The sequence below is a fragment of the Bradyrhizobium sp. UFLA06-06 genome (assembly GCF_054820065.1).
Genome location: NZ_JADFUD010000024.1, coordinates 57,672 through 114,391 on the forward strand (window position 1 = coordinate 57,672; position 56,720 = coordinate 114,391).

General features: G+C 64.7%; 52 protein-coding genes and 1 pseudogene (2 of these 53 cut by a window edge). 24 read left to right on the plus strand and 29 right to left on the minus strand.

Annotation, left to right across the window (positions count from 1 at the left end):
* Together IF803_RS21340 and IF803_RS21345 are read right to left on the minus strand one after the other, a co-directional pair.
* Positions 1-792, minus strand: partial view of an amidohydrolase family protein gene (locus IF803_RS21340; RefSeq protein WP_461193368.1) — the 5' portion only. 63 nt of this gene lie to the left of the window's left edge; 792 of the gene's 855 nt are visible here — the first part of the coding sequence; its start codon is at positions 790-792; its stop codon lies beyond the left edge, outside the window.
* The gene (locus IF803_RS21345; RefSeq protein WP_051447696.1) at positions 789-1,835 is read right to left on the minus strand and encodes an aldo/keto reductase; all 1,047 of its coding nucleotides are present in this window, start codon (positions 1,833-1,835) and stop codon (positions 789-791) included. The genes IF803_RS21340 and IF803_RS21345 overlap by 4 nt, the downstream gene beginning before the upstream one ends.
* A gap of 352 nt (positions 1,836-2,187) precedes the next feature.
* Here IF803_RS21345 and IF803_RS21350 point away from each other — a divergent pair, with 352 nt between their 5' ends.
* A complete protein-coding gene (locus IF803_RS21350) occupies positions 2,188-3,318 on the plus strand; it encodes a hypothetical protein (RefSeq protein WP_461193369.1) in 1,131 nt (376 codons plus the stop codon).
* Between the two features lie 27 nt (positions 3,319-3,345).
* Here IF803_RS21350 and IF803_RS21355 read toward each other — a convergent pair whose 3' ends face one another.
* Positions 3,346-3,660, minus strand: coding sequence for a hypothetical protein (locus IF803_RS21355; RefSeq protein WP_028338470.1), 315 nt, complete (start codon positions 3,658-3,660; stop codon positions 3,346-3,348).
* An 80-nt stretch (positions 3,661-3,740) separates the two neighbouring features.
* Here IF803_RS21355 and IF803_RS21360 point away from each other — a divergent pair, with 80 nt between their 5' ends.
* A complete protein-coding gene (locus IF803_RS21360) occupies positions 3,741-4,319 on the plus strand; it encodes a TetR/AcrR family transcriptional regulator (protein WP_028338469.1) in 579 nt (192 codons plus the stop codon).
* Between the two features lie 48 nt (positions 4,320-4,367).
* The gene (locus tag IF803_RS21365) at positions 4,368-4,772 is read left to right on the plus strand and encodes a GFA family protein (protein ID WP_411781472.1); all 405 of its coding nucleotides are present in this window, start codon (positions 4,368-4,370) and stop codon (positions 4,770-4,772) included.
* Between the two features lie 154 nt (positions 4,773-4,926).
* On the opposite strand, the gene IF803_RS21370 is transcribed toward IF803_RS21365, so the two are convergent.
* Together IF803_RS21370 and IF803_RS21375 are read right to left on the minus strand one after the other, a co-directional pair.
* On the minus strand, positions 4,927-6,045 hold the full coding sequence (locus IF803_RS21370) for a branched-chain amino acid ABC transporter substrate-binding protein (RefSeq protein WP_411781473.1): 1,119 nt from the start codon (positions 6,043-6,045) through the stop codon (positions 4,927-4,929).
* Positions 6,046-6,402: 357 nt separating this feature from the next.
* Positions 6,403-7,443, minus strand: coding sequence for an AraC family transcriptional regulator (locus IF803_RS21375; RefSeq protein WP_461193370.1), 1,041 nt, complete (start codon positions 7,441-7,443; stop codon positions 6,403-6,405).
* A gap of 251 nt (positions 7,444-7,694) precedes the next feature.
* Between IF803_RS21375 and paaG the strand changes: the two genes are divergently transcribed.
* Together paaG and paaZ are read left to right on the plus strand one after the other, a co-directional pair.
* Positions 7,695-8,492 carry a 2-(1,2-epoxy-1,2-dihydrophenyl)acetyl-CoA isomerase PaaG gene (gene paaG, locus IF803_RS21380; protein WP_411781476.1) on the plus strand — a complete coding sequence of 266 codons (798 nt, stop codon included), beginning with the start codon at positions 7,695-7,697 and terminating at the stop codon, positions 8,490-8,492.
* 118 nt (positions 8,493-8,610) lie between these two features.
* Positions 8,611-10,638: a phenylacetic acid degradation bifunctional protein PaaZ gene (gene paaZ, locus IF803_RS21385; protein WP_461193371.1), complete on the plus strand. Its 2,028-nt coding sequence runs from the start codon at positions 8,611-8,613 to the stop codon at positions 10,636-10,638.
* Between the two features lie 9 nt (positions 10,639-10,647).
* Here the strand turns inward: paaZ and IF803_RS21390 are convergent, their stop codons facing one another.
* A complete protein-coding gene (locus IF803_RS21390; RefSeq protein ID WP_461193372.1) occupies positions 10,648-11,307 on the minus strand; it encodes a TetR family transcriptional regulator in 660 nt (219 codons plus the stop codon).
* Positions 11,308-11,888: 581 nt separating this feature from the next.
* Between IF803_RS21390 and IF803_RS21395 the strand changes: the two genes are divergently transcribed.
* Positions 11,889-13,277, plus strand: coding sequence for an FAD/NAD(P)-binding protein (locus tag IF803_RS21395; protein ID WP_461193373.1), 1,389 nt, complete (start codon positions 11,889-11,891; stop codon positions 13,275-13,277).
* A gap of 95 nt (positions 13,278-13,372) precedes the next feature.
* Here IF803_RS21395 and IF803_RS21400 read toward each other — a convergent pair whose 3' ends face one another.
* From IF803_RS21400 to IF803_RS21410, 3 genes are all read right to left on the minus strand, one after another.
* Positions 13,373-14,170 (minus strand): MetQ/NlpA family ABC transporter substrate-binding protein, encoded by a 798-nt coding sequence (locus tag IF803_RS21400; protein WP_461193374.1) that lies wholly within the window; start codon positions 14,168-14,170, stop codon positions 13,373-13,375.
* A 33-nt stretch (positions 14,171-14,203) separates the two neighbouring features.
* On the minus strand, positions 14,204-15,529 hold the full coding sequence (locus IF803_RS21405; RefSeq protein WP_028338461.1) for an O-acetylhomoserine aminocarboxypropyltransferase/cysteine synthase family protein: 1,326 nt from the start codon (positions 15,527-15,529) through the stop codon (positions 14,204-14,206).
* A gap of 129 nt (positions 15,530-15,658) precedes the next feature.
* Positions 15,659-15,916: a hypothetical protein gene (locus tag IF803_RS21410; protein WP_304497031.1), complete on the minus strand. Its 258-nt coding sequence runs from the start codon at positions 15,914-15,916 to the stop codon at positions 15,659-15,661.
* A gap of 30 nt (positions 15,917-15,946) precedes the next feature.
* Here IF803_RS21410 and IF803_RS21415 point away from each other — a divergent pair, with 30 nt between their 5' ends.
* A complete protein-coding gene (locus IF803_RS21415) occupies positions 15,947-17,407 on the plus strand; it encodes an LLM class flavin-dependent oxidoreductase (RefSeq protein ID WP_461193375.1) in 1,461 nt (486 codons plus the stop codon).
* Here the strand turns inward: IF803_RS21415 and IF803_RS21420 are convergent.
* Together IF803_RS21420 and IF803_RS21425 are read right to left on the minus strand one after the other, a co-directional pair.
* On the minus strand, positions 17,389-18,165 hold the full coding sequence (locus IF803_RS21420) for a MetQ/NlpA family ABC transporter substrate-binding protein (RefSeq protein WP_461193400.1): 777 nt from the start codon (positions 18,163-18,165) through the stop codon (positions 17,389-17,391). The two genes, IF803_RS21415 and IF803_RS21420, sit on opposite strands and share 19 nt — an antisense overlap.
* A 28-nt stretch (positions 18,166-18,193) precedes the next feature.
* Positions 18,194-18,976 carry a MetQ/NlpA family ABC transporter substrate-binding protein gene (locus IF803_RS21425; RefSeq protein WP_461193376.1) on the minus strand — a complete coding sequence of 261 codons (783 nt, stop codon included), beginning with the start codon at positions 18,974-18,976 and terminating at the stop codon, positions 18,194-18,196.
* A 384-nt stretch (positions 18,977-19,360) separates the two neighbouring features.
* On the opposite strand from IF803_RS21425, the gene IF803_RS21430 reads away from it, so the two are divergent.
* Positions 19,361-20,311 carry an aliphatic sulfonate ABC transporter substrate-binding protein gene (locus tag IF803_RS21430; protein ID WP_461193401.1) on the plus strand — a complete coding sequence of 317 codons (951 nt, stop codon included), beginning with the start codon at positions 19,361-19,363 and terminating at the stop codon, positions 20,309-20,311.
* Positions 20,312-20,324: 13 nt separating this feature from the next.
* On the opposite strand, the gene IF803_RS21435 is transcribed toward IF803_RS21430, so the two are convergent.
* Genes IF803_RS21435 through IF803_RS21450 form a run of 4 tightly spaced genes read right to left on the minus strand, consistent with a single transcriptional unit; the run spans position 20,325 to position 24,099 of the window.
* Positions 20,325-20,990, minus strand: coding sequence for a methionine ABC transporter permease (locus tag IF803_RS21435; RefSeq protein ID WP_461193377.1), 666 nt, complete (start codon positions 20,988-20,990; stop codon positions 20,325-20,327).
* Positions 20,980-22,104 (minus strand): methionine ABC transporter ATP-binding protein, encoded by a 1,125-nt coding sequence (locus IF803_RS21440; RefSeq protein WP_461193378.1) that lies wholly within the window; start codon positions 22,102-22,104, stop codon positions 20,980-20,982. Before IF803_RS21440 ends, IF803_RS21435 begins: the two co-directional genes overlap by 11 nt.
* Before the next feature lie 49 nt (positions 22,105-22,153).
* The gene (locus IF803_RS21445) at positions 22,154-22,474 is read right to left on the minus strand and encodes a 4Fe-4S dicluster domain-containing protein (protein ID WP_016840109.1); all 321 of its coding nucleotides are present in this window, start codon (positions 22,472-22,474) and stop codon (positions 22,154-22,156) included.
* Complete coding sequence (locus tag IF803_RS21450; RefSeq protein ID WP_461193379.1) at positions 22,471-24,099, minus strand: FAD-dependent oxidoreductase; 1,629 nt, start codon at positions 24,097-24,099, stop codon at positions 22,471-22,473. Before IF803_RS21450 ends, IF803_RS21445 begins: the two co-directional genes overlap by 4 nt.
* A gap of 313 nt (positions 24,100-24,412) precedes the next feature.
* On the opposite strand from IF803_RS21450, the gene IF803_RS21455 reads away from it, so the two are divergent.
* Complete coding sequence (locus IF803_RS21455) at positions 24,413-25,753, plus strand: LLM class flavin-dependent oxidoreductase (protein WP_461193380.1); 1,341 nt, start codon at positions 24,413-24,415, stop codon at positions 25,751-25,753.
* Between the two features lie 5 nt (positions 25,754-25,758).
* Here IF803_RS21455 and IF803_RS21460 read toward each other — a convergent pair whose 3' ends face one another.
* Positions 25,759-26,850 (minus strand): LLM class flavin-dependent oxidoreductase, encoded by a 1,092-nt coding sequence (locus tag IF803_RS21460; RefSeq protein WP_411781486.1) that lies wholly within the window; start codon positions 26,848-26,850, stop codon positions 25,759-25,761.
* On the opposite strand from IF803_RS21460, the gene IF803_RS21465 reads away from it, so the two are divergent.
* From IF803_RS21465 to epsC, 7 genes are all read left to right on the plus strand, one after another.
* On the plus strand, positions 26,841-27,122 hold the full coding sequence (locus IF803_RS21465) for a hypothetical protein (protein WP_155258325.1): 282 nt from the start codon (positions 26,841-26,843) through the stop codon (positions 27,120-27,122). The genes IF803_RS21460 and IF803_RS21465 overlap by 10 nt on opposite strands.
* A 147-nt stretch (positions 27,123-27,269) precedes the next feature.
* Positions 27,270-28,025, plus strand: a complete 756-nt coding sequence (locus IF803_RS21470) for an ABC transporter permease subunit (RefSeq protein ID WP_085970476.1) — start codon at positions 27,270-27,272, stop codon at positions 28,023-28,025.
* Entirely contained in the window at positions 28,022-28,747 is a 726-nt protein-coding gene (locus IF803_RS21475) for an ABC transporter ATP-binding protein (RefSeq protein WP_461193381.1), read from the plus strand. Before IF803_RS21470 ends, IF803_RS21475 begins: the two co-directional genes overlap by 4 nt.
* A gap of 10 nt (positions 28,748-28,757) precedes the next feature.
* On the plus strand, positions 28,758-29,762 hold the full coding sequence (locus IF803_RS21480) for an NrtA/SsuA/CpmA family ABC transporter substrate-binding protein (protein ID WP_028338449.1): 1,005 nt from the start codon (positions 28,758-28,760) through the stop codon (positions 29,760-29,762).
* A 42-nt stretch (positions 29,763-29,804) separates the two neighbouring features.
* Entirely contained in the window at positions 29,805-31,034 is a 1,230-nt protein-coding gene (locus tag IF803_RS21485; RefSeq protein WP_028338448.1) for an acyl-CoA dehydrogenase family protein, read from the plus strand.
* Between the two features lie 137 nt (positions 31,035-31,171).
* Entirely contained in the window at positions 31,172-31,744 is a 573-nt protein-coding gene (locus IF803_RS21490; protein WP_028338447.1) for a flavin reductase family protein, read from the plus strand.
* Positions 31,745-31,763: 19 nt separating this feature from the next.
* A complete protein-coding gene (epsC, locus tag IF803_RS21495) occupies positions 31,764-32,717 on the plus strand; it encodes a serine O-acetyltransferase EpsC (RefSeq protein WP_461193382.1) in 954 nt (317 codons plus the stop codon).
* Positions 32,718-32,726: 9 nt separating this feature from the next.
* Here epsC and IF803_RS21500 read toward each other — a convergent pair whose 3' ends face one another.
* The 5 genes from IF803_RS21500 to IF803_RS21520 all read right to left on the minus strand — a co-directional run bounded on the left by IF803_RS21500 (position 32,727) and on the right by IF803_RS21520 (position 37,996).
* Entirely contained in the window at positions 32,727-33,596 is an 870-nt protein-coding gene (locus tag IF803_RS21500; protein ID WP_028338445.1) for an ABC transporter permease, read from the minus strand.
* On the minus strand, positions 33,589-34,455 hold the full coding sequence (locus IF803_RS21505) for an ABC transporter ATP-binding protein (protein ID WP_028338444.1): 867 nt from the start codon (positions 34,453-34,455) through the stop codon (positions 33,589-33,591). Before IF803_RS21505 ends, IF803_RS21500 begins: the two co-directional genes overlap by 8 nt.
* Positions 34,452-35,507, minus strand: a complete 1,056-nt coding sequence (locus IF803_RS21510; protein ID WP_461193383.1) for an ABC transporter substrate-binding protein — start codon at positions 35,505-35,507, stop codon at positions 34,452-34,454. Before IF803_RS21510 ends, IF803_RS21505 begins: the two co-directional genes overlap by 4 nt.
* A gap of 25 nt (positions 35,508-35,532) precedes the next feature.
* Positions 35,533-36,462: a TauD/TfdA dioxygenase family protein gene (locus IF803_RS21515; RefSeq protein WP_461193384.1), complete on the minus strand. Its 930-nt coding sequence runs from the start codon at positions 36,460-36,462 to the stop codon at positions 35,533-35,535.
* Positions 36,463-36,559: 97 nt separating this feature from the next.
* Complete coding sequence (locus IF803_RS21520) at positions 36,560-37,996, minus strand: FAD-dependent oxidoreductase (protein WP_461193385.1); 1,437 nt, start codon at positions 37,994-37,996, stop codon at positions 36,560-36,562.
* A gap of 251 nt (positions 37,997-38,247) precedes the next feature.
* Here IF803_RS21520 and IF803_RS21525 point away from each other — a divergent pair, with 251 nt between their 5' ends.
* From IF803_RS21525 to IF803_RS21535, 3 genes are all read left to right on the plus strand, one after another.
* Positions 38,248-39,207, plus strand: a complete 960-nt coding sequence (locus tag IF803_RS21525) for a class I SAM-dependent methyltransferase (RefSeq protein ID WP_461193386.1) — start codon at positions 38,248-38,250, stop codon at positions 39,205-39,207.
* 27 nt (positions 39,208-39,234) lie between these two features.
* A complete protein-coding gene (locus IF803_RS21530) occupies positions 39,235-40,575 on the plus strand; it encodes an LLM class flavin-dependent oxidoreductase (RefSeq protein ID WP_304497049.1) in 1,341 nt (446 codons plus the stop codon).
* Between the two features lie 79 nt (positions 40,576-40,654).
* Complete coding sequence (locus IF803_RS21535) at positions 40,655-41,476, plus strand: MetQ/NlpA family ABC transporter substrate-binding protein (RefSeq protein ID WP_461193387.1); 822 nt, start codon at positions 40,655-40,657, stop codon at positions 41,474-41,476.
* On the opposite strand, the gene IF803_RS21540 is transcribed toward IF803_RS21535, so the two are convergent.
* Positions 41,473-42,231 (minus strand): SDR family NAD(P)-dependent oxidoreductase, encoded by a 759-nt coding sequence (locus IF803_RS21540; RefSeq protein ID WP_461193388.1) that lies wholly within the window; start codon positions 42,229-42,231, stop codon positions 41,473-41,475. The two genes, IF803_RS21535 and IF803_RS21540, sit on opposite strands and share 4 nt — an antisense overlap.
* Positions 42,232-42,312: 81 nt before the next feature.
* Entirely contained in the window at positions 42,313-43,578 is a 1,266-nt protein-coding gene (locus IF803_RS21545; protein ID WP_461193402.1) for an ROK family protein, read from the minus strand.
* A gap of 241 nt (positions 43,579-43,819) precedes the next feature.
* On the opposite strand from IF803_RS21545, the gene IF803_RS21550 reads away from it, so the two are divergent.
* The 5 genes and pseudogenes from IF803_RS21550 to IF803_RS21570 all read left to right on the plus strand — a co-directional run.
* Positions 43,820-44,785, plus strand: coding sequence for a sugar-binding protein (locus IF803_RS21550; protein WP_461193389.1), 966 nt, complete (start codon positions 43,820-43,822; stop codon positions 44,783-44,785).
* 64 nt (positions 44,786-44,849) lie between these two features.
* Positions 44,850-46,376 (plus strand): sugar ABC transporter ATP-binding protein, encoded by a 1,527-nt coding sequence (locus tag IF803_RS21555; RefSeq protein WP_028338434.1) that lies wholly within the window; start codon positions 44,850-44,852, stop codon positions 46,374-46,376.
* Positions 46,373-47,431: an ABC transporter permease gene (locus IF803_RS21560; RefSeq protein ID WP_028338433.1), complete on the plus strand. Its 1,059-nt coding sequence runs from the start codon at positions 46,373-46,375 to the stop codon at positions 47,429-47,431. Before IF803_RS21555 ends, IF803_RS21560 begins: the two co-directional genes overlap by 4 nt.
* A gap of 307 nt (positions 47,432-47,738) precedes the next feature.
* Complete coding sequence (locus IF803_RS21565; RefSeq protein ID WP_461193390.1) at positions 47,739-49,088, plus strand: carbohydrate porin; 1,350 nt, start codon at positions 47,739-47,741, stop codon at positions 49,086-49,088.
* A 35-nt stretch (positions 49,089-49,123) separates the two neighbouring features.
* A pseudogene (locus tag IF803_RS21570) lies at positions 49,124-49,378 on the plus strand (ATP-binding cassette domain-containing protein); the annotation flags it as partial.
* A 170-nt stretch (positions 49,379-49,548) separates the two neighbouring features.
* On the opposite strand, the gene arcC reads toward IF803_RS21570, so the two are convergent.
* The 6 genes from arcC to IF803_RS21600 form a co-directional block, all read right to left on the minus strand.
* Positions 49,549-50,508, minus strand: coding sequence for a carbamate kinase (gene arcC / locus IF803_RS21575; protein ID WP_461193391.1), 960 nt, complete (start codon positions 50,506-50,508; stop codon positions 49,549-49,551).
* A complete protein-coding gene (gene fdrA, locus IF803_RS21580) occupies positions 50,492-52,033 on the minus strand; it encodes an acyl-CoA synthetase FdrA (RefSeq protein ID WP_461193392.1) in 1,542 nt (513 codons plus the stop codon). Before fdrA ends, arcC begins: the two co-directional genes overlap by 17 nt.
* Complete coding sequence (locus tag IF803_RS21585; protein ID WP_461193393.1) at positions 52,030-53,280, minus strand: YlbE family protein; 1,251 nt, start codon at positions 53,278-53,280, stop codon at positions 52,030-52,032. Before IF803_RS21585 ends, fdrA begins: the two co-directional genes overlap by 4 nt.
* A gap of 10 nt (positions 53,281-53,290) precedes the next feature.
* Entirely contained in the window at positions 53,291-53,482 is a 192-nt protein-coding gene (locus IF803_RS21590) for a hypothetical protein (RefSeq protein WP_028338428.1), read from the minus strand.
* A gap of 104 nt (positions 53,483-53,586) precedes the next feature.
* A complete protein-coding gene (locus tag IF803_RS21595) occupies positions 53,587-54,588 on the minus strand; it encodes an oxamate carbamoyltransferase subunit AllH family protein (RefSeq protein ID WP_461193394.1) in 1,002 nt (333 codons plus the stop codon).
* 31 nt (positions 54,589-54,619) lie between these two features.
* A protein-coding gene (locus IF803_RS21600) for a branched-chain amino acid ABC transporter ATP-binding protein/permease (RefSeq protein ID WP_461193395.1) crosses the window boundary here: on the minus strand, positions 54,620-56,720 show its 3' portion. Its footprint extends 434 nt past the window's final position; the window shows 2,101 of its 2,535 coding nt (coding positions 435-2,535); its start codon lies beyond the right edge, outside the window — the gene reads right to left on this strand; its stop codon occupies positions 54,620-54,622.

Sequence of the window (56,720 nt, forward strand, 5' to 3'; positions counted from 1 at the left end):
AATCGCAGCTCTTGCTTCACTTGACAAATCAGCAAGCAGGCTCTCCGCCGCCGCGAACCAGTGCGCATAGCCGCCGGCGAGGTTGACGACGGGCCAGTCGCTGCCCCACAACATCCGCTGCGGCCCGAAACATGCCAGTGCATGATCCACGGCCTCGCTGAGATCGGCAACCTGCCAGTTCGGCGCCGCCTCGGTCGCGAGGCCCGAGAGTTTGCAGACGACGTTGGATCGTGTGGCGAGGCTTGCGATGTCGTCCTTCCAGGCCGCGATGTCGCCGGTCGCAAAGTGCGGCTTGGCGAAATGGTCGAGCACGAATTGCAGGTCCGGATGGCGATCGACCACCTGGATGAGCCGCGGCAGATGGCGCGGCAGCACCAGTGCGTCGAAGACGAGGTCATGCCGCGCCATGGCCTCGAGCGGCGCCGCCAGTTCGGGGCGCAGCAGCCAATCCTCGTCGGCGATGTCCTGCACCATCGGCCGCAGGCCGACCAGGAGCTCGCGCCCAGCAATCGCATCGATCCGCGCCGCGGCATCGGCGGCGTCGAAGTCGATCCAGCCGACCACGCCGCGCACCTGCTCGGCTCCTTTGGCGATATCGAGCAGGAATGCGGTTTCCGCTTCGGTCGGTGCGGCCTGCACCAGGATGGTGCCTTCGATCCCGGCCGCGGCGAGATGCGGCGCCAGATCGGCCAGGCCGAAGTCGCGGTAGATCGGCCCGCGTTCGGGCGTCAGCCAGCCGTAATCGGCGCGCGCCAGGGTCCAGACATGGTGATGGGCGTCGATCCGCATCATGCCGGCACCGGCGCATGCTGGTCGAGCAGCCCCTCATTCTTCAGGTCGCGCCACAGCGCGGCAGGCACGGGCGACGACAACGCGGCGACGTTGCGCTCGACCTCCTGCGGCGTCTGCGCGCCGAGCACGAGGCTTGCCACCGCCGGATGGCCGAGCGCGAAATGCAGCGCGGCGGTCGGCAGCGCCACATCGTGGGCGCGGCAGACGCGATCGATCGCCGCCACCTTCTGCATCACGTCCGGCGGCGCGTCCTTGTAATTGTACTTGGCGCCGGCAACCGCGCCGGTCGCCAGGATGCCGGAGTTGAAGACGCCACCAAGCATCATACCGATGCCCTGGGCTTGCGCCAGCGGCAGGAATTCAGCGAGCGCGGGTTGCTCGAGCAGCGAGTAGCGGCCGGCAAGCAGCATGGTGTCGAACGTTCCGGCCTTGGCGAAGCGCACGCACATCTCGGCCTCGTTGACGCCGATCCCGATACCCTTGACCACGCGTTCGGAACGCAACTTGTCGAGCGCAACATAGGCGCCCTCCATCGCCTCGCGAAACCGCGCCTCGATCGCGTCAGCTCCGTGGGTCCAGACGTCGACGTCGTGGATCAAAAGCAGGTCGATGCGATCGGTGCCGAGCCGCAGCAGCGACTGCTCCGCCGAGCGCATGGTGCCGTCATAGGAATAGTCGAACACCGCGCGATGCGGCGCGCCGCCGACGAAATTGGAGCCGTCGCCACGGCCGTGGAACGGGTCCATCCAGCGCCCGACCTTGGTACAGACGACGACGTCGTCGCGCGCCACGCGGCGCAGCGCGGTGCCGCTGCGGTGTTCGGCGAGGCCATGGCCGTAGAGCGGCGAGGAATCCAGCAGGTTGATGCCCAGCGCAAACGCCCGCTCCACTGCTGCGATCGCAGCAGTGTCGTCGAGCCGTGCGAACAGGTCGCCGAGCGGCGCCGTGCCGAAGCCGAGAATGGAGACATCGAGCCCGGTGCGGCCGAGCCTGCGGCGTGGCAGTGCCGGGGAGCCTGGATCGGAGGGTTGTTGTTGGGTCATTATCGCCTCCCGCCTGCGTTTCTTGTTAACCCCTCACCAGACTAGCGTCGTTGACCGGGATCGTGAAGAGACCTCAGCGATCGATGCCGCGGTGAGGCCTCTCATCGCGCACGCACCACATCGCTAAAACGCAATGCACAGCTTCACGTTGCCTGGCGGCGGGAAATAGGCTATGGGGGCGCTCCGTAATTTCAACGCAGGAGGCGACGATGTTCAGGTCTGTGCGCTTCCCGGGTTCGCCGCGCGATATTTGACGCGTGTCCCGGGATCGGATCCCGGGTGAAATCGCAACACCCACACGCAATCGAATCTGCTGCGGGGCCTTCGGCTCCGCGCTTGCGGAACTTTTGTCATGACCTCGACGCTTCTGGTGGCCTCCCGTCGGGAGGCCACACGCTCCGTGCTGCTCGAACGTCAGCTGCGGAGGTATCATCCGCACGTTCAGGGAAAGGTCCGCGCGCTGGCCATGCGGCACACGCGTCTTGCGGACCTTGCCGCGAGCTTTCCTGCGCTGCTGTTCGCGCTGGCGGTCCCGCGAGCCGGGATCGCTTCGGCGCGCGCACGCGCATGCGTCATCGACGGCCGCTCGCGCGCGGACGCCGCCTCCGCGGCGGGCATTCCGCTGTGGCTGCGAAGATTGCCGCCGGAAGCGTTCACCGCTCCGATCACGGGACTGCCCGATGACGAGGTGTTTCGCCGGCAGATCGCGAACCACCTGCCGCCATCACCGAAGCTCGCGCCGATCTGGTTGAAATCCGTCGCGGCGGTTGCCGAGCTCGCACATGGACCGGCGGCGGTCTGGATCGCGCGCGAGTTGGTCCGGGCGCCGCCGCGCACCGATCCTGCGCGATTGCGGCTCGTCGGCCTGTGGGCGTGGTTCTCCACGCAGCCGGCGACGCTGGGAAACACGCTGATCGACCGGAGGTGGACGCCGAGCATGCAGATCGGCTCGGCGCTCGCGGCCGCCGATGCGTGGAGCACGATGATCGCGCTGCATGTCAGCCTCGGCTCGGAGAAGATCGCAGATATGTGGCTGCAGCCGGGCCGCGTTGACGGTTACGACTTCATCCCGCTGAACTCGACCGCGGATATCTCGGAGGAGGCGGAAGCGATGCAGAATTGCCTGCGCACCTACGGTCCCAACCTCGCCCACAATCGCTCGCGGCTGTGGAGCGTCAGGCGGAGCGGGCAACGCGTCGCCACCCTGAGGGTTGCGGCGCGTTTTGAGGGCCCGTTGCCAGGCATCGCCGAGCTTACCGGTATCCGGAACGCCGGGATGCCGCGCGAGGTTTGGTGGGCAGCGCGCCAATGGCTGCATAGCCACGACCTGTTGCGGATGGAGATTGAGCAGCGCAGATGGGGCACCGCGCCTCTCGACCGCCCGACCTGGCGCGCGATCTGGCGTCCGTACTGGCTCGCCAGGCGGCAGATTCCGGAATGGCTACCGCTCGCTCCATCGCGCACGGCGCTCAATGCGCTGTGATGCGCATCGGCCACCGCTGCATCGTTGCTAATCGTCGGCGACAATCTGCTGGGCAAGGTTGTCGACCACCACAGGACTCTCGAAATAGGTCACGATCGGATCGGCGCCGTATTTCTCCCGGGCGCGGGCGCGCCACGCGTCGGTGTACAGCGCTTCCGCCTCCACCCTCGAGTTCCAGAAATAGATGCCGCCGGCCGTCAGCCCGTCCTCGGACAGCACATAGGTCTTTCGAAACAGCCCCTGAATGCCGCGATAGATCGGCGCGGTGCTCAGGAAGATGCTGCGGGCCTCCTCGCGGGTGATCGGCTTCGGCAGCTTGAACGTCGTGACGGCGGTAATCATCCGGATCTCCTCGGGTTCATTCTTGACATCATTGTCAATATTGACGATTGTGTCAAGAATGACCCGATGGAGTAGATCGAATGGTGGGCGTGCGTCAGTTCGACGAGGACGAGATGATCGCGACCGCGCTCGACGTGTTCTGGCGCAAGGGCCTGCACGATGCGACCATGCAGGACCTCGCGGCCGCGACCGGCGTCCAGCGCGGCAGCCTCTACAACGCCTATGGCGACAAGGAAGCGATCTTCCTGCGCGCCTTCGATCAGTATGCCGCGCAATTCCTGGACGCGGCCGGCAGCGCGCTGGCGCAGGGCGATACCTCAGCGAGGCTGAGGAGCTTCTTTGACATGATCATCGTCAACATGACGGACGGCACGCCGCAGCGGGGCTGCCTGACGACGCGCACCGCGCTCGACGCGTCCATTTCGAGCGCGGACGTGCGCCAGCGCGTGCTGGACGTGCTTACCCGGCTCGAGCAGCTGGTCGGCAAGGCCATCAGCGCGGCGCCGAACAGGCGCAGCCCGGCCGATGCGAACCGGCTGGCGCGCGTCATCGTGACGTTCACGCGCGGACTCGCCGTGATGGAGCGCGCCGGATACAGCCGCAAGCAGTTGAGGGAATCCGCCATCACATTCATCGATGCCGTGATTGGCGACGCCTGAGGCGGCGTCCTTGTCCGGCGACGGCGTCATCGTAAGGGAGAAACCAGCATGCAGGAACGGAACGGCGGCTGCCTGTGCGGCGCGGTGCGTTACACGCTCAAGAGCGAACCGCGGAGCATCGCGATATGTCATTGCACACATTGCCAGCGGCAAAGCGGCAGCCTGTTTTCGTTCAACCTCGTGATCCGCGAAGCCGACTACCAGCAGTCGGGCGAGACGGTGGTGTTCGTCGACAAGGGCGACAGCGGCCATCCGGTCGATCGTCATTTCTGCGGGCGCTGCGGGTCCCCTCTGCTTGCGAAGACCGCATTGATGCCCGGCAAGGTCGTGGTGAAAGCCGGCACGCTCGACAGCATGGAAGGATTGCAGCCGCAAGCCGAGATCTATACCGATCGCGCCGTCGAATGGCTCACGCCGATCCCCGGCGCTGCGCGCTTTGCCCGGAACGTGTGACCGGATGCGCCGGTCACGGGCGCAGCGGGAAACGATTCAGCCTGGCCAGGGTTGCGTCCGTTCCGATTGCATCGGAACGGAGGCTCTCGATTTCGCTTTGACGCGTTTTCTTCACGCGAACCGGTATCCGGTTCGCTCGAAAACGCTCGGGCGATCATTGACCGGCCGGCAGTTCGGCGTAGTTGCCGTCCTTGTCGCGGCGGTACACGACGTAGTCGATCAGGGTGATGTCACCCTTCGGCGTGTAGCTGATCTTGCCGAGCACAGTATCCCAGCTTCCGGCCTTGATGGCCGCCGCGACCTTCTTGGCGTCCGTGGTCTGGGCACGGGCTGCGGCCTGGCTCCAGATCTGGAACGCGGCGTAGCTGTAGAGCGTGTAGCCGTCGGGATCGATGCCCTTGTCCTTGAACTTCTTCAAGGTCGCGGCCGCGGTCGCCTTCTTGCGCGGGTCGGGCGAGAAGGTGAACAGCGAGCCTTCGGCGAGCGGACCTGCGATCGCGGCGAACTGCTTGTCGACCAGGGCGTCGCCGCCCATCAGCACCGCATTGACGCCCTGCTCGCGCATCTGGCGCAGGATCAACGCTGCCTCGGCATAATAGCCGCCGACATAGACGAAATCGATCGACTCCTTCTTGAAGCGGGATACCAGGGCAGCAAAATCCTTATCGCCCTTGGTATAGGCCTCATAGAGCTTTTCCTTCACGCCCGCGGCGTTGATGGCGTTCTTCGTTTCGTCGGCAAGGCCTTTGCCGTAGGTCGTCTTGTCGTGGATGATCGCGACGTTCTTGGTCTTGTAGTTCTTGATAATGTAGGCGGCCGCGACCGTGCCCTGCTGGTCATCCCGGCCGCAGACACGGAACGTGTTCCACAACCCGCGCTCGGTGAATTGCGGATTGGTCGAGCCCGGCGTGATCTGCAGCACATTGCCCTCGGCATAGGCGTCCGACGCAGGAATCGAGGTCGATGAGCAGAAATGCCCAACGACGAACGGAATCCTCGCACCTGCCATCTTCTCGGCAACCGACACCGCCTGCTTCGGATCGCAGGCATCGTCGCCGACCTCCAGCTTCAGCTTCTTGCCAAGCACGCCACCCGCCGCATTGATGTCGGCGATCGCAAGATCAGCACCATTCTTGAACTGCTGGCCGAAGCTCGCCTCGGAGCCGGTCATCGGCCCGACCACGCCAACACTGATATCCTGTGCCATGGCGGCGCCGGACAAGGCCAGGCTCGCGCCGAGCGCAAGAAAATATCCTCGAAGTGCAAACTTCATCACATTCTCCTCGATGGTCTCAAGTCGCCTCAATGCATCGCAATCGACGAATCCGCCGATTGCAACGATCACCGGGAGGCTGCCTTTTAAGCGCGGGACGATTGGCAGGCTCGGACTGGGGCGACGGGGGATTGGACATATGCGACATCGGGCAACAATGTGAAACACGTTGTCGTGCATTGACGTCTGAAATCGCCCGCGGCGGACGATTGGCGGCGATCCTGTGTGCGCGACAGCACACAGAGCGCTGTCTGCAGCGCGCCGCCGACGGGTGATCGAACAGATCTGGCGCGCGCCGGGTTGCAGCGAACCGCAGGCAACGACCCGACGCCCTCTCAGGGAGATTGCGATATTCGGTCAGGAGCGCCGCGGCACGGCGCGGATATCCGACGGCGTCACGCCGTAATGCCGGCGGAAGGTGCGGTTGAAGTAGGACAGATCGCCGAACCCGACTTCGAATGCGATCGTACCGATGGTGCTGCCGCTGTGGCGCGGATCGGTCAGCAAATGATGCGCACGCGCCAGGCGCTGGCCGAGCACGAATTCCGAGAACGTCGAACCGACGCTTTCGAACAGCCGCTGGATATGGCGCGGCGTAAGCCTCAGCCGGGCGGCCACCGCAGGCAAGGTGAGATCGCCATAGCTGAGATTATCGTTGATGTCGGCCTTGACCGCGGCGAGCCGCGCGACCGCCAGCCCGCCGTCTTCCGCGGCAGCCGCCGCATCTCGGTTCGCGCCGATGATCAACGCCCCGAGATCGACCAGATGCCGGACGACGGCGCCGCACAGTTCGGGCGTCGCGAGCAGGTAGCTGTCGTCAAGCTCCCTGATGTAGAGCGCCAGCAGGCGCATCGCCTCGGTGTTCGCGGGCAACGGCCGGACCAGCATGTCCTCGGGATCGCGGACCAGCGCTGCCAGCGCCTTGCGCGGCAGCCTGAGACCGACGAAACGGCTCGGCGAGACCGGGACCGCCATGTTGCCGGCCTCCGCGCTCGACTGCAGCACGGCCTGCCCCGGGCCGAGCTCGATGTCGCGGTCGCGCTGCGATGCGCGGGTGTTGCCGCTCGTGATGATCGTCAGCACGAGGTCGTCATTGCCGTCGAGCAGCTCGCGCGGCCGTGCGATCTTGAGGTTGCTGCACGCCCACGATCCGATGCCGAGCCCAGGCAGCTCGCGCACATTGGCTTCGGCATGGAACGCGCCGGCGCTCAGCGGCTCCGGATCGAGCTTCACGATCATCCGCCCGATCTGCTCGCGAAAGATCGGCAAGCGGTCGCGCTCGCCGAAATCCGCGGTCGAGAACCGAAACCCGGTGATATCCGGCGACTGCATCGTCATCGGCTGATCCTTATGGCGGCGGGAGGTCGCCGCCGATATGCGGCCGATTTGTGGCAGCATGACACCGCTCGAGTGCACGGGACCGTGCTTACGTATCGGCACTTTTGCTGCAGACAGGCGATGCGCGCCGGATCATCCTGACGTTCTTGTCGGGTCTGAAATCGCAACCGAAATCGTGCTCGCTCGATGTTGCCCGACGTCGTCATCCATGCCGTTACGCGGATTATAATTGACTGACCGGACGGTCAATAGTAATCCAAGCCCACGTCACGCAACCTTTCGGCCGTCAGAAGCCGCAACGGGAGGTCATCATGGTCAGCGATTTGGTGTTGACCGATATCCGCGCCGGATATCGCGTCCTGACGCTCAACAGGCCCGATCGCCTGAATTCCTTCAGCGCCGATCTGCACGCCGCACTGATGGCCGCACTGATCGCGGCGGAACAGGACAAGTCCTGCCGCGCGCTGATCCTGACCGGAGCCGGACGCGGATTCTGCGCCGGGCAGGATCTTTCCGATGGCGTGTTCACGCCCGGCGAAACGCCGGACCTCTCCGCACCGATCGAAAAATTCTACAATCCGCTGGTGCGCAAGCTGCGCGGCATTCCGATGCCGGTCGTGTGCGCCGTCAACGGGGTCGCCGCGGGCGCCGGCGCAAACCTGGCCCTTGCTTGCGACATCGTGATCGCCGCGCGGTCGGCCAAGTTCATCCAGGCCTTCGCCAAGCTTGGCCTCGTCCCTGACACCGGCGGCACCTGGTTGCTTCCGCGGCTCGTCGGCGGCGCGCGAGCGCGCGCACTGGCCATGTTCGCCGAGCCGATCTCCGCCGAGCGGGCGGAGACATGGGGCATGATCTGGAAGGTGGTCGAGGATTCCGACCTGATGGCCGAGGCCCACGCCCTCGCCGCCTCGCTTGCGACACAGCCGACCGATGGTCTTGCGCTGATCAAGCGGGCGCTCGATGCCTCCGAGACCAACACGCTCGATGCGCAGCTCGATCTCGAGCGCGAGCTGCAGGGCCGTGCCGGCCGGTCGGCGGACTATGCCGAAGGCGTCACCGCCTTTCTCGAAAAGCGCGCCCCGCGCTTTGTCGGACGAGCCAAGGATTGAAACGTTTCCGATTGAACATTCCGCCGCCAAGGCGAGACGCATCATTGATCACAAGTCAGAAGGTCCAATTGCGATGACACAGCCTCAATCCAGCGGTGCACGGACGGCGGACAACGTCATGAAGCTCGACAGTTTCGTGCGCGGAAAATGGTCCGGCCCGGGCGAACCGGCAGCCGAAGTTCACAGTGCCGTCACCGGCGATGTGGTGGCGGTCACGACCGGAAGCGATCTCGACATGCGCGAGATCCTCGCCTATGGCCGCGCGGTCGGCGGCAAGCATCTTGGAAAACTGACGTTCCACCAGCGCGCGGGCTTGCTGAAGGCGCTCGCCGACTATCTGACCCAGCACAAGGACCGGCTCTACAAGCTGTCGTTCCATGCGGGCGCAACCCGCACCGACGCTGTCATCGACGTCGACGGCGGCATCGGCACGTTGTTCGCCTATGCCGGCAAGGGACGCCGCGAGCTTCCGAACAGCAAATTCCTGCTCGACGGCAATGTCGAAGGGCTCTCCAAGGGTGGCGCATTCGCCGGTCAGCATATTATGACGCCGCTGCACGGCATCGCCGTGCACATCAACGCGTTCAACTTCCCGTGCTGGGGCATGCTGGAGAAGCTGGCGCCCGCGCTGCTGGCCGGCGTGCCCGTCGTGACCAAGCCCGCGACGGTCACCTCCTATGTCGCTTACGAGCTGGTCCGGATCATCACCGAATCCGGCGTGCTGCCCGAAGGCGCGCTGCAATTCATCGTCGGAACGACCGGCGACCTGTTCGACCATCTGACCTGCCAGGACGTGGTGTCCTTCACAGGCTCGGCCGACACGTCGCAAAAACTGCAGCGGCATCCGGTCATCGCGCGCGAGGCGGTCAGGTTCATCGCCGAACGGGATTCGCTGAACGCCGCAATCCTCGCTCCGGACGCCGTACCGGGCAGCCCGGAGTTCGACCTCTTCGTCAAGGAAGTGGCCAAGGAGATGACGGTCAAGGCGGGGCAGAAATGCACCGCGATCCGCCGCGCGCTGGTGCCATCGGCGCAGCTCGACGCCGTGATCACGGCGCTGCGCGACCGTCTGGCCAAGGTCATGATCGGCAATCCCGAGAACGACAAGGTCAGGATGGGGCCGCTGGTCGGGCTCGGCCAGCGCAGCGATGTGCTTGTCCATGTCGCGAAGCTTCGCGCCGAAGCCGAACTGGTGGCCGGCGATCCCGGCAACTTCGCGCTGCTCGATGCCGACGCGAAGCGCGGCGCCTTCGTTCCGCCGCTGCTGCTGCATTGTGCGAAGCCGCTCGCCGCAACCGCAGTCCACGAGATCGAGGCGTTCGGCCCTGTCAGCACCGTGATGGGATACGACGATCTGGATCAGGCCATCGCGCTGACCAATCGCGGCGGCGGCAGCCTCGTCGCATCCATCTACACGCACGACATCCCGGCCGCGACCGAACTAGCCTTCGGCATCGGCAGTTTTCACGGCCGCGTCGCGATCATCGATCGCGACTGCGCGAGCGAGCACACCGGACACGGTTCGCCGATGCCGCAGATGGTTCACGGCGGCCCCGGCCGGGCCGGTGGCGGCGAGGAACTGGGCGGCGTCCGCAGCCTCCAGCACTACATGCAACGCACCGCGTTGCAGGGCTCGCCGGCGATGCTGAGCGGCGTCACCGGCCGCTGGTTCAAGGGCAGCCCGATGCTCGAAGGCGACCTCCACCCGTTCCGCTATCACTATGACGATCTCGAGATCGGCCGCACGCTGGTCTCGAAGTCGCGGCAGATCACGCTCGACGACATCGAGCACTTCGCGCATTTCACGGGCGACACCTTCTACGCCCATATGGACGAGGAAGCGACCAAGGGGCATCCGTTCTTCCCGGGCCGCGTCGCGCATGGCTACCTGCTGCTGTCGTTTGCCGCCGGCCTGTTCGTCGATCCCGACTACGGGCCGGTGCTGGCGAACTACGGCCTCGACTCGCTGCGCTTCGTCAAACCCGTCCAGCCCGGCGAACAGATCCAGGTGCGGCTGACCGCGAAGGAGAAGATGCCGCGCAACAAGCAATATGGCGAGGTACGCTGGGACGTCGAGATCACGACCAGCACCGGCGAAACCGCGGCGACCTATGAGCTACTGACGATGAATGCGATGCGGGCTTAACGGCCCGCGTCAGAGCAACTCGGCCTGCCGGCTGCGGCCGGCCGATTTGGCCCTGCCGCGCGGCCGAGTGACGGTGGCCGCGGCATCGTCGGCGCCGGCCAGCACGAGCTGCGCGACGAAACCGGCATATTCGGCGCGGGTCATCGGCCCGCCCTCGCGGAACCACATGTAATGCCAGTTCAGCATGCCGAAGACGCTCATCGTCAGCGGCTTGAGTGCGCGCTTCTGCTTCGCCGCCGGTACTGCGGCGGCGAGTGCATCCGACATGATCCCGACCAGGATCCGCTCGCTTGCGAGCAGCGGCTGCTGCTTGTCCTTCGGCAACAGCTTGAGGCTTGAGATCTGGACCTGATGCTCGGCGTCGGCATGCCGGTAGAGCTCGAGCAGGGTCGCAACGATCGTCCTGAAGCGTGCGACCGGATCGCCGGCCTGTGCGCTCGCCTTGCGGACCGCCGCCACCAGCTTCGCGAGATGCGACGACAGGATATCGAACAGGATCGCTTCCTTGTCGGGATAATAGTGATAGAGCAGCGCCTTCGAGACACCGCAGGCGTCGGCGATGGTGTTCATCGACGTGCCGACATATCCCGATGCGGCAAACAGCTTGGCCGAGCGATGCAGCATCGAGAGGCGCTTGTCGTCATAGTCCTTGGCGCGCGATCGGGCCATGTCTTGTCCGTTCCACCAGGCGGCCGTTCGGCCATCGTCCAGGGATGTCAGTCAATAGTCGCAAAGTTCCGGGACTACAGCCTGCCTCCAAACCGCCATTTATTGACCATCCGGTCGGACAATTCCACAAGCTCGGCGATCGGGCAACATTGCCCGGAATGAATTTTCCTGGCGCCGCGTCGCGAGAGCATCTCTCTGCTGCAAGACGCCTCGCCATGCGCGTCTGATTGCAAACTTCGCGACGCCGCCGAGTTTCGCGCGCGTCCCGAACAGGGGCGTGTTATCGTTCGTCGAACGGCTCGGAATGCGAAGGAGACTCTGGGTGCGGACATCCTCTTGGCTCCACGTCCTTCGTCGCGCAGCCCGCCGGCTGAAGAGATGGCAGCGGCGGTTGGCGCGCGCTGCCAACCCCGACGGCAAGGACATGCACGAACTCTTTCTGTTTGGTCCTCACGGCTGATTGCTGGTTGCCTTGACGCATGCCCAATCGAGACCGCGGCAGATGTGATCCATCGCCACGCTGACGTCAGTCTGCCCACGCCGCGCATGTCGTGCGGCCGGATCACGCACAGAGCGATAACATGACAGCTCCTCGAGCGCGTCACGTCATCATCGTCGGCGGGGGCGCGAGCGGCGTCCTGCTGGCGCACCAGCTACTGCGTCAACCGACGGACGATGTCCGCGTCAGCCTGATCGAGCAGCGTCCCGACATCGGGCGCGGCATCGCCTATCATACCGGCAATCCGGATCATCTGCTCAATGTACGGGTCGCGAATATGAGCGCGCTGCCCGACCAGCCGGATCATTTCTGGCACTGGCTGATCTCGCGCGGGGCGGACGCGCCGCTCTGCCCTGATCCCTATTGCTTCGTGCCGCGGCGCATCTTTGGCGACTACATTGCCAGTCTGCTCGAGCAACAGGCGTCCGATCAGGCCGACATCCAACGCCTGTCGATCGTGCACGGCAGGTGCATCGCCCTCCGCGAACGGCGAGGCGACGTCACCGCCAGCCTCGACGACGGCCGGCAGCTGATCGGCGACATCGTCGTTCTCGCAACCGGGCACGATCCACGCGCGAACAGCCCGGGTCATGCCGATCCCTGGGCAGCACCGTCTGCCGCCGCGATCGCCGACGACGCGACCGTCCTGATCCTCGGCACGGGCTTGACGATGGTCGATTACGTGCTGTCGTTGCTGCGCGACGGACATCGCGGGCCGATCGTTGCGATGTCGCGGCGGGGCCTTCTCGCCAAACCGCACCGCCGGGTCGACGCCGTACGCATCGAGGAGGCGGAGGTCCCCTTCGGCTCCGGAATCGGCAGCCTGCTTCGCTGGCTTCGCGGCCGCATCGACCGGCACATCGCAGCGGGCGGCGACTGGCGCAGCGTCATCGACGGGCTTCGCCCCCACACCCAGCGGCTGTGGCGTGAGCTCCCGCTTTCGTCCAAGCGCCGGTTCCTCGAGCACGCACGCGCCTGGTGGGACGTGCATCGGCATCGGATGGCGCCGGAAGTGGAGGTCCGCATCACCGAAGCGATCTATGGAGGCCGGCTCACCCCGATGGCCGCGAAGCTGATCTCGGCCGAGCCCGACCGGACAGGCGCGACCGTGAGTTACCGGCGACGCGGCGAGACCAAGCTCCATCGCATGCATGTCGGCGCCATCGTCGACTGCACCGGCATCGTCAAGGATCCGCGCGCAACCGCCAATCCCGCGGTGCGCAGCCTGCTCGAGCTTGGCCTGGCGCGCGTCGATCCGCTCCGCATCGGCATAGAAACTGATCGCAATTGCGCAATCATCGGTCACGACGGCGTCCCCTCACGCCGCCTGTATGCCGTCGGCCCGCTCACGCGCGCCGCGTTCTGGGAAATCAGCGCAATTCCCGACATCCGCAACCAATGCGCCGAGCTTGCCGCTCTGCTGGTTCGCGCCGACGAGGAGCGGCAACTCGCATCCCCCGCGCGCTTTTAGGGCTTCGGCTCTGATTGAATCAAGACCGAAACTCCAGCCCTTTGTTCCGACGCGCCTCTTCACGCGAACCGGCGTCCACTTCGCTCGACAACGCTCTAGCTGCCGAAACCGGCCGGAATGAACGCCGGCAGCTTCTCCTCGATGAAGTGCTTGACCTCCGGCGAGTTGAAGACCTGGATGAAGGCCTTCAGGCGCGGATCGTCCTTCTTGTCCGGCCGCGCGGTAAAGCGCAGCACGAGACCGTCATCGACCGTGCGGTCGATCACCAGCGCCGACTTCGGATCACCGCCGGCCGGTATCAGATAGGTGATATTGACGAGCGCAAGCGTGACGTCGTCGAGCGACCGGTAGGTCTGCGCCGGATCGAGCTCGACGATCTTCAGGTTCTTGGGATTTTCGATGATATCAAACCGGCTCACCGAAAAACCCTTGCCCGGCGCCAGCTTGATCAGTCCGGCGCGTTCGAGCAGGATCAAGCCACGCGCGCCGTTGAGCGGCTCGTTCGGGATCGCAACGCTGTCGCCGGACTTGATCTCGTCGAGCGACTTGATCTTCCTCGAGAACAGCCCGACGGGCGCGATCACGCCGACCTTGTCGACCTGGATCAGGTTGAAACCGCGTTGCTTGTTCTGGATCGCGAGATAGGTGGCGTGCTGGAACAGATTGGCGTCGACGTCGCCGCTGTTCACCACCTCGTTCAACGCGACCCAGTCCGACAGCTCAACGATCTTGACGTCCTGCCCCTTGTCCTTGGCGAGCTTGGCGGCAAAGGCAGCCAGCTGACCGACCGGGCCGGCGCTGGTCGCAATCTTGAGAGGTTCGTCCGCAACGGCGGCCGCAGTCATGGCAAGCAGCACGCCAGCTGCCTGCGCCAGGCGCAACAATGTCTTCATGGTCTCGGTTTCAACTCCGTCTTCTGGGATCGATCAGGCCGCCTTGCGGCCGCTGCTTCCCGCCTCAGCCTCGGCCAATGCCTGGGTGATGTCGGCGAGGATGTCGTCGGGATGCTCGATGCCGACCGAAAGCCTGATGTAGCCGGGCGTCACGCCTGCCGCGAGCTGCTCCGCGGCGCTCAGCTGCTGATGGGTGGTCGATGCCGGGTGGATCGCCAGCGAGCGCGCATCGCCGATGTTGGCGACGTGATAGAACAGTTTCAGCGCATCGATGAAACGACGGCCGGCCTCGACGCCCCCTTTCAGCTCGAAGCCGACCAGCCCGCCATAGCCGCCCTTCAGATAGAGATCGGCGCGGCGCCGGTCCTCCCCGCTCTGCAGTCCGGGAAAGATCACATGCGAAACGGCGGGATGCCGTGCCAGGAAGTTCGCGACCTTGATCGCGTTCTCGTTGTGCTGACGCAACCGCAGCGGCAAGGTCTCCAGTCCCTGGATGAACTGAAATGCGTTCTGGGGAGCGACCGCGGCGCCGAGATCGCGCAGCAGCTTCACGCGTGCGCGCAGGATGTAGGCGATCGGACCGAGCGGCTTGGCTGCCTCGGTCCAGATCGCGCCGTGATAGGCATCGTCCGGCTGCGTCAGCAGCGGGAACCGCTCGGCGTGCGCCGCCCAGTCGAAATTTCCGCCATCGATGATCGCTCCGCCAATCGACGTGCCGTGGCCGCCGATATACTTTGTCGCGGAATAGACGACAATCGCCGCGCCGTGCTCGAACGGGCGCGCAATGAGCGGGACGGCGGTGTTGTCGAGAATCAGCGGCACGCCGAGCGAACGGCCGATATCCGCGACTTCCCTGATCGGGAAGACGTTGAGCTTCGGGTTCGGCAGCGTCTCGGCGAAGTAGGCCCGGGTCTTCGCATCGGTCGCCCGGCGGAAGTTTTCCGGATCGGCCGGATCGACGAAGCGAACCTCGATGCCGAACTGCTTCAGCGTCTGCGACAGCAGCGTCCAGGTGCCGCCGTACAGATCGGTCGATGAGACGATATTGTCGCCGGCTTGCGCGATGTTGAAGATCGCGTAGGCCGTCGCCGACTGGCCTGACGCCACGGCCAGTGCGCCAACGCCGCCTTCCAGCGCGGCCAAGCGCTCCTCGAACGCGTCAGCCGTCGGGTTCTTGATCCTGGTGTAGATCTGTCCGATCGCCTCCAAGGCGAACAGCCGCGATGCGTGATCGGTATTCTCGAATTGAAAGGACGTCGTTTGGTAGATCGGAACGGCGACGGCGCCGGTCGCCGGGTCGGACCGGTACGATCCGCCATGCAAGGCGAGCGTCTCGACATTCTTGGTTTCGATCGGCATCTCGAAAATCTCCTGAAATCCGTGGACCCAGCATCAAAAGGCAAAGAATGATGCGCAGCAGCGTCCGCGACTGTCGAGACATCGGAGAAAATAGCGATGAGCGTGCTGACGGCGCGTCTGATGGCGTCGCTAATTTTTCAGCCGTTGCGCCGATCGCGTAACATTTGTTTCACTGCGCCGCCGGTTTGAACGGCTCAGCGGAGCTGATGGGCCATCTGCTGATCGCGCCTGCAAATCGGTACGCAATGTCGCGCATGCCGTCATTTCGAACAGCACGACGAAGTCGAACAAACGAATCTCTGCTGCGCCGGATCGGCGACGGAGCACGATTTTGATCCTGTCTCTCCGAATAGAAAATAAAGCCGCGCAGCTGACGTGATAAATCACCTCTCAGTCCTCAATTGGCGGAATCACGCGATGACCAGACCGAAGGAGCTTCGCTTCAACGCGTTCAACATGATGGCGCCGAGCCACAACTGGGCCGGCCTCTGGTCGCATCCGCGCGACACTTCACTTAACTACAACTCGCTCGACTATTGGGTGGACTATGCCAGAACGGCCGAACGCGGCCTGCTCGACGGCGTCTTCCTGGCCGACGTCTTCGGCATCTATGACGTCTACGGCGGCAGTCCTGAGACCGCGCTGCGTCACGCCGTTCAGTTGCCGAACGCCGAGCCGACCCTGCTCGTCTCCGCCATGGCTTACGCAACGAAGCATCTCGGCTTCGGCATCACGTCCAACCTCACCTACGAACATCCCTACCAGTTCGCCCGCCGCTTCTCGACGCTCGATCATCTCACTCGCGGCCGGATCGGCTGGAACATCGTCACCGGCTATCTCGATAGCGGCGCCCGCGGAATGGGTCTTGAGGCCAACCGCGCGCACGATGAACGCTACGAGGCGGCCGAGGAATTCCTCACGGCGGCCTACAAGCTATGGGAAGGCAGTTGGGAGGACGGTGCGGTCCGCCGTGACCGAACAGCGCGCGTGTTCACTGATCCGGCAAGGATCCACAATGTGCGGCACCAGGGACCTCATTACCGGGTCGACGGCATCCACCTCGCCGAACCGTCGCCACAACGCGCACCGTTGCTGTATCAGGCGGGAACCTCGAAGCGCGGCCGCGCCTTCGCGGCGAGGCACGCGGAGGCGATCTTCCTCAACGGCCAGACCAAGCCCATTCTGGCCCGCGCCGTACGCGAGATCAGGGAGGCGGCCAAGGCGTTCGGACGCGATCCCCATGATATCCGCCTGTTCGCCGGCGCAACCGTGATCGTTGCCCCGACGCGCGCGGAAGCCAACGATCTGCTCGAGGAGTACGCAGGGTATGTTGATCAAGCCGGCCAGCTGGCCCTGCTCTCGGGTTGGACCGGCATCGATTTCTCGAACTATCGTCCCGATCAGGCGGTACAATATGTCGAGAGCAACGCGATCCAGTCGATGGTCGAGAATTTCACGTTGCGGAGCGACCGGCCGGTCAAGGTCGGCGATCTCGCGACGCTGAGCCGGGTCGGCGCACGCTCGCCATTCGTGGTCGGCTCACCCCAGGACGTGGCGGACGAGCTGATCGCCTGGGCCGACGAAACCGACGTCGACGGCTTCAACCTGTTCCGCCTCGTCGCGCCGGAATCGCTGACGTCATTCGTCGACCTCGTCGTGCCGGAATTGCAGTCACGCGGAGTCTACAAGACAGCCTATCGCGAGGGCACGCTCCGCGAGAAGCTGTTCCCCGGACGCGGTCCCTATCTTGACGCTACGCATCCCGGCGCCGGCTTCCGCCGCGCCTCGACGGCAGCGCGCACCGAGGCCGCCGAAAAGATCAGCCTGGAAACCTCCTGGCGATGGGCGATCAACGCCCGTCACCAGGTTGCGATGTAGGTGCCCTTGAAGCGCTTCTCGAGGAATGCCTTGACCTCTTCGGAATGGTAGGCATCGATCAGCTGCTTGACCCAGGGCTTGTCCTTGTCCGCCTCGCGCACGGCAACGATGTTGACCCACGGGCCATCAGCCGCCTCGCGGGCAATTGCATCGGTGGCGGGATTGAGCCCGGCCTGAACCGCATAATTGTTGTTGATCGAGACCAGATCGACATCTTGCAGGGAACGCGGCAGCTGCGCGGCATCAAGCTCGACGAAGCGCAGATGCTTCGGATTGTCAGTGATGTCGGCAATGGTCGACGCGACGTTGTTGGGATCCTTGAGCTTGATCACGCCGTGCAGCGCAAGGATCATCAGGCCGCGCGCGCCATTGGAAGGATCGTTGGCGATCGCCACCCGGGCGCCATCCGGAAGATCGGCCAGCTTCTTGTATTTCAACGAGTAGACACCTTGCGGCGACGCAATCGTGTTGGCGACCTTGACGATCTTCCAGCCGGTCTTCGATATCTGGTTCCTCAAATAAGGCTCGTGCTGGAACGAATTGGCCTCGAGATCCCCGAGCGCGAGCGCCTGGTTCGGGATCACGTAGTCGGTGAATTCGACCACCTTGATGTCGAACCCATGGCCCGCGGCCACCTTCTTGACGACTTCGAGAATCTCGGCATGTGGTCCGGCCGTGACGCCGACCCGGACCGTCTCGGCCCTAGCGGTGCCGACCAGGAGCGTTACCGCGGCAACCGCCGTCATCAGAATACGCATCATCATCCCTCAGCAATTGGAGCGGCAACTACCAGCCGGGCAGCACCGCGCCCTTGAACTTGGTCTGGACGAATTCCTTGATCTCCGGCGTGTGGTAGCTATCGACCAGGATCTTGACCCACGGCTTGTCCTTGTCGGCGGAGCGAACCGCGATCAGATTGACGTATGGCCCTTTCGGATCCTCGTGCAGGATCGGATCCTTGACCGGATCGAGACCGGCCTGTGTCGCGTAGTTGGTGTTGATGACCGCCGCATCGACATCGTCGAGCGCCCGGGGCGCCTGGGCTGCGTCGACTTCGACGAATTTCAGCTTCCTGGGATTGTCGGTGATGTCGATGACAGTCGGCTTGAAGCCGACATCGCTCTTCAGCCTAATCGCGCCCTTGTCGCGCAGCAGAAGCAGCGCCCGGCCGCCATTGGTCGGATCATTGGGAATTGAGACCTTGGCTCCGTCAGGAACGTCGGCCCAGCTCTTGTGCTTGCGCGAATAGACACCGATCGGAAAATTGACCGTCAGTCCCACCTGCTCGATCTTGTAGCCGCGATCGGCTTTCTGGTTGTCCAGGTAGGGCTGGTTCTGAAACGAGTTGGCCTGGATGTCGCCGGCATCGAGCGCGGCGTTCGGAACGACATAGTCGGAGAACTCGATGAGCTGAAGCTCGAGCCCGCTCTTCGCCGCGATCGGTTTCACGGCCTCGAGGATTTGTGCATGCGGCCCGGGCGTCACACCAATCTTGATTGTTTCGGCCGCGGCGGCGGTCGACCAGATCGCAACAACGCCTGCAAGTGCGAAAATGGATCGAAGCAACATCCTAGTCTCCATGGAACTGAAATCGTCATCAAGCTCATCGCCCGCTCCGGGGACGAAATCAATGAAATGAGAATCCAAATTTTCTCGCATGACGAGTTGCCACTGCTGCGGCCGCGATGAAAAGAGAATGGAGGCGGCCGGGCATTTTGGCGCAGCGAGCGACCTATCTGCTGATCCCGGCCGCAACGCGCGCGCCAAAAATACTTTTCTCGCTGACTTCGCTTGCAGAGAAAATTGCACTCGTTCGGGCGATTTCTCCGCGATTGCCTCCGGCGCTCCGATTGCACACAAATGACAACAGATCGAACCGGTTTAGGACGTCTCACCATGCCCATCTTTGCCCGCCCCATCCCGCCAGCGCAGGCCGCATCATCGGCGGCTGCGATGTCGCGCCGTCTTGCTGTCGCCGCCATCGGGCTGCTCGCGATGACCTCGCTGGTTCGGCCTGCGGCCGCCGAGGAAATCCGGATCGGCTACCAGAAATCGTCGACGCTGACCGCGATCCTGAAGACCAACGGCGCGTTGGAGAAGGCGTTGGCGCCGCTCGGCATCACCGTGTCTTGGCACGAGTTCACCAGTGGCCTGCCGCTGCTCGAAGCCATCAATGTCGGCAGCATCGATTTCGGGGCCGACGTCGCCGACACCGTGCCGATCTTCGCCCAGGCCGCCGGCGCCAAGCTCGCTTACGTCGCCGAGGAAGCCGCTTCTCCATCGGCGCAGGCGATCCTGGTGCCGAAGGAATCCGCGATCAAGTCGCCGGCCGATCTCAAGGGCAAGAAGGTCGCCGTCACCAAGGGCGCGGGCAGCCACTTCCTGCTGCTTGCGGTACTTGCCAAGGCCGGGCTGACCTTCAAGGACATCACGCCGGCCTATCTGACGCCGGCGGATGGCCGCGCGGCGTTCGTCAGCGGCAATGTCGATGCCTGGGTCGCCTGGGATCCGTTCCTCAGCAGCGCGCAACGCCAGTCCGGCGCGCGCGTCCTGACCGACGGCAGCGGCGGGCTCGCAAGCTACAAGCGCTACTATCTCGCGTCGGCCGCGTTCGCCGAAAAGCGGGCCGATGCACTGAATGTCATCTTTGCCAGGCTGGTCGAAACCGGCACCTGGGTCAAAGCCAATCCGAAAGACGCCGCGGCGCTGCTCGCCGGCCTGTGGGGCATCGACGCCGCCACGGTGGAGGAGGCCAACAGCCATCGCTCCTACAAGGTCGGCGTGGTCACCCCGGCCGGCCTTTCCGAGCAGCAGCGGATCGCCGATACCTTCACGGCCGAAGGTCTGCTGCCACGCAAGGTCGATACCGGCGACGTCAAGATCTGGGCGCCGAAGGGATCGTGACGCCGCCGCACCTTTAGCGGTGGCGCAGGCGGCGATTGACGCGGCGCGCCAGATAATCGCCGGCGGTCTGTACGGTCTGAACCAGTGCGATCAAAACGACGACGACCGCAAGCATCATTTCGAGCATGAAGCGCTGATAGCCGTAGCGAATGCCGAGGTCGCCGAGGCCGCCGCCGCCGACGGCCCCTACCATTGCAGAGTAGCCGAGCAGGCTGACCACCGCGAGCGTCAGGGCCAGCACCAGGCCCGGCAAAGCCTCCGGGATCAGGACCTTGAACACGATCTGCAACGGGCTTGCACCGAACGAGGACGCCGTCTCGATCAGACCGGCATCGACCTCGCGGATCGCTGCCTCGACCAGACGGGCGATGAACGGCGTTGCCGCGATGGTGAGCGGCACAATTGCCGCGCCCGATCCGATCGAGGTGCCGGCAATCAGCCGCGTGAAAGGAATGATCGCAACCACCAGGATGATGAACGGCGTCGAGCGGGCCGCATTGACGATGACGCCGAGCACGCCATTGGCTGACGGCGCGGCGAACAACTCCCCTTTCCGGCTGGTCGCCAGGAAGACGCCAAGCGGAAGGCCCAGCGCGGTCGCAACCAGCGCGGCCACCGAGACCATGAAAAGGCTTTCCCCCGTGGCCTGAACGATCAGGTTGATGAGTTCACGCGACATAGCCGAGACGCTCCACCAGAATGTCATGCTGAGAAAGATAGGCCAGGGCTTGCCTGGCCGCGGCTTCACCGCCGGGAATGCCGAGGATCAGCGAACCCACGTGCTGGCCGCCGATCTCGTCGATGCGGGCCGACAGCAGCGCCACGTCATGGGACAACTCGCGCGAAAGCCGCGCCACCACGGTGTCGCCGGCTTCGGTGCCGCGCACCTGCACGCGAAGGACCGCCTGCCCGCCTGCAACCGGTTGCGGCGAAAGGCGGCTCGCCAGCGAGACCGGAACACTGTCCCCGATCACCTCGGAAAGGAACACCTGCGTGACCGGATGCCGGGGATGCGTGAAGATCTCCGCGACATGACCTCGCTCGACGACCTGGCCGCCGTCGATCACCGCAACCTCCTTGGCGAGCTGGCGGACAACCGACATCTCGTGGGTGATCAGCACGATCGTGACCCCGAGCTCGCGATTGATGTTGGCCAGCAGATCCAGAATCGCACGCGTGGTCTGCGGATCGAGCGCCGACGTCGCCTCGTCGGACAGCAGCACATTCGGCCGTGTCGCCAGCGCGCGGGCGATGCCGATGCGCTGTTTCTGGCCGCCGGACAATTCGGACGGATAGCGATCGTACTTGTCGGCAATGCCGACGAGCTCGAGCAGCTCGGCCACACGGACGGCGATGTCAGCCCTGGACCAGCCGGCGATCTCGAGCGGCAAGGCGATATTGTCCGCCGCCGTCCGCGACGACAACAGGTTGAAGTGCTGGAAGATCATGCCGATCGAGCGCTGCGCCAGACGGAGCTCGCGGCCGGCAAGCGCCGAGATCTCGCTGTTATCGACGACGACGCGGCCGCTCGACGGCTTCTCAAGCCCGTTGATGAGACGGACGAGGCTCGATTTGCCGGCGCCGGAGCGACCGATCACGCCGGTGATCGAGCCACGCGGGATCGCGAAGTCGATCGCCTGCAGGGCATGCACGCTCGGCTTGTCGCGATAGGCCGGATAGACCTTCGAGACCGCCTCGAAGCGGATCATGGCTTCGCTCGCGTTGGGAGCGAGCGGAATGGGCGGCAGCGGCGCAACAGGCTGCGCCGTCGTCAGGGATTGATGTATATTCATTCGGTCGGTCCAATTGGGAAATGGCTTCGGTCGCCGGGCGCAGCCCGGCTCAATGACCAAAGAGCAGATAGCTGCGGTCGATGCCGCGGAGATCGCGCGTCTCGTCGGTCCAGCCGACCGCGCGGCGGTAACTGCCCAACGCAGCAGTCTGCCGCAGCGCGACCACATCGGTCGGGCGAGGCTCCTCCGCATAAGGCGACACGTAAAGCGCGTCCTCGGGACAATACAGTTCGCAGAGGAAACAGGTCTGGCAATCGCCCTGACGGGCGATCACCGGAATCCCCTCCGTCTTGTCGAAGACATTGGTGGGGCAGACATTCACGCAGATGTCGCAGGACGTGCAGCGCTCGGCGTCGATCACCTCGATCATTCCGCGGCCTCTGCATAGCTGGCCTCGGCATGCGGCCGCACCGTGGTCCAGACCTCGTCGAGGCCGCCGCTCGTCACGTAATGGCGTTGGCGGTCGTCCTGATCGGGATAGTCGTCGCGGCGATGCATGCCGCGGCTTTCGTTCCGCGCCAGCGCGCTGCGGTACATCCAGCGCGATGTCGCCAGCATGGCCGCGCTCTCGCGGGCGCGCAGCAGATCGTCCTTGCTCGCCGCATCGGCCGCCGAGGCGTCGGACCATTCCGCATCGAGCCGCGCCAACGCGCCTTCGAGACGCGAGGCGTGCCGGAAATAGTTCAGCTCATACGGATAGACCTCGTCCTGGACCGCCTTTGCCAGCGCGGCCGGCTCAAATGCGCGACCCGTTCTGCTTCGAAACGCAACGGTTCCGGCGGACGTCAGCCGTCGCTGACGTGCCGGGCCCAACTGCCTTGCATAGCCGGCAGCGCCCCATCCGGCCCAGGTCCCCGATGACATCGCCCAGGCGGCGTTGTGGCTGCCGCCACCGGTGAAGCCGCCGCAGATCAATTCGCGCGTCGCTGCATCACCGGCGGCGTAGAGTCCCGGCACGCTGGTGGCGCAACTGTCGTCGACAATGCGAAGGCCGCCGGTGCCGCGCACGGTGCCTTCGAGCCGCAAGGTGACGGGGAAACGCTCCCTGAAGGGATCGATGTCGGTGCGATCGAACGGCAGGAAGAAATTCGGCTGCGACGCGCGCATGTGACGCTGCACGTCGTCGTCGGCCTTGTCGAGGCGGGCATAGACCGGTCCCTGAAGCAGCGCGCGCGCAATCGCCGATCGCCCGCCCTTGGATGCCGCACCGGGAACGACGCTACCGTCCTCATAGCTGAAGGTCGCCCAGCCATAAAACAACGTCTTGGTCACGGAGCCGAACGCCGGCGAGATCGCATAAGGGTTGGAGAATTCCATGCTGCTGAACTCGGCTCCGACCTCCGCGGCCATCAGATAGCCGTCTCCGGTCAGCACATTCGATCCCAGCGTCTTGCTCAGGAACGCGCAGCCGCCGGTCGCGATGACGACAGCCTTGGCGCGCACGATCCAGCGATCGTGCTTCTGGCGGCGCACGCCGCTGGCTCCCGCAACCGAGCCGTCGTCATCCACCAGCAACTCAAGCGCCGGGCTGTGATCGAGAATGGTGACGCCGGCCTGCTTGGTGCGCTTGCGCATCAGGCGCATGTATTCCGGCCCTTGCAACGAGTTGCGCTGCGATTTGCCACTGTCGTCGACCGGGTAAGGGTAACCCCAGGCAGCCAGACGATCGCCGTCCTCGTAGGTCTGGTCGAGCACGCGCGCCATCCAGCGGCGATCCTGCAGGTGTCCGCCGATCTTTTCGCGATTGGCCATCGCGGCCTCACGCAGCGCCGGATTGGGATCGACATACCAGACGCCGGTGCCGGCAGCCGCGGTGGCACCCGACGTGCCGCAAAATCCCTTGTCGGCGAGCACGACGCGTGCGCCGCGCTCGGCGGCGCTCACCGCAGCCCACGTCCCCGCCGGCCCGCCGCCGATCACCAGCACGTCAGCGTCGAATTCGACCGAGCCGCCTGGCACAGTTCGCTGTTCGGCGCGTCGCTCGTGGACTGTCATCGCTCAATTCTCCGAGCGGCACCGATTGCTTGCAATGCGCCGCAACAGCATCGTTACGCGAGTAGGCTTCGCTGGCAATTTCAGATATTTGCACAGACTTGGACGAAGCTTCCCCTGCCGCTGCGCGCCAAAGAATATTCATGCGGCGACGGGCGGGACGTTCCGTTCATCGCAGAAGATCGACACCGGATTTGTCCGCAGATCGCGCAGCGGGGACGGATATTTCTTTTTGCATGGACACGCCGGCCGTTCGTTTTCATGCGGCCAGACAGGCGATACTTCGTGAATCGTCTCACCCCATTGCGTGGCAGCCATGTCCGATCGTCAGCTTCACCTCAATGTCAACCTGCTGCACTCCGGCGTATACGCGTCGGCGTGGCGGATGCCCGAAAGCGATCCTCGCGCCTGCTTCGACGTCGGCCATTATGTGCGCGTGGCTGAGATCGCCGAGCGCGGCAAGCTCGATGCGATCTTCCTTGCCGACACGCCGGCCATCACCGACCGCATCGACTACCGCTCCTTCATGTCGATGGAACCGACGATCGTGCTGGCGTCGGTGGCCGCGGCGACCAGCCATATCGGGCTGATCGCGACCGCCTCGACCACCTACAACGAGCCCTACAACATCGCACGCCGCTTCGCGACCCTGGACCTGGCGAGCGGCGGCCGCGCCGGCTGGAATGCGGTAACCACGGCCGACGCGTCGGCCAGCCGAAATTTCGGCCTCAGCAACGTGCTGGAGCACAAGGCCCGCTACGAGCGCGCCAAGGAGTTCGCCGAGGTCGTCCATGCACTGTGGGACAGTTGGGAGGACGACGCCTTCGTCGGCGACAAGTCCTCGGCGCGATTTGTCGATACGTCGAAGGTTCATCCGATCGCGCATCGCGGCGCCCATTACTCCGTGGCCGGTCCGCTCAACGTGCCGCGTTCGCCGCAGGGCCGCCCGGTGACCGTGCAGGCCGGCGGCTCGAGCGACGGCCGTGATCTCGCTGCCGCGCAGGCCGAAGCCGTGTTCACGCTGGCCCAGACGATCGAGGAAGGCGTCGCCTATGCGCGCGACCTGCGCGCCCGCGCCGCGGCCTACGGTCGCGCCGGTGACACCATCGTCATCCTGCCGGGCCTTGCCACCGTGATCGGCAGCACTGAAGCCGAGGCGAAACGGCGGCAGGATGAGCTGTGGGGGCTGGTTCCGATCGAGTACAGCCTCGCGCGTCTCGCCGGCACGTTGCAGGTCGATTCTGCGATCCTAGAGCTCGACAAGCCGCTACCCGATCCACTCCCACTGCCGGCCAACGCCAACCACACCATGTTCCAGGGCACGGTGAACCTTGCGCGCCGCGGCAACCTCACCGTCCGGCAATTGTTGCGGGCACTCGGCGGTGGGGTCGGACACCGGATCATCGTCGGCACGCCCGAGCAGATCGCCAACGACATCGAGGCCTGGTTCAGGGCTGGCGCGGCCGACGGATTCAATCTGATGCCCGACGTGTTGCCGACGGGGCTCGAAATCTTCGTCGACAGCGTGGTGCCGATCCTGCAGCGCCGCGGTCTGTTCCGAACCAATTACGCCGGCACCACCTTGCGTGAGCATTTTGGCTTGCCTCGGCCGATCAGCCGCTTTGCGCGTCAGACGGAAGCCGCCGCAACCGCGTGACGCAGCTACCGCGAACCCGCCAGCAGTGCTCGCGTATCATTTGCAACAGATGACGCTGCGCGGACGCGCGGGATGATCTCCTTCGCAAAGCGCTCCATCTCGGCCTCGAAAGGCTGGAACTGCAGCATGAACAACTCGATGCCCGCGGCATGGAACGCCCCGATCCGGGCGGCCACGTCATCATAGCTCCCAACCAGCCCGGCAGCGGTGCCGCCGTTGCTGCCGACCCGCTCCGACTTCTGCATGGTCTGCATCATCACGACCTTCGGATCGGTGTTCTGCCGCTGGATCGCCTTAATCGAGGCGTCCTGCCGCGACAGCTCCAGCAGCCGCTCATAGGCGGCCTGGGCCTCGGCCTGCGTCTGGCGCGCGATGACGAAGGCGGACAGCCCGAAGCGAAGCGGCGCCGAGGTCCGTGGCCGCGCCGCCACGTCGGCAATGAGGCCCGCGACATCCTCGAGCGGCTGACCGTTGATGAACCAGACGTCGCCGTGGTCGGCGACCAAAGCGCGCGCCGGCTCGGACTCGCCGCCGACATAGATCAATGGTCGCGGTCGGTAGAGGCTCGTCGGCCGCAACAGATAATCGCGGACGTCGAAATGTTCGCCCTTGTAGGTCAACCGCTCGCCCTGCATCAGGCGCGAGACGATCGTGACCCACTCGCGGCCATAGGCGTAACGGGCATCGTGCTCGGCAAAGCCGATGCCGGCCTTGTCGAGCTCGGGCCGGTTCCAGGCATTGACCAGGTTGATCGCGAAGCGTCCGCGGCTGATGTTCTCGATCCCGAGCGCAAGCTTGGCCAGAACCACCGGGTGGTAGAGATAGGGTTTGATGGCCGCGATGATCTCGATCCGGCTGGTCAATGCCGCAACGGCCGCCGCCGCGCTCCAGGCCTCGAGCTGATCGAAATCCTCCTGATGCGGATTGATGGTGTGCTGCGCGATCAGCGTGGAATCGTAGCCCAGCGCTTCGGCGGCAAGCACGAGGTCGCGATTGCGCTCCCACGATGCGTCATACGGCTCCTCCGGATCCTGATAGGCCGCGCGCGAACCATGGACCAGCGCCCAGATGCCAAAGCGAAGCGGTCGTGTCGACATTCCGTCTCTCCGATTTCCCTGACGTTGCGTCGGCGTGTTTTCAAAGAAGCACGGCGGCAGATCAAGCAGCGGCGCATCAAAAGATTATCCTTGCCGCGCGGCGCGCGCCGATGAACCAGAAAACTCCGGACGCAGCGACAATTGGAATACGGCTCTATTTCTGTTCGAGAAAATTCGTGGGACAGTTTGCGTCGCATGAGCCGCGCGCCCTTTCGAACGACGACGAACCGTCAATCGAGAGAACGGCAGACCATGCCGCGCGCGATCAATGACGTCCGCGCGCCGTGTTGGATGAGGACCGAACAGACTTGAGCAACCTCGAACAGGCTGCGCCATCAACCGCGTTTGATTCAACGCCGCGCAGCGATCAAACCGCATCGCCGTCCCGGAAGCCACGAGTAGAGATCGGCCGGCGCGGCATGCTGCTGCTGTCGTGGCTCGCCCCGGTCGTGCTTCTGATCGTCTGGGAATTGCTGGCGCAGGCCGGCTGGCTCTCGCCGCAGGTGCTGCCGGCACCGAGCAAGGTCGTCCGGACGGCATTCAAGCTGGCGACGTCCGGAAGCCTGCTGAACGATCTCGGCGTCAGCCTGCTGCGCGCAACGGCCGGTTTTGCGATCGGCGGCAGCGTCGGATTCGCGCTCGGCATCCTCGTGGGCTTCTCGCGGATCGCGGAGGCCGCGATCGACCGCAGCATCCAGATGATCCGCGCGATCCCGTTTCTCGCCGCGCTGCCGCTGGTGATCGTCTGGCTCGGCGTCGGCGAAGCCCAGAAGGTCTTCCTGGTCGCGCTCGGCGTCGCCTTCCCGATCTACATCAACACCACGCTGGGTATCCGGCAGGTCGACCCGAAGCTGCTCGAGCTCGGCCGCGTCCAGGGCCTCGGAACGCTCGAGCTGATCCGGCGCGTCATCCTGCCCGGCGCCCTGCCCTCGATCCTGACCGGTGTGCGCTATGCGCTGGCGACCGCGTGGCTGGCACTGGTGGTCGCAGAGACCATCGGCGCCCAGTCCGGCATCGGCTTTCTCGCCATGGATGCACGCGAGTTCCTGCGCACCGACGTGATCGTGCTGACGATCGTGATCTATGCGCTGATCGGTGTCGCCGCCGACGGCATCGCGCGCGCCCTGGAGCGACGGCTATTGGCCTGGCATCCGAACTATGGAGGCGCGCGATGACGCTGCACGCCGTGCCCTCACCGGCCGCGATTGCGCCGGCCGTCGTGGTGACGGGACTGCATCGCGCCTATGGCAGCCGCGTGGTGATCGAGAACCTCAACCTGCGCATCGAGCGCGGCGAGTTCGTCGTCCTGCTTGGCGAAAGCGGGTGCCGCAAGACTACGCTGCTGCGGGCGCTGGCCGGACTCGATGCGATCGACGACGGGCGCATCACGGCACCGCGGCGGCCGGCCGTCGTTTTCCAGGAGCACCGGCTGCTTCCGTGGGACAGTCTGTGGCGCAACGTCTCACTCGGCCTCAATGCGAGCGACGCCCGTCAGCGCGCCGCCACAGCGCTCACCGAGGTCGGACTCGGCGGCCGTCTCGATGACTGGCCGCGCAACCTCTCGGGCGGACAGGCGCAGCGTGTGGCGCTGGCGCGCGCGCTGGTGCAGGAGCCCGAGCTGCTCCTGCTCGATGAGCCCTTTGCCGCGCTCGACGCGCTGACCCGCATTCGCATGCACGATCTGGTGCGCGAACTGGTCGCCGTCCATCGGCCCGGCGTTCTCCTGGTCACTCACGACGTCGACGAGGCGATCGCGCTCGCCGACCGCATCCTGGTGATGCGCGAGGGCCGGATCGCGTTCGAGCATCGCATGAAACGTAACGGCGCAGCGCCGATCGCCCGCACCGAGCTGCTGGCGGAGCTCGGCGTCGGCGCCTCTCACCCCATTCCTGCCTGAGGACCACTCGATGTCTATCCTACGATTCACCAACCCCACCCGTCGCAGCTTCCTTGGCGGCGCCGCCTTCGGCGTCGGCGCGCTTGCCGGCTTTGACCTGTCCGAGCCGGCGCATGCGGCGACCGGCCGCGTCACCGACACGGTGCGTCTGACCTGGGGTTTGAGCGGCCTCAATCTGATCGCCAAGGAGCGCGGCGAGTTCGAGAAGCTGCTGGCCAGGGACGGCATCAAGGTCGAGTGGCTCGGGCCGTTCCCCAATCATGCACCGACGCTGCAGGCTGTGACCGGCGGCAGCGCCGATTTCAGCTTCGGCGGCAGCACGACGCCGGCACTCGCCGCGATCATCGCCGGCTCGCCGCTGGTGTTCACGCAATTCGTGGTCTACGAGCCGCGCACCACTGCGATCATTGCGCGGGATGACTCCGGCATAAACAAGGTCGAGGATCTCGTCGGCAAGTCGGTGGCGGTGAACCGTTCGGGTCTCGGCGAATTCCTGCTGGTTGCGGCGCTCGAGAAGCACAAGGTCGACCGCTCCAAGGTGACGTTCGTCTATCTCAACCCGCCGGACGCAGCGCCGGCGCTGGCCTCCGGGAAGGTCGACGCCTGGTCGATGTGGAGCCCGGGCGTCGATATCGCGCGGCTCGAATACAAGGCGCACGACATCTTCCTGGAAGGTCGCGATCTCGAGTTCCAGATCGACTACACGTCCTACCTGACCACCCGAAAATTCGCGACCGACAATCCTGCGCTGGTCCGGGCCGTCAACGATGCCTTCCGCGCCGAGGGCAAGTGGATCTCCGCGAACAGCAAGGATGCCGAATACATCGCGCAAAAGGCCGGCAAATACAGCGACCAGGTCCGCGACCAGTTCATCGCGCTGAACCGGCAGTATCGCTACTTCGCCGCCAACGACGAAAACTTCCTCGCCGAGCTGCAACGGGCCGCCGACTGGCTGGTCGCGCGCAAGGTGCTCCCGGAGCCGATCAAGGTCACCGACCATTTGGCCCAGGTCTGATCAACAACCGTCCGACTAATCAACGCGCTTCGAGTGACACCAATGAACAAGCCTTTATCCGCTACCTCGCTGGAGCCTTCCGACCGCCTCCGCAGCCACGCGCCCGATATCGACGCGCTGCTTGGCCGCATCGCGGAAGGCGCCGCCGACCGCGAACGCGAGCGCGTCCTGCCGTTCGCGCAAGTCGATCTCATTCGCAAGGCCCGCCTCGGCGCGTTGCGGCTTCCGACCGAATCCGGCGGCGCGGGTCTGTCGATTCGCGCATTGTTCGAGATCGTCATCGGTCTCGGCGAGGCCGACGCCAATGTCGCGCATATCCTGCGCAACCATTTCAGCGTCGTCGAACGCCTGGTGCGCCGGCCGAAGGACGATCAGCACAGGCAGTGGCAGAAGGCAGTCGCCGACGGCGCGATCATCGGGCTTGCGGCGACCGAACTCGACACGCCGAAGGTCGGCAACGTCACGCCGAACACGACACTCACTGCCGACGGCGACGACTATTTGCTCAACGGCACGAAGTACTACAGCACCGGCACGCTGTATTCGGACTACGTCCTCGTTCGCACCGCCGACGCATCCGCCACCAATGCCGCCGTGCTGATTCCGGTCAACCGCGAAGGCATTGAGCTCATCGATGACTGGGACGGCCTCGGGCAACGATTGACGGCGACCGGCACCACTCACTTCCGCAGCGTGCGCGTCAAGCGCCAGGAGGTCGTGTTCGATGCACCGGACACCGGCTATGGCATTCCCTACTCCAACACATTTGCCCAGCTCTTCCTGACCGCGATCAATGCCGGCATCGCGCGCGCCGTGCTGCGCGACGCCAGCGCCCTGGTGCGGACCCGCAAGCGAACGTTCTATTACGCGCCGAGCGAGGTTCCGGCGGACGACCCGCTGCTGCAACAGACCGTCGGCCAGATCGCCAGCGGCGCGTTCGCCGCCGAGACCGTGGTGCTTGCGGCCGCGGAGGCGCTCGATGCCGCCACCGACGCTTTCGATGCAGGCGACGAAAACGCCGTCGATGCCGCGCACAGGGCGGCGCTGCTGTCGGCCAAGGCCAAGATCGTTGCGGACGAATTCGCGATCCGGAGCGGCAGCCTGCTGTTCGACGTCGGCGGTGCATCGGCCACCAAGAAGGCGACCAATTTCGACCGCCACTGGCGCAACGCGCGCACGCTGGCGTCGCACAATCCAAACACCTTCAAGGCGCGCTCGATCGGACAATACGAGATCAGCGGCACGCCGCTACCCGCCAAGGGCTTCTTCTAGAGCCCCGCTCCGATCGAATCGGAACGGAGCTCTGGCTTGTTGTTTTGATGCGTTTTCTTCACGCGAACCGGTATCACTTCGCTCGAAAACGCTCTGGCGAGGTCCAATCCGGCGAGGCAATGCAAGGGAGAATCCCGATGAGCAGGCCGGATATTCATCTTGTCGACGCCGACCACGAGGTCGAGCGTCAATTTCGCCTTGTCATGCGCCGCCTCCCGGGCGGCGTTTGCATCATCACCGCAGGACAGGGTGAGGACATCACCGGCATGACGGTGACCTCGCTGACGTCGCTCAGCGCCAGCCCACCCCGGTTGCTGGTCAGCATCAACCGGCAGGCATCGTCCTTCGCACCGATCGCGCGCCATCGGCTGTTCGGCGTCAACATCCTCGGCTCCGACCAGCAGGCCCTGGCCGAGCGCTTCAGCAATGGCCGGCTGAAAGGCAGGGAACGCTTCGAGGGCACCGACTGGACCCATGGAGCCTCGGGCGTGCCGTTGCTGCAGCGGTCGCTTGCGATGATCGAATGCCAGGTCGAGGAGATCATCGAGCGGCATTCCCATGGCATCATCGTGGGCCGCCTCGCCAGCATGGAATTGTCGCATCGGCTGTCCGGCCTCACTTACTGGAATGGACAGTATGTCCAGATCGATCACGAAGCCGATCTCGACCTATTGGCCGAAGTCAGCATTCCTCTGGCGCATGTCCGTTAGAACAGAGAAAGGGCGCAGCATGAAACGCGAATTGCCGCCAGCATCGCCTCCGTCAACGGCCGGTGCGGTCAGCAGACCACCAGGCCGCTGGCAGCTCGACCGGATCGTGGCCGAGTTGCGCACGTCGCGGGAGGAGACCCACAGCATCCGGCAAGACGGCGAGGCCCGCCGTGCGCCCTCGCGCGACGTGCTGGAGGCGATCCTGGATGGCCTCACCGAGGCGCTGTTTCCGCGCCACTACGGCCAATCGGACCTCGACGGCGAGAACATCGACTATTTCGTCGGCAATACGCTGAGCATAGCATTGGATTCGCTCAGCGCGCAGATCCATCGCGGCGCGCTGTTCGTTGGCGACGAGCTGGAGCCGGGCTTTGCGCACGAAGAGGCGATCGAGCTGACACGCGCATTCGCCACCCAACTGCCGTCGGTCCGCGGACTTCTGATCAACGATCTGCGGGCGGCATTCGTTGGAGACCCGGCGGCGCGGAATTTTCCCGAGATCCTGATCGGCTATCCCGGGATGACCGCCATCATCCACCATCGCCTTGCGCATCTGCTCTACCAGACCGGCGCGCGGCTGGTGGCGCGCCTGATGTCAGAGATCGCCCACACAAGGACCGGCATCGATATCCATCCGGGCGCTCGGATCGGTTCCGGATTCTTCATCGATCACGGAACCGGCGTCGTGATCGGCGAAACCGCCATCATCGGCAACAATGTCCGGGTCTATCAGGCCGTCACGCTCGGCGCGCGGCATTTCCCGACCGACGACGAGGGCCATGTGATCAAGGGCGACGCCCGCCATCCGATCGTCGAGGATGACGTCGTGATCTACGCCGGCGCAACCATACTCGGCCGGATCACGATCGGCCGCGGGTCGACCATCGGCGGCAACGTCTGGCTGACCAAGGACGTGCCGCCGAACAGCATTGTGGCGCAGGCCACCGCACGAAACAGTCCGAGCGGCGCCTGAACCACGGCCTCACGCCGCGACCTGTGCCTTCCATCGCATCAAGCGCCGTTCCAACGCCTCCAGGACGGCATTGAATGCCAGCCCGATCACGGTGATCCCGGTTATGCCGAAATACATCTGCGGGATCAGGAAGCTGTACTGGCTGTTGATGATGAGATAGCCGAGACCGGCCTTGGCGCCGACCATCTCGGATGCGACCAGCACCAGCATGGCTGACGCACTGGCGAGGCGAATGCCGACAAAGATCGTCGGCAGCGCCGCCGGCAGGATCACCTTGCGGAACAGCTGCTGCGGGGTCGCGCCCATGGTCCGCGCCGACTTGATCAAGAGCGGATCGACCTGCTTCACCGCGGCGATGGTGTTGAGCAGGAGCGGCCAGGCGCAGCTATAGACCACCATCGTGACCTTCGAGAGCTCACCGATGCCGAGCAGCAGGATGAACACCGGCAACAGCGCGAGCGGCGCGGTATTGCGGCAAATCTCGATGAACTGGTTCAGCAGATCGCCGAGCCTAGTGTACCAGCCGACGGCCAGCCCGAGCGGGACGAACAGTACGACTGACACCAGAAACCCGCTCAGGGCGCGGAGCAGGCTCGCGGAGGCGTCGTCATAGAGCTCGCCGGTTTGCGCGAGCTGCCAGCCTGCGGCGATGACGTCAGAGAAGGGCGGCAGGAACACCGCGTCGATCAAGCCGAGCCTGGGCGTGGCCTCCCAGATCGCCAGAAGGGCGATCAGCAGCAGGGAACGGCGCCCGAAAGCTGCCAGACCGCGGGTCGCGGCGCGGACCGCGCTCACCAGCGGTGACCGCACCGCCGGCGTATGCTCGTCTCGCCGCCCATGCGCGAGCTCCAGCAATGTCAGCATCTCCAGGCTAGACATGAGCGACTTCCTTTACTTCACGGTCGGCACGGCCTGCGCTGACCCTGCCCGCCGATTGCCCCTGCTGCGCCTTCTGCACTTCCTCGCGGAGCAGGCTCCAGATCTCATGGCGCACGCGACCGAATTCCGACAACGAGCGCACATCCTCGGCTTCGCTGCGCAAGGCCGCGGGGATGTCGACAATCTGTTTGATCCGGCCCGGACGCGACGTCATGACCGCCACGCGCTGACCGAGCACAACGGCCTCGTCGATGCCATGAGTGATGAAGATGATGGTCTTGCCGGTGGCACGCCAGATCCGCAGCAACTCGCCTTGCAGCGTTTCGCGCGTCTGGGCATCGAGCGCGGCGAACGGCTCGTCCATCAGCAGCACCTCCGGATCATAGGCAAGGCTGCGCGCGATCGCGACGCGCTGCTTCATGCCGCCGGAGAGCTCATGCGGATAACGGTCAGCAAAACCGGACAGCCCGACCAGGTCGAGAAAGTGCCGCGCAATCTCTCCGCGCTGCTTCGGCTTGAGGCCGGCAATGTCGAGCCCGAACTCGACATTCTGCGCGGCGGTGCGCCATGGAAACAGCGCATACTGCTGGAAGACGACGCCGCGGTCGCGTCCGGGCCCGACGATCGGCCGGCCGTCGAGCAGGATGCGGCCGCTGGTCGGCCTCGCAAGCCCGCCGAGCAGATCGAGCAATGTCGACTTGCCGCAACCGCTTGGACCGACCAGGGCCAGGAATTCGCCGGCGCGGACGTCGAACGTGATGTCCTCGAGCGCGGTGAAGCGGCCCGCCGGCCGGCCTCCCTCGCCTCGGGTGACGAACTCCTTGCGGACCTTGTCAAAGCTGATCTTGACCGACGTCATCGCGCCTCCGCCGTCCTTCCGGGACGGAAATAGTTGAACTCGTTGGTGTAGGTGTCCGAAGCCTTGATCTGGCCCGGCTTGAGCAGGCCGTCCTTGACCAGCCAGTCGATCCAGACCTGCAGCTCGGCATCCGAGATCACGCCGCCCTTGGACGCGACGCCGGTGCTCTTCCAGTACTTGATTGAGGAGGCATCCTCGTTGCGCTTGCGCTCCGTGATGATCCGGTCGAAGCGGGCCCGCACTTCATCGGGCGGCGTCGTCTGCGCCCACTGAATGGCTCGCGAGATACCCTCAACCAGCTTGCGGGCGGTGTTCGGATTGTCCTTGATGAACTTCTCCCGCAGCACATAGGCACCGCCGGTGAATTGTCCGAACAGATCGGTATCGTTGAAGAGCGAACGGATTCCGCCACGCTCCAGCGCCTTGTCGCGCAACACGCCGCTGAGCGCGCTCACCTCGACCTGCCCTTGCCGCAGCGCCTGCTCGCCGGTGACGGGTGGGACCGCCACCAATGTCACCTGCTTGGCCTCGCCGGCGCCAAGGCCGTTCCGCGCCAGATACTCACGCAGCACGAACTCCAGATGGGCGCCAAGCGTATTGACCGCGACCTTCTTGCCGATCAGGTCGCGGGCCGTCTTGATCGGACTGTCGTCCTTCACATAGTAGCCGTAATAGGTGTTTGCGTCGGAACCGTAGTAGCCGACCACCGCCTTTATCGGCGCCTTGGCCGCGATCAGCTTGATAATCGCGCCATAGAAAGCGCCGCCGACGTCGATGTCGCCGGTGACGACGGTCTGGATGTCCTGCGGTCCGCTGATGGTGTTGCCGACCCATTTGAGCTTGAGGGGCGCGAGGTAGCCGAGGTCCTCGGCGAGCTCGGTGAACGTCACCTGCCCGGCCCAGCCCTGATAGCGGATCTCGGTCTTCTCGAGCGGTGGCTCGGCGAAGGCCGGAGCGATCAGGCCCGCCGCAAAGGCGCCGGCCAGCAGCAATCGCGCCGCCCGGCGCGCGGCGGCTCGCCGCGCGCGCAGAATTCGAATGATGGCATTCATCGTGTTGCTCCAATAGGCGACATGCTCAGGCGGCCTTCGCCGCCTGCGGCTTCGGCGATTTGATCCGCGTCACGCTGTGGCGGCCGTCGACGCTGACCGGCACCTCGCCATCGATGGTGGCGCGGCGCACCACGCGATGCTGTTCGCCGTAGTCATTGACTGCGTAATGCTGGGTCGCGCGATTGTCCCAGATCGCGACGTCTCCGGCCCGCCAGCTCCAGCGCACGGTGTTCTCGGGAGCCGTGATGTGAGACTGGAACAGATCGAACAGCTTCTGGCCGTCATATTTCGGCAGGCCGACAAAGCGCTGGACGAAATTGCCGAGCACCAGCGTGTGCTCGCCCGTTTCGGGATGGACGCGCACGACCGGATGCTCGGTCTCATAGATCGTCCCGGTGAATACCTCGTCGAAATGCTTTCTGTCGGCGTCGGTGGCGCGAGACTTCACCGCGTAATCATAGGCATTGCTGTGAACCGCCCAGAGCTCGTCGGCGAGCTTGCGCAGTGGTTCCGGCAGGTCGAGATAGGCCGCCGCCGTGTTCGACCAGACGGTGTCACCGCCATAGGGCGGGATTACCACGCCGCGCAGCACCGAGATCTTCGGATAGGCATCGACGAACGTGACGTCGGTGTGCCATTGGTCCGCGCGGCCGCCACCACGCCCCGAATCCAGCTCGAGGATCGACGACGTGCCCTTGCTCGGGCCGATGGTCGGATGCGGCACCAGTTTGCCGAGCCTGACCGCGAAGCGCTCCTGCTCGCCGTCGTCGAGGTGCCCCTGGTCGCGAAAGAAGATCACCTTGTGCTCGAGCAGCACCTGGTTGATGGCACGGATGACCGCGTCGGGAAGGTCACCCGACAGCTTCACATTCTTGATCTCGGCACCAAGCCGGGCAGCACGCTTGACGATGTCGGCGCGCGGAATGACGTTGTCGATGCTGGTCGTGTTGCTCATGATGTTGGTCTCGTCGCCGCGATCCCCTGGACAAGGCTCCGCCATGCGCCGGTCGCGGAAACGACGGCGGAGATGAATGATGTGGTCGTGATCCTCGCTATTCCGCCGCGACGGGCTGCGGTGGCCGCCAGACAGCCGGCGCATAGAGATCGGCGGTGAAATCCCCTGCGATCTCTCCGTTGATGCGCGCCTCGTGAGATGCGAGGTCGGCCAGGAACAGATCGCGGCTGATCCTGGCCGTGATCCCCGGAATGTCGCGCTTGAAGCTTGGAACGTCGCCGATCGGCAGGCCGAAGCTGACAAATGCCGCCGGGTTGAAGACGTGAATGTCCTTCAGATACGGCGCGCGGCCCGGAACTTTCTCCAGATACTCGTGCCCGGACCCGAGATAAGGATAGGCTGCCAAGCCATCGTCCTTTTCGCCGTCAGGCGGCACGAAGCGATCTCGCCACAGCAGGATTTCGTCGACGAAGTCGCCGAGCTCTGACTGCGCGCCAAGATCGACGGAATAGCCGGTCCCCGCAATCGCGAAATCGAACGCGAACTCACCCTGCGGAGTGATGGCGACCGGCCGTGCCCCCTTCAATTGCGCCGAGGTCCATGGCGCGCCCAGATGCAGATGAAAATTGGGAAAGGCGACCGCGCGCGAGATCGCATCCGGCGGCGGGGTCGACCCAGCCTGCCTGAACCGAATCGCCTGATGCCAGCGCACCGCATCAGGCAAGCTGCCATAATTGTCATAGGCTCCCGGGTAGCCGCGGATCCGAATGACCGGCAACGCGGCCAAGGTCTCCCGGCGCGCAAACAGATGAACGTCACGCGCTCCGGCCTCAAGGGCCGCGGCCGCCGCATCGAAGGCCGACGCAGCACTCCCGACCACCGCAACGGAGAGACCACGCAGCGGCCTGAAATCGATCTTCTCCGAAGTATGCGCGTGGAATCGCTTCGGTAGGGCCCGCAGCGCGTCAGGGACATAAGCGCCCCCGCTACCCGCAAAACCGGTTGCGAGCACCAGCTTGCGCGTGGTCTCGATGGACGTGACCCCGCTCCGCTCCAGATGTAACCGCAGATGATCGGCTGCGGGCTCGATGCGGAGCAGCCGCGTACCGTAACGAATGCCGGCGCCGGTCACGCGGCGATACCAGTCGAGATAGGCCGCCCAATCGAGCCGCGGAATCCGATCGAGCGCGTCGAAGGCCGCCGCGCCATGGCGTGCTTCATACCATGCCTGGAAACCAAGACCGGGCAGACCGTGCTCCGGACCTGGAAGCGTCTTCGGGGTACGGAGCTTGTGCATTCGCGCGCTCGTCAACCACACGCCGGCCTTGCTGGCGTCGGCGGCGGCATCGATCACCGAAACCCTGCCGATCCCGGCGCGCCGAAACGCAAACGCGAAGGCCGCACCGGACTGGCCACCGCCAACCACGACGACGTTGTGATCGATCCCGTCGCGATCAGGCACCCAGTTCTGCGGGTCGGCCCCGATCAGCCGGAGGGCCTCGCGGGCGACGCTGTCAGGATCGGATTGCGGCATGAATGACCACCTCGCTTTGACGTTGCAAATCGTAAAAGCGATCGACATTCAGTCAATGAAACGAAACCAGCTTTGTTTTCGATAGCAGGCAATGTTCGCGTCGTGGACAACGCGGGCATTGAAATATTTGCGACGATCGCCGCCTGACCGATCGTCTCATGTGCATTGCGACGTGCGGGATCGGCGCGATCGATCGGGAAAACCTCCCAAATCATGCACCGCCCGGATCGGCGCGATCGCACTCATCTCCGGTGAACGACGAACTCGTCACGTTCATGCTCGCTTGCCGCGCAACAATGCAAATTCATTTCATCACCGTCGACATAGAGTCTGCCGCAACGCACGCGCCTGACGTCGACGCGCGGCGAGCAACGATGGGTCTCGAAATGCCGCAAACTGTTGGCGACATCAGCCTTGAACACGATACTCCGGAGCTCGCCCGCGCCTATGATGAAGCGGGACTCGTTCAATTTCGCCACGGCAAGTTCCTGATCGGGCCGCTCGCCATCAAGTCCGGCGAGCACGTGCTCGACATCGGGACGGGAACCGGCCGGCTTGCAGAATTCGTGGCCGGACTGGTCGGCCCGGACGGCCACGTGATCGGTATCGACCCACTTGCCGGCCGCATCGAAATTGCGCGCCTTCGGCAGGGGGATAACCTCCAGTTCGCCACCGGGCGCGCCGAAGATCTGTCGGGCTTCGACGACGCGCAGTTCGACGCAGTCTATCTCAACAGCGTCTTCCATTGGATCTCCGACAAGGATCGCGCGCTGCGGGAGATCCGGCGCGTGCTCAAGCCCAGCGGCCGCCTCGGATTGAATGTGCAGGATCCGTCCAGGCCGCACCAGTCGCGCCTTCTGCTTCGTCGCGCCATCGTCGAGGCGGGTCTTGCCGGCGATCGCCAGGACTCCAACCCGGTGCTCGGATCGACCGACGAGGAGCTCAAATCGCTGTTCGCGGCACACGGCTTCGCCGGCTACCGTAGCGAATTGCGCGCGCTGATCGATATCCACGACGATGCCGCATCGCTGCTGCAGTGGTCGGAAGCGAGCGCATTCGGCAATTTCCTCGAAGCGTTCACCCCTCACGAGCGCGACCTGGTGCGACGCACCTTCGCGCGCCTTGTCGAAGAAAAACGCACGCCCGAAGGTTTGAAGCTGGAGCGCTACCTGCGCTTCGCGTTTGCGCACAAGGCGCCGTCCCACCAATAACGATCGGCAGAACTTACGAGATCCGAGATGAGCAAACGACAGCTTTCCCTCAACCTCTTTATCTATCCCGGCGGCCATCACGAGGCGGCATGGCGCTACAAGGGCTCTGCGGCGGATCGCATCCTTGACGTTACCTACTATCAGGAGCTGGCGCAGCGCGCCGAGGCCCAGAAATTCGACGCGATCTTCTTCGCCGACGGCCCCGCGCTGGCCGACAATGTTCGCTACGCACAACGATTCCGGTTCGAGCCGATCACCTGGCTGGCCGCAATCGCCGTCGCCACGAAACGGATCGGCCTGATCGCGACCGCGTCAACGACCTACACCGAGCCTTACAACCTGGCCCGCCTGTTCGCGTCGCTCGATCACCTCAGCGGCGGCCGGGCCGGTTGGAACATCGTCACGACCAGCACGGCGCAGGCGGCGCAGAACTTTGGCTTGCCCGAGCATCCGCCGCACCACGAACGCTACGAGCGGGCGCGGGAATATCTCGATGTCATCACGCGGCTGTGGGACAGCTGGGAAGACGACGCGGTGGTGAACGATCCCGCATCCGGCATTTTCGCCGATACGGGAAAGATCCATCCGGTCGATCACGTCGGAAAGCATTTCCGAGTGCGCGGTCCGCTCAACATCTCGCGGACGCCGCAGGGACGGCCGGTCTATGTCCAGGCGGGCTCGTCCGATGACGGACGCGCCTTTGCCGCGCGCTTTGCCGAAGCGATCTTCACCGCGCATCAGACGCTGGCGAGCGCCCAGGAGTTTTATGCGGGCATCAAGCGGCAGGCACGCGCCTTCGATCGCAGCCCCGATCAGGTCAAGATCCTGCCGGGCATCAGCCCGTTCATCGCCAGCACACAGGCCGAAGCCGACCGGTTGCAGGACGAGTTCAACGAGTTGATCCAGCCGGAATACTCCTTGACCCAGCTTCGCCAGATGATCGGGCTCGACCTCTCCGGCTTCGACCTCGACGGTCCCTTCCCGCGCCACCTGATCGACACCGGTAGCGCCCGCGGGGTCGCCAGCCGTTTCAAGCTCGTGGTCGACATCGTCGATCGCGAGCAGCCGACCATCCGCCAGCTCGTGCAGCGTCTCGCCGGGGCGCGCGGCCACTGGGTGATCGCGGGCCCGCCGGAAAAAATCGCCGACAGCATCCAGACCTGGTTCGAGAACGGCGCGGCCGACGGCTTCAACGTGATGCCGCCCTGGTTACCCGGCGGGTTCGATATCTTCGCCGAGCAGGTCGTGCCGATCCTACGCAAGCGCGGCCTGTTCCGCGATGAGTACGGCGGCACGACGCTGCGCGACCATTACGGACTGAGCCGGCCGCAAAGCCTGTTTTCCGGATCGATCAAGGCGATCGCCTGATCGCCTGACGTGCTCGAAATCGCCGACCTCGCGTCGGCCGAATCGCTGTTTGCCCACAGCCCAAGGATTTGAGAATTCAATGACCACTGCGCGCGTCCTGCTCGTTTCGACCCTGCTCGTTCTCGGTGCTCTTACCGGCGCCGCCCTGCACGCGGAGACATCAGCCAAATCCGATCTGAAAGTCGGCTTCGTGCCGGGCCCCTATATCGACGAATTCAAGGTTGGCGTCGCGCCGGAACTCGAGAAGAAGGGCTACCGTATCCGCTATGTCGAGTTCTCGACCGGGCTGGAAGCCAACAACGCGGTGTTCAAGGGCGAGATCGACGCTAATGTCATGCAGCACACGATCTTCCTGAACTCGTACAACGAGCGGCAGCAGACCGACCTCGTCGGCATCGTCCACGTCCCGACGCCCCCGATGGGGCTTTACTCGAAGAAGCACCCGGTCGGCTCCCCGATCAAGCCCGGCTCGACCGTGGCCGTGCCCAACGATCCCGTCAATCTGCAGCGCGCGCTCTGGATCCTGCGCGATCTTGGCCTTGTCGAGATTCGCGCCTCCAAGCCGGTGGATGTCAGCGAACTCGACGTGATCAAGAACCCCGGCGGCATCAAGATCGTGCCGCTGGAAGCGGCACAGGCGCCGCGCGCGCTCGACGACGTTGATTTCGCCGCCATCCAGGGCAACTTCGCAATCTACAGCGGCTTGAAGCTGACCAATGCATTCGCTCTGGAGAAGATGACGACGCCTTATATCAATGTGGTCGCGGTGAAGCAGGCCAATGCAGGCTCACCGTGGGCGCAGGACATCGTCGCCGGCTACAAATCACAGACGTTCAAGACCGCGATCCTGTCGGACCGGTTCTATGACGGGTTTACCCTGCCGGATTACCTAAAGCGCTAGACCCAGCCACCATCGACGATATGGCTCTGGTTGGTGCAGGCGCCGCTGTCATCGGCGGCGAAGAACAGCACGACGCGGGCGATGTCATCAGGCACGAGTTTGCGCTTGAGGCATTGGCGCTGCATCAACTCGGCGACGCCTTCAGGCGTCAACCACAGATCCTGCTGCCGCTGGGTCATGATCCATCCGGGCAGGATGGAATTGACCCGTATGTTGTGCAGCCCGAGATCGCGGGCCAGCGCCCGGGTGAGGCCCTGAACGGCTGATTTGGCCGTTGTGTAGCAGGGCATGTTGCCCTGGCCGATCACCCAGCTCACCGAGCCGATGTTGACGATCGAACCGCCCCCTGCCTGCTTCATGTCCGGCGCGACCGCCTGGGCGCTGAAGAACTGGTGCTTCAGATTGACGGCGATCCGCTCGTCCCAGAATTCCGGTGTGACGTCCTCGATCGCGTGACGGTCGTCGCGGGCCGCATTGTTGACCAGGATGGTGACCGGCCCGAGCGCCTCGCGGATGCCGGCGACTGCGCGCCGCAGCGCGCCGATGTCGCGCAGATCGGCATGTTCGAAGTGCACGCGGGCTTGCGCCCCGAGATCGGACAGCAGCTGCTCCGAGGCCGTCAGGTTGATGTCGATGAATCCGACCCGCGCGCCCTGGCCGATGAACTGGCGGACGATCGCCTCGCCGATGCCGGAACCACCGCCGGTCACCAGCACGGTCCGGTCCTTGAGACTTGGATAGATGGCGCCCTGCATTGGCATCCTCTCGATTTTGGCGCCTGAAGGGCGTCGGTTGCGTTGCTGCGGCTCAAGCAAAAGGGCCACGAATCCCGAGGTTCACTCTGCTGTCTCCATGAGGCTGCGGTCCACGACCCGCAGCGTCCGCCGCACCATGCCGTCGACAATGGTCGCCGACTCGCTTGGACGCACATATATCGCCGTGGACTTGAGCAGCCACGGCAGCACCGCCTGGTCGAGCCGACCTTCATAAGCACTGCGCATCATGTCAAATGCCTGCAGGCCGGGACCTGCGAGGATGACATGATGCGGGCGCAGCACCGATATCGTCGTGGCGACCGCCTCGGCAAGCGCGTGGCCCGCCTGCTGGAACAAGTGCTCGAGGCGGGAATCCCCGCTCCGTGCCCGATCGTGCAGCAGAGCCATCTGCGCCTCGGACGGTTGCTGCGACGCCGCCGGCGGCAGGTCGAGAAAGGTGCGGGCATCGCGGTAAAGCGCGTAGTCGGCAAGATGGGCCTCGATGCAGCCGCGCTGACCGCAGCGGCATTGCGGGCCGTTCAGCGCCAACTTGACATGACCGATCTCACTGCCCGCGCCGGCACCCCAGCGCGCTTCACCGTCGACAATGATGCCCATGCCGACGCCGTGGCCGACCATGATCGTGGCCGTGAGGCCCTGCGCCAGTGCCGGTTCGGCGGCTGCGAGGGACAGCGCGACCGCGACCGCGTCGTTCGCCATCACGACCTCGACACCGAACGCCTGGCGAATCGGCTTGGCAAGATCGACGTCGGTGATCGACAGCGCCGGGCTCCACAGATGCCGGCCGGTGTCGCCGTCGACGATGCCCTGCAGCGCTATCCCGATTCCGAGCAACCGATGTCGTGGCGTGGCGGTCGCCTCAAGCATGGCGTCGATCTGTGCGATCACGAGCTCGCACAATGCGCCTGCATCGAGCGCGCGCGTCGCGAGTTCAAGTCGCGATTGCGCCAGGGCGGAGCCGCTGAAATCGGCGATCAGTGTCTCGACCAGATTCATGCGCAGCGAGACGGCGATGATGCGGCCAAACTCGGGATTCAGGGTCAGCAGGACTGCCGGCCGGCCGCGGCGACGGCCGCCATCCGCATCCTCTTCGTCGGCATCGTCGGGCCACAGCGTCGCCGCATCTGTCTCGGCTTCGCACAGCAGGTCTTCCGCCATCAGCTTCGACGTGATCGCCGAAATGGCCGGGAAGCTCAGGCCCGTGCTGCGTGCGAGCTCGACCCGCGGCAACGGCCCTTGGCGTCGCAAGACCTCGACGAGACGGCCGGGGTTCGATCCGCGGGCCAGGCTCGAAGCACGTCTCAACGGCTCGGACTGCTCGTTCATATTGGCTTTTTTAATTCTCTTGATGAAATTATTCAACGCGGGCTACTCAGATATGGGCCGAAAAGCGCGGATAGAGGCTGAAATGCATCATCATCATACTATTAATGCTTGAAGACGCCGGCATGAACATCCTTGACTGGACATTTTGTCGCGCTAATTTATTAGTTACGTGAATAAAATAAGGCGTGAAAAGCGCCGGGCGTGAAATCCCCTCACCGGGGGTGTCGACAGGGAGGTGCATATGAAGGTCTCAACGAGAGAATTGATCGTGCCGCTCTTGGCGGGCGCTGCCGCGCTCGCGATGGCGACGGGGGTAGCACAGGCACAGCAGAAAAAGACCATCGCGCTGGTGACTAATGTCGCGGCCGACTTCTGGACCATCGCGGGCCGTGGGCTTGAGAAGGCGCAGAAGGAGCACCCGGACTACAATATCGAATTGATCGTCACCAATGAAGGGACGGCGGCCGGCCAGCGGCGCGAACTGGACGATCTGCTGGTGCGCGGCGTCGCTGGCATCTCGATCTCGGTCGACGATGCACCGCATGCAACCGAAGAGCTCAACAAGGTTGCGGCCAAGACCGTGCTGATCACCACGGACAGCGACGCGCCGCAGAGCAATCGCCTCGCCTATATCGGCACCGACAACGTCGCGGCAGGGCGGCAGGCCGGCGAGGAGATCAAGAAGGCGCTGCCGAACGGCGGCAAGATCGCGCTGTTCGTCGGAACGATGGACGCCGACAACGCCCGCGAGCGGGTGCAGGGCATCAAGGAAGCGATCGCCGGCACCAAGGTCGACCTGGTCGACGTGTTCACCGACCAGGTGGACTTCGCCAAGGCCAAGGCGAACATGGAGAACGTGCTCGTCAAATATCCCGACATCGCGCTGCTGTCCGGCCTGTGGAGCTACGAGACGCCGCTGATCTATGACGCGGTGAAGGCCGCAGGCAAGGCCGGCAAGGTGAAGATCGTCGGCTTCGACGAGGATCAGCGGACGCTGCGCGGGATTTCCGACGGCACGATCGAATCCACGGTCGTGCAGCAGCCCTACGAGTTCGGCTATCTCTCCGCCACCAACATCATCAAGACGCTGAACGGCGACAAGTCCTGGATTCCGAAGGACAGCAAGCTGATCGTGCCGACCAAGGTGATCAGCAAAACCAACGTCGCGGAGTTCGCCGCACATCTGAAGGAACTGCTCAAGAAGTAACTTCAGTCGGCTTCAACGCCCGGCCGCCACAGGCCGCCGGGCGTTGTGCAGGAGGACATGCCGAATGGCGGAAACGCTACTGGAGCTCAGCGGAATCAGCAAGACCTATCCCGGCGTCAGGGCGCTCGACGACGTCAATTTGCGCGTCAATCGCGGCGAGGTGCTGGGCCTGATCGGCGAGAACGGCGCCGGCAAATCGACGCTGATGCGCGTGCTCGCCGGCGTGATTGCGCCGAGCGCCGGCGTGATCCGCATCGACAGCACCGAGCACCCCCGGATGACGGTGACCGAGGCGACGCGATGCGGCATCGCCTTCGTGCACCAGGAGCTGAACCTGTTCGAGAATCTCGATGTCGCCGCCAATGTCTTCATCGGGCGCGAGAAGCTGGCCGGCGGCCCGCTGAAGCTGGTTGACAATGCGCAGATGCATGCCCGCGTGATGCCGCTGCTGGAACGACTGGGCGCCGATTTCACGCCGGGAACGCTGGTCGAGAATTTGTCGATCGCGGAGCGCCAGATGGTGGAGATCGCCAAGGCGCTCTCGATCGACGCCCGCGTCATCATCATGGACGAGCCGACCTCCAGCCTGACGATTTCGGAGACCGAGCGGCTGCTCGAGGTGATCGCCGACCTGAAGGCGCACGGCATCTCGGTGATCTACATCTCTCACCGGCTGGGCGAGATCATGAGCTGCGCCGATCGCGTCGTGGTCTTGCGCGACGGACGCACCGTGGGGGAATTGGCGCGCGACGAGCTCAGCCACGCCGCCATGATCCGGCTGATGATCGGCCGCGACCTGAAGGCGCTGTATACGCCGCCGGCATGCGCGCCGCAGCCCGGCGGCTGCGATATCGCCGGCGTCGTGACCACGGCCTTTCCCGACCGGCCGATCGATCTGTCGGTGCGGCGCGGCGAGATCCTCGGCCTCGCCGGGCTCGTCGGCGCCGGCCGCACCTCCCTTGCTCGTGCGGTGTTCGGCGTTGATCCGCTGCTCGGTGGCGAGATCAGGATCGACAACGCCCCGGTCGGCGTCGCCTCGCCGCGTGATGCGATCAGGCAAGGAATCTACCTGGTGCCGGAGGATCGCAAGAAATCCGGCCTGGTGCTGGAACTGCCGATCAGGGAGAACGTGACGCTCGCGAGCCTGCTGGATCATGCGCGGATGTGGCTGGTCAACGGCGCGGCCGAGCGCAGAATCGCCAAAGACCAGGCCAGGCGGCTGTCCATCAAGGCGCCGAGCATCGACATCGAGGCCGTGACGCTGTCCGGCGGCAACCAGCAAAAGGTGGTGCTGGGCAAGTGGCTCTCCATGCAGCCGCGCGTGATGTTCTTCGACGAGCCGACCCGCGGCATCGATGTCGGCGCCAAGAGCGAGATCTACGCGCTGATGCGCAGCCTCGCCGACCAGGGCGTCGCGATCGTGATGATCTCCTCGGACATGGAGGAAGTGATCGGCGTCTCCGACCGGGTGGCGGTGATGCATGAAGGCAGTGTCAGCGGCGTGCTCGAGCGCGACCAGTTCAGCGAATACAACGTGTTGAGGCTGGCGGTCGGCCAAGCGCTCGAAACCATGGAGACCGCTGCGCCATGATGAAGAAGGAACTCGGCTTGTTCTTGCTGCTGGCGGTGATCTCCGCCATCACGGGCGCGATCAATCCGGCCTTCCTGTCGTTCGTGAACCTGCTGAACATGGCCAATCTGATCGGACTGTTCGGTGTGTTTGCGCTGGGTGAAGGCCTCGTCATCATCACCGGAGGAATCGATCTTTCGCTCGGCTCGATGTTCGCGCTGCTTGGCGTCATCTTTATCGACCTGCTGACGACGTATCAGGTGCCCTGGCCTTTGGCGCTGCTGCTGGTCCTGATGGGCGGGCTTGCGCTGGGCGGCATCCAGGGCTTCCTGATAACGCGTCTGAAAATGCAGCCCTTCATCGTGACGCTGTGCGGGTTGCTGATCTATCGCGGCGCCGCGCGCTACTACACCAGCGATTCGACGCGCGGCTTCGGCTACGGTGACGAGGCAAGCACGCTGAGCGGCATCGCCTCCGGTAATATTGCGGGCATCCCGAACACCTTCATCTTCCTGATCATCCTTGCGCTGATCCTCGGCGTGCTACTGCACCGCTCGGTCTACGGGCGCTGGCTTTATGCCGTGGGCAAGAACGAGGAAGCGGCGCGCTTCTCCGGCATCAACACCAACCTCGTGATCGCCACCGCCTATGTCATCAGCGGCGGGCTCGCCGGCGTCTCGACCGTGATGTTCGTCTTCTACACCAACTCGGTCTCTCCGAGTTCGTTCGGCAACTTCTACGAACTCTATGCGATTGCGGCGGCCGTCCTCGGTGGCTGCAGCCTGCGCGGCGGCGAGGGCTCCATTCTCGGTATCGTGCTGGGGACCGCGTTGCTGCAGGTGCTGCAGAACCTCGTGAACATCCTGGGCATTCCCAATTCGCTGAACTTCGCGGTGATGGGAACCGTGATCCTGATCGGCGTGCTGGCGGATCAGCAATTGCAGGCCCGTCGACGGCGCAAGGCCGCGCTGGCTGGCCTCGCCCGCACGGCGCCAAGATCGAAGGAAGGTACAATTCTGCAAGGCGCAGCTCCGCATCGCGCGACTGCGTTGCCGACGACGGGCGATCAGGCATGACAACTTGAAAAAGGAAGCACCCGGACCGGGAATATGGTCGCGGTGATTTGAGTAGAGGAACGAGGGGAGGAGTTCGATGCGCAAGATCGATCAAGCTCACGGCGCTCGTATCCAAACTGGCGTGGGCTGGCCCAGCTGAGCCGCAGGCAGACCCTCGCCGCCGTCTTGAAGAGCTTTGGCGTGCGCGCGGACTCTATCTCTGGTTGATGAACAGATGTTTTGAAACTACCACGTTTCACGCTGAAGGGCTTTGGGCGGGAACGTGGCACAAAAATAGACAAAGCCGGGGACGCTGGGAGTGCAGAAAATGTCACTTAGGTCTGTAAACACCGCGCGGGCGTGCGGCGTGGGGATCGCGTTGTTATCTCTGTTCAGCGGCGGCGCGCATGCGGCCGATCTCATGACGAAGGCGCCGCCGGTGCCTTACACGGAGACCGATGATTTCTGGACAAGGCCATATCTGTTCGGCGATCTCGGCAGGACGCAGCTAAAGGAGCGAGGTATCTCGCTGGCCCTGACGCTGGGCGACGAAGCCGTAGGCAACTTGTCGGGCGGCAACAGGAACACCGCGACCCAAGCCGGACAGCTGTTCTTTCAAGCCAAGTTCGATATGGCGAAGCTTGCCGGCATCCAGGGCGGCACGGTCGGCCTCACGCTGGTCGACCGCTTCGGCCGCAACCTGAATGACGAGGCGGGAATTCCGGCTCTGCAACTGACCAACGAAGTGTTCGGCCGCGGCAGTATTCTCCGCCTGACAGAACTCTATTATTCGCAGAAGCTGTTCGATGATCGCCTTGAGCTCAAGGGCGGCCGTCTTCCGGTCGGCTCCGACTTCTTCTTTGGTCTCTGCGAGTTCATCAACCTGACCTTCTGCGGCGGCCAGCCGGGCAACATCCAGGGCGGCTACATCTACAACTGGCCGGTGAGCCAATGGGCCGGTGTGGTGCACTACAACTTCGCCAAGGAATGGCAGCTCTCGGTCGGCGTCTACGACGCCAATCCGAACTACCTGACAACATCGGACTCCGCGACTTACTTCTTGCCCGGTGTCCCCGGCTCGAGCCCGGCCTCGGGCGTGCTGGTGCCGGTCGAGGTCGTCTGGGCGCCGAGCGGTCCGTTGAACGGGACCTGGAGATTTGGCGGCTGGTATGACAGCGCATCGACAATTGATGGCGGCCTGCCGGGGATCATTGCGATCTCGCCGGGCACCGGCGGTGTCTCGGACCAGAATCTCGGAGATTCGCGCGGCCGTTATGGCGTCTATGAATCGATCCTGCAGCGGCTGACGGTTGAAGGTCCCAAGGCGCAGGGCTGGTACACCTTCCTCAATACGACCGTCGCCGACCACCGCACGTCGTATCAGGATTATCAGATCGCCTTCGGCTTGAGACACACCGGAACGTTCGCCTCGCGCCCCGAGGACGAAGTCGGCTTTGCGGTCGGCACGACCCATGTCAATACGGCTGCGCTCACGCCCAACGCCGGAGGAAACGAGGTTCCGATCGAAGCCTGGTACGGGTGGCAGGCGACGGGCTGGATGAACCTGAAGTTCGACGCCCAGTATGTGATGCATCCTGGCGGGCGCGGGTACAATGCCGCCGGCGTGAAGACCGACAACGCCTGGATTCTCGGTCTGCGCACGCTGGTGCACTTCTGAGCGGAGGTGGCCAGCATGCCTGAGCGAAGCCAGCCATGATAACCCCTCACGACGCCGGGCTAGCAGTCCTGGAGTTGAAGGGCATCGGCAAGGAGTTCGGCGCCATTCGCGCGTTGCATGGCGTCGACCTCCGCGTGTCGCCCGGCGAGGTGGTCGGCCTGATGGGCGACAACGGCGCCGGCAAGTCGACTCTCGTCAAGATCATTGCCGGCAACTTCCCGCCAAGTCACGGCGAGATCCGCTTTGACGACAAAGCGGATCATTTCGCCCGTCCGATCGATGCCCGGTCTCGACGTTGTGACGAAGGACAACGTCGCGGCGTTGCTGAAATAGACGCGCAGGCAGCCCGAGCGGAACGGCACGGATCCGAACCTGTGGCCGCGGCCGACCGACATCGGTATCCCGCCGAGCTGATCCCGGCGGCCATCTTCAATGGCGCCGCCATCGCATTTGACGAGCGCTAGGGAACAATGTGCGTCCCGGTCTCGCCGGTCAGCGCGGCCATTGCGCAATTGAGATGGCTGATGATCGCTCGCTTTCCACCACCCTCGAGAAAGCGGATGGCGGCATCGACCTTGGGCCCCATGCTTCCCGGCGGAAAATGGCCCTCGCGGTGATAGGCCTTGGTCTGCGCCAGGCTGACCTGATCCAGCTCCCTCTTGTCGGGCTTGCCGAAATTGATCGCGACGCGGGGCACCGCGGTAAGGATCAGCAGCTCCTCGATGCCAAGCACGTTGGCGATATGGGCCGAGGTCAGGTCCTTGTCGATCACTGCCGGCACGCCGGTGCGCACGCCCCGTTCGTCGCGGATCACGGGCATACCGCCGCCGCCACCTGCGATGACGATGGTGCCGCGTTTGACCAATGCGTCGACCAGCGAAATGTCGCAGACATGTTTCGGCTTCGGAGACGGCACGACATGGCGCCAGCCACGTCCGGAGTCCTCGCGCATTTTCCAGTTCAACTCGGCGCTGATGCGCTGGGCTTCCTGCTCGGTGAAAAACGGTCCGACGAACTTGGTCGGATTGGCGAAGGCGGGATCGTTGGCGTCGACCTCGACCTGGGTCAGCAAGCTAGCGACGTGCCGGCCGTTGCCATGCGCGCGCAAGACGTTCTCGATCGCCTGCATCAGAAGATAGCCGATGCCGCCCTGGCTGTGCGCGACGCAGATGTCCATCGACATCGGCGGAATCCGGCTCATCGTCAGCATCTGGCGCATCATGATCTTGCCCACCACCGGTCCGTTGCCGTGGGTGATCACCAGCTCGTTGTCGAGCTCGGCCAGCGGCAGCAGCGCCTCGGCCGTTTGCTGGGCGACGGCCTTCTGCTCGTCCGAGGTGCCGCTGATGTCTTCGGGGTGGACGGCATTGCCGCCGATCGCGATCACGAGACGGCGCGGGACCTCATTGAGTGTTCGCATAGCGCGGCATCCTGACGTCGTTGACGGAAAGAGCGAGAGCGAGATCACAGGCCTGGGCATTCGACGGCGCCACCACGATGCCGGCGTCCTCGAGCAGCCTGATCTGAGCCGAACGCACCTGGCGATCGAGTTCGGTCCCCGTCACCGATGCAACCAGAACCGGCGCGTCATCCGCGCGGCCCGCCATGACGGCCGCAAGATGCGCTGCCGGATTGTCATGTGCGCCGTATCCGATCACGAGATCGAGCAGAATGACGGCGACCGCGGGATCGACCAGCGCCGCCCGCAAGGCATCGTCGCGCACTGAGGGATCGATCATCGGATGCGGCCGGCCCTGGGTATATTCGTCGGCGCCGAGGTCGACGATGCGGTCCCTCCCCTGCGCCTCCGGCTCGCCGAAATGCGGGACGCCGGGAATGGCGGCATTCGATGCCACCTTGCGGCCGCCCGCGGCAAGGATCACCTGCGCCTCGGCACAGAGCGTGCCGCCGGCGAACAGGCCCTCGATGCGCTGCGCCGCCTTGCGTCGCTGCGGCAAACGCGCAGCCACGGCGGCAGCGTCGAACTTGCCGCCAATGCTCCGGCCGTTGCCGAGGGTTTTCTCGGCCGCTTCCCTCAACGTACCGGCAAAGCGTGCATTTGGCGGCAGATCCGCCGAGGCGGCGCCGATGAAGCACACCGTGTAGGGCTTCGAGCTGTTTCCGATCCGGCCGAGCACGGCCCTGGCGACGTCCGGGTGCGGCGGCTTGGAAATGAGCACGACGCGATCGGTCTCGGGATCGGCATCAAGGGCGTCGATCGCCATCAATGTCGTGATGCCGCCGATCTCCTTCTTCAAATCCCGTCCGCCGACGCCGATGGCGTGGGAAATGCCTTCGCCCGCCTCGGACAGCAGGCACGACACCTCCTGCGTCCCGGTCCCGGATGCGCCGATGATCCCGATCCTGCCGCGCTTCAGCCGGTTGGCGAAGGCGAGCGGCGCGCCGCCGATGACCGCCGTGCCGCAGTCCGGTCCCATCATCAAGAGGCCCGCTTCGCGCGCCTGCTGCTTCAGCGACAATTCATCCGCGATCGAGACATTGTCGCTGAACATCAGGACATGAAGTCCGCGGTTCAGCGCCTTGCGCGCTTCCGCCGCGGCGAACTCGCCGGGAACGGAGATCAGGGCGAGGTTGCCGGCGGGTGCCGCCTTGACGGCCGCGGCAATGCTGCGCGGCCGCCACGCCGCTTCGCCGCTGCTGCTCCTCTTGGGGCGGTCAAGCGCCTTTTGCGCTTCGGCAAGCGCAGCGCGTGCCGCCGCTTCGCTGTCGGCCTTGATCGCGAGGATCAGATCATTGCCCTGCGCGATCACCTCGCCATCGAGCAATCCGGCGTTGCGCAAGATCGCCTGGTTGGACGGCGTGCCCATCATCAGCGCGGCTTCGACGACGCCCGCCGCCGACGCGACCTCGCGCGACAACCGCATCAACGCCACCGAGTCGAGATAGAAGCCCTTGCGAATTTCGTTCAGGACATACGCGCTCATGACACCCCCAGATCTTCCGCAATGGCGAGGACGGCCTGCCGGAAGCAGGCCATCGGCGCCCGCACCACGCCGGCGCCGACCTGGCCGATGCCGGGCTCGCGATGCGCGATGCCGGTGTTGATGACCGGTGCGAGGCCGGTCTCCACCACCAGGCGAACGTCGATGCCGGTCGGCACGCCGGCAAAATCGAGCGCGGGGATCGTCCATTCCGGATTCTGCCCGACAGTGATTTCGCTCATTGCCCGCGTGAAATTGCCGGCCGACGACGGCGCCCCGGCGCCGATGAAGCCGGCAACCGCCGGAGCTGCCGCCATCGCGAAGCCACCAAGCCCGACCGTCTCGACGATCGCGGAGTCGCCCATGTCGGGATTGGCATCCTTGCGCGAATAGCCCGGGAAATAGAGCCCTTCCGGCATCTCCACCGGCGCCGTGAACCAGCGATCGCCCAATCCGCTGACGCGGACCCCGAAATCGGTTCCGTTGCGGCACATCGCGGTCACCACGGTCGAACCGCGAATGCCGTTGGCGGGATCGGTCAGCGCCTTGCCCATCGCCATCGCGATGTTGAGAAAGAACTGATCGTTCTGCGCGATGAAGCCAATGCAGCTTGCGAGCACTTCGTTGTCGTTCGAGGTGCGCGCCAGCGCCGACCCGATCTCGCGCAGGAACACGCTGGAGCAGGCCAGATTGCGCTGGTGCATTTCATCGCCCATCGAGAGCCCGCGCGCGATGATCGCCTTCAGGTCGATCCCGCCATGCGCGCGGATCGCCCTGGCCAGCACCGGCCCGAATACGTCACGCAGCCAGCCGAGGCGCGCCAGCACGCTATCGTCATTGCCGCCGAAGCGCATGACCTTGCCGAGGCCCTCGTTGATGGCGCAGTAGGCGCGGTTGCCGTATTTGGCGTTTTCGACGACGAACACCTGCATGGAGACCGTGGTCATGCCGGTCATCGGACCGACCGCGCCGAAATGATGGTTGGGGTGGAATGCGACGCCGCCGCCGGCCGCGAGTTCGAAGGCGGCTTCTAGGTCCGGAGCCCAGCCTTCGAACACGATGGCGCCTGCCACCGCGCCACGCATCGGACCGCACATTCGGTCCCACGTGATCGGCGGCCCGGCATGAAGGATCATGCGTTCCTTCAACCCTTCCAGCACATCGCGCGCCGGAACGATATCGACCAGCCTGGGCTCACCCTCGAGGATGCGTGCCAGCGCCTGCTTGTTGGCGTCTTCGATCAGCTTCATGGCCGCTCTCTCACGTACCGAGCTTGGCGAGCAGTGCTGCCATTTCGGGATCGCCATCGGCGGGCGGCGTCCAATCGACCTGCACGACCTCGATATCGCAATCCTGCAAGTCCTTCACAAAGCCTGCCAGCCCGACGTTCACCACGCTCGGCTTGCTCATCAACAGACGCCCGCTCGGCGTATCTTCCTGCTTGGTCACCACTCGCGGCCTCCCGAGATCCGATGCATCGATTTTAGTAAGAAAGTTTTTACTTTGTCAAACACACGCAACCTTTCGTCCGAATTCCCGTTGCGTCGCATGATCGTTTAGGCCCCTGCGATTGATCGCGTCGGCGGGCCGTTGCCGGCGAGGCCGGCATGATGCAGCGCGCTGTCGTTGAGCAGCCGGCACTCGATCGCGCGCAACACCATCAGCGCACCTGCAAACGCATCCAGTCCAGAGCTTTGCCCGATCCGCGACAGCGACGCGACCGCGGACTTGATACGATCCACCCGTCCGCCAATCGTCGCGTCGATGGCTTCATGCAGCGCCGCCGCCGCGAAGCCGAGCACGGCACTGTGCAGGTGGGCAGCACTGATCTCATTGGTCCGGCCGAGATGCGCGCGACAGGTCTTCCACAGCGCATCGCGCGTCGCGAGACGGCCGAGGGCGGCGAGCGCGACCAGCGCGCCGCCGATCAAGTCGTCGCCAGATGGCGTGAGCCCGGGACCAAGGCCGATCAATTCGACGATCTCCGGGTAGTCACGCGGTACACATCGCTCTCCGCGAAGCCCGGCCTCGATCAATCGCCTAAGCGCGGCGAGCCCCGGCGCCGCGGCAGCGAGCACGCGAGACGGCCTTGCAGGCGGTTGCACGCCACCCGACGCGGCGAGCCCCTGCTCGACCGGCAAGCGACGCCATACCTGATCGACCATCGCAAGCCCTGCCCGCAAACTGTCGAGCGTCCATTCCGGCGACGGCGGCGGCGCCCATACGGAAGCCGTCTCGAAACCGGCAAACCGCATACCGTCGACGAGCAGCATCGTGTCGACGATCGCAACCTCTTGTCCGGGAATGAGCAGCCGTGGTTCGATCCCGGTGCACAGAAGATGCAGCGGGCCGGAGCCGAGGTCTGTGACACCGATGCAGATCCAGCGATCGTCGAGCACCGCATAAAGGCTGCGCTCGAACACCGCCGCAATGCGGCCGCGCCGTCCGCTGCGCAGCGCGCGGCGCGCCAGCACGCCGACCTCAATCACGGCACCGCCGTCGTATCGTTCAGACACGGGCGCGCCGGGCAGGTCACGAACCGTATTGCCTGGCCGCATCACACCGATCTCCCGCTGCGCAACCATGGCGTCAGGACGCGAGCACTGCGGTTCGCGGCATACTACTCCCGTGGGCCTCTCCGCCGAGATAGGCGGCTTCAAGCGAGGGATCTTCCGCGATGATTTCGGCGGCGCCGCTCTTCAAGATGGCGCCGGTCTCGAGCAGATAGGCCCTGTCGGCAAGCGCAAGGGCTTGCCCGGCCATCTGGTCGACCACGATCAAGGTCATCCCCTCGACGCGAAGCTGCTCGAACGAAGCGAACAACTCGTCGACGACAAGGGGCGCCAGTCCAAGCGACGGCTCGTCAAGCATGAAGACCTTGGGAGCGGTCAGGAGCCCACGCGCGACCGCGAGCATCTGCTGCTCGCCGCCCGACAAAAGGCCCGCGCGATGGTTGATGCGCTCCTTCAGGCGCGGAAAGCGGGCAAACATCGCGTCGATCTCCGCGTCGAGATCGAGGCCCTTGCGTGCGAAAGCGCCGAGCTGCAAGTTCTGCCGCACCGTCAGCTCGGGAAACACCTGCCGTCCTTCGGGCACCAGCACGATGCCTGCCCTGGCGCGGATATGCGCCGGCATCTTGTCGACGCGGGCGCCGGACAGCCGAATCTCTCCGACCGACCGCGGTGGTTCGAGGCCGGCAATCGAGCGCATCAGGGTGGTTTTCCCTGCTCCGTTGGCACCGAGTACGGCGATGGCCTCGCCGGGGGCGACGGCAAGGTCGACCCCACCGAGCGCCCGCGACAGGCCATAGAAGGCATCGAGCGTGCGGACTTCGAGCGCCGTGCCTTGTTTCGCCGGGCGCGGCGCGCGGCGCCGCTCACCCGACGGCGCGTCGCCGAGATAGGCCTTGCGGACCAGCGGATCGTTACGGATCGCCGCCGCATCGCCGATCGCGATGCGCTTGCCGCCATCGAGAACGACGATGAGGTCGCTCAGCGACATGATCATCGGCATGTCGTGCTCGACAATGATGACCGCGATCCCGGTCTCCGCGATGCGACGGAGCAGGACCGTCAGCCGCTGCTTGTCACCCTTCGAAAGACCCGCGGCCGGCTCGTCGAGCAGCAGGATCTTCGGGCGCAGCGCGAGCGCCCTCGCGATCTCGACCAGTCGCTTTTCGCCATGGGGCAGCGAGTCCGCGCGTCTGCTCAAATCGCCGTCGACACCGGCAAAGCGCAACAGCGACCGTGCAAGGCGCTCCTGCGCGTCATTGTGCAGCGCCGACACGATGTTGCCGAGCTTGCCCGCCGTCGCCGCCAGCAGGACGTTCTCGATGATCGAGAGCGAGCCGAATAGCTGCGTCGTCTGGAACGTTCGTGCCACTCCGACACGCGCAAGCCGGTGCGACGGCAAACCGGTGACGTCGCGGTCGCCAAGCTTCACGGTGCCGGATTTCGGACGGTAGAAGCCGCAAAGCAGATTCAGCGCGCTGGTTTTGCCCGCACCATTGGGGCCGATGACGCTGGTCACCGTGCCGGGTTCGGCGGTAAACGAGACGTCCTGCACGGCGCGGACACCGCCGAACGAGATCGAGAGATTTGTGACGTCAAGACGCGACGCGCTGCTGGTCCCGATGCCGAGGTCGGCGACCGGCTGGACGCCCATTGCGCCCGTATCGGCCTTCGATCCCGTCGGCAGGAACCTTGCCGCAAATTGCTCGATCAGCCCCATGATGCCAGAGGGCGCGAGCCGCAGCACGGCGAAAAGCAGCACGCCGAAGGCAAGCAGACGATACTCCGCGAGGTCAGACAGCATTTCCGGCAGCAGCACGACGAGCGCCGCCCCGATCACCGGCCCCAGCGCCGAGCCGGCGCCGCCGACCATGACGCCGAACAGCAGCAGGATCGATTGCAGAAAGGGGAACGAACTCGGACTGATATAGCCCTGGAGGGGCGCAAACAGCGCCCCCGCCAACGCCATCGCTGCGGCCGAGATGATGAACGCCACGGTGCGGACCCGCACGAGATCAATGCCGATCGAGCGCGTCGCAACCTCGGTGTCGCGGGCGGCACGCATGGCGTAGCCCCAGCCGCTCCGCTTCAAGCGCTCGAACAGGATGAGGCCGGCGAACACCAGCACGATGCCAGCGATCGCCAAATGCCGCTCCGACAGCGGAAAGCCGAACACTTCC

Bases quoted from the DNA above. Each gene is read 5' to 3' on its own strand.
- IF803_RS21345 (WP_051447696.1), bottom strand. From the start codon at position 1,835: ATGACCCAACAACAACCCTCCGATCCAGGCTCCCCGGCACTGCCACGC.
- IF803_RS21350 (WP_461193369.1), top strand. From the start codon at position 2,188: ATGACCTCGACGCTTCTGGTGGCCTCCCGTCGGGAGGCCACACGCTCC.
- IF803_RS21355 (WP_028338470.1), bottom strand. From the start codon at position 3,660: ATGATTACCGCCGTCACGACGTTCAAGCTGCCGAAGCCGATCACCCGC.
- IF803_RS21360 (WP_028338469.1), top strand. From the start codon at position 3,741: ATGGTGGGCGTGCGTCAGTTCGACGAGGACGAGATGATCGCGACCGCG.
- IF803_RS21365 (WP_411781472.1), top strand. From the start codon at position 4,368: ATGCAGGAACGGAACGGCGGCTGCCTGTGCGGCGCGGTGCGTTACACG.
- IF803_RS21370 (WP_411781473.1), bottom strand. From the start codon at position 6,045: ATGAAGTTTGCACTTCGAGGATATTTTCTTGCGCTCGGCGCGAGCCTG.
- IF803_RS21375 (WP_461193370.1), bottom strand. From the start codon at position 7,443: ATGCTGCCACAAATCGGCCGCATATCGGCGGCGACCTCCCGCCGCCAT.
- paaG (WP_411781476.1), top strand. From the start codon at position 7,695: ATGGTCAGCGATTTGGTGTTGACCGATATCCGCGCCGGATATCGCGTC.
- paaZ (WP_461193371.1), top strand. From the start codon at position 8,611: ATGAAGCTCGACAGTTTCGTGCGCGGAAAATGGTCCGGCCCGGGCGAA.
- IF803_RS21390 (WP_461193372.1), bottom strand. From the start codon at position 11,307: ATGGCCCGATCGCGCGCCAAGGACTATGACGACAAGCGCCTCTCGATG.
- IF803_RS21395 (WP_461193373.1), top strand. From the start codon at position 11,889: ATGACAGCTCCTCGAGCGCGTCACGTCATCATCGTCGGCGGGGGCGCG.
- IF803_RS21400 (WP_461193374.1), bottom strand. From the start codon at position 14,170: ATGAAGACATTGTTGCGCCTGGCGCAGGCAGCTGGCGTGCTGCTTGCC.
- IF803_RS21405 (WP_028338461.1), bottom strand. From the start codon at position 15,529: ATGCCGATCGAAACCAAGAATGTCGAGACGCTCGCCTTGCATGGCGGA.
- IF803_RS21415 (WP_461193375.1), top strand. From the start codon at position 15,947: ATGACCAGACCGAAGGAGCTTCGCTTCAACGCGTTCAACATGATGGCG.
- IF803_RS21420 (WP_461193400.1), bottom strand. From the start codon at position 18,165: ATGCGTATTCTGATGACGGCGGTTGCCGCGGTAACGCTCCTGGTCGGC.
- IF803_RS21425 (WP_461193376.1), bottom strand. From the start codon at position 18,976: ATGTTGCTTCGATCCATTTTCGCACTTGCAGGCGTTGTTGCGATCTGG.
- IF803_RS21430 (WP_461193401.1), top strand. From the start codon at position 19,361: ATGTCGCGCCGTCTTGCTGTCGCCGCCATCGGGCTGCTCGCGATGACC.
- IF803_RS21435 (WP_461193377.1), bottom strand. From the start codon at position 20,990: ATGTCGCGTGAACTCATCAACCTGATCGTTCAGGCCACGGGGGAAAGC.
- IF803_RS21440 (WP_461193378.1), bottom strand. From the start codon at position 22,104: ATGAATATACATCAATCCCTGACGACGGCGCAGCCTGTTGCGCCGCTG.
- IF803_RS21445 (WP_016840109.1), bottom strand. From the start codon at position 22,474: ATGATCGAGGTGATCGACGCCGAGCGCTGCACGTCCTGCGACATCTGC.
- IF803_RS21450 (WP_461193379.1), bottom strand. From the start codon at position 24,099: ATGACAGTCCACGAGCGACGCGCCGAACAGCGAACTGTGCCAGGCGGC.
- IF803_RS21455 (WP_461193380.1), top strand. From the start codon at position 24,413: ATGTCCGATCGTCAGCTTCACCTCAATGTCAACCTGCTGCACTCCGGC.
- IF803_RS21460 (WP_411781486.1), bottom strand. From the start codon at position 26,850: ATGTCGACACGACCGCTTCGCTTTGGCATCTGGGCGCTGGTCCATGGT.
- IF803_RS21470 (WP_085970476.1), top strand. From the start codon at position 27,270: ATGCTGCTGCTGTCGTGGCTCGCCCCGGTCGTGCTTCTGATCGTCTGG.
- IF803_RS21475 (WP_461193381.1), top strand. From the start codon at position 28,022: ATGACGCTGCACGCCGTGCCCTCACCGGCCGCGATTGCGCCGGCCGTC.
- IF803_RS21480 (WP_028338449.1), top strand. From the start codon at position 28,758: ATGTCTATCCTACGATTCACCAACCCCACCCGTCGCAGCTTCCTTGGC.
- IF803_RS21485 (WP_028338448.1), top strand. From the start codon at position 29,805: ATGAACAAGCCTTTATCCGCTACCTCGCTGGAGCCTTCCGACCGCCTC.
- IF803_RS21490 (WP_028338447.1), top strand. From the start codon at position 31,172: ATGAGCAGGCCGGATATTCATCTTGTCGACGCCGACCACGAGGTCGAG.
- epsC (WP_461193382.1), top strand. From the start codon at position 31,764: ATGAAACGCGAATTGCCGCCAGCATCGCCTCCGTCAACGGCCGGTGCG.
- IF803_RS21500 (WP_028338445.1), bottom strand. From the start codon at position 33,596: ATGTCTAGCCTGGAGATGCTGACATTGCTGGAGCTCGCGCATGGGCGG.
- IF803_RS21505 (WP_028338444.1), bottom strand. From the start codon at position 34,455: ATGACGTCGGTCAAGATCAGCTTTGACAAGGTCCGCAAGGAGTTCGTC.
- IF803_RS21510 (WP_461193383.1), bottom strand. From the start codon at position 35,507: ATGAATGCCATCATTCGAATTCTGCGCGCGCGGCGAGCCGCCGCGCGC.
- IF803_RS21515 (WP_461193384.1), bottom strand. From the start codon at position 36,462: ATGAGCAACACGACCAGCATCGACAACGTCATTCCGCGCGCCGACATC.
- IF803_RS21520 (WP_461193385.1), bottom strand. From the start codon at position 37,996: ATGCCGCAATCCGATCCTGACAGCGTCGCCCGCGAGGCCCTCCGGCTG.
- IF803_RS21530 (WP_304497049.1), top strand. From the start codon at position 39,235: ATGAGCAAACGACAGCTTTCCCTCAACCTCTTTATCTATCCCGGCGGC.
- IF803_RS21535 (WP_461193387.1), top strand. From the start codon at position 40,655: ATGACCACTGCGCGCGTCCTGCTCGTTTCGACCCTGCTCGTTCTCGGT.
- IF803_RS21540 (WP_461193388.1), bottom strand. From the start codon at position 42,231: ATGCAGGGCGCCATCTATCCAAGTCTCAAGGACCGGACCGTGCTGGTG.
- IF803_RS21545 (WP_461193402.1), bottom strand. From the start codon at position 43,578: ATGAACGAGCAGTCCGAGCCGTTGAGACGTGCTTCGAGCCTGGCCCGC.
- IF803_RS21550 (WP_461193389.1), top strand. From the start codon at position 43,820: ATGAAGGTCTCAACGAGAGAATTGATCGTGCCGCTCTTGGCGGGCGCT.
- IF803_RS21555 (WP_028338434.1), top strand. From the start codon at position 44,850: ATGGCGGAAACGCTACTGGAGCTCAGCGGAATCAGCAAGACCTATCCC.
- IF803_RS21560 (WP_028338433.1), top strand. From the start codon at position 46,373: ATGATGAAGAAGGAACTCGGCTTGTTCTTGCTGCTGGCGGTGATCTCC.
- IF803_RS21565 (WP_461193390.1), top strand. From the start codon at position 47,739: ATGTCACTTAGGTCTGTAAACACCGCGCGGGCGTGCGGCGTGGGGATC.
- arcC (WP_461193391.1), bottom strand. From the start codon at position 50,508: ATGCGAACACTCAATGAGGTCCCGCGCCGTCTCGTGATCGCGATCGGC.
- fdrA (WP_461193392.1), bottom strand. From the start codon at position 52,033: ATGAGCGCGTATGTCCTGAACGAAATTCGCAAGGGCTTCTATCTCGAC.
- IF803_RS21585 (WP_461193393.1), bottom strand. From the start codon at position 53,280: ATGAAGCTGATCGAAGACGCCAACAAGCAGGCGCTGGCACGCATCCTC.
- IF803_RS21595 (WP_461193394.1), bottom strand. From the start codon at position 54,588: ATGCGGCCAGGCAATACGGTTCGTGACCTGCCCGGCGCGCCCGTGTCT.